General features: G+C 52.4%; 60 protein-coding genes (1 of these 60 only partly in view). 42 read left to right on the top strand and 18 right to left on the bottom strand.

Annotated features, from left to right (window positions below; genetic code table 11):
• Both ACJHYD_RS16230 and ACJHYD_RS16225 read left to right on the top strand, forming a co-directional pair.
• On the top strand, positions 1-6 hold the 3' end of the coding sequence (locus ACJHYD_RS16230) for a hypothetical protein (protein ID WP_153302632.1). It extends 144 nt beyond the left edge of the window; only the last 6 of its 150 coding nucleotides appear in the window; the start codon falls outside the window, past its left edge; its stop codon occupies positions 4-6.
• A 5-nt stretch (positions 7-11) separates the two neighbouring features.
• Positions 12-1736, top strand: a complete 1725-nt coding sequence (locus tag ACJHYD_RS16225; protein WP_001551761.1) for a DUF4153 domain-containing protein — start codon at positions 12-14, stop codon at positions 1734-1736.
• A gap of 133 nt (positions 1737-1869) precedes the next feature.
• Here ACJHYD_RS16225 and hslO read toward each other — a convergent pair whose 3' ends face one another.
• From hslO to igaA, 4 genes are all read right to left on the bottom strand, one after another.
• Positions 1870-2748, bottom strand: coding sequence for an Hsp33 family molecular chaperone HslO (gene hslO / locus ACJHYD_RS16220; RefSeq protein ID WP_001135574.1), 879 nt, complete (start codon positions 2746-2748; stop codon positions 1870-1872).
• Positions 2749-2772: 24 nt separating this feature from the next.
• On the bottom strand, positions 2773-3174 hold the full coding sequence (hslR, locus tag ACJHYD_RS16215) for a ribosome-associated heat shock protein Hsp15 (RefSeq protein ID WP_000660483.1): 402 nt from the start codon (positions 3172-3174) through the stop codon (positions 2773-2775).
• Between the two features lie 10 nt (positions 3175-3184).
• Positions 3185-3853 (bottom strand): GMP/IMP nucleotidase, encoded by a 669-nt coding sequence (yrfG, locus tag ACJHYD_RS16210; protein ID WP_001295168.1) that lies wholly within the window; start codon positions 3851-3853, stop codon positions 3185-3187.
• Between the two features lie 64 nt (positions 3854-3917).
• Positions 3918-6053 (bottom strand): intracellular growth attenuator protein IgaA, encoded by a 2136-nt coding sequence (igaA, locus tag ACJHYD_RS16205; RefSeq protein WP_000104509.1) that lies wholly within the window; start codon positions 6051-6053, stop codon positions 3918-3920.
• A 319-nt stretch (positions 6054-6372) separates the two neighbouring features.
• Between igaA and nudE the strand changes: the two genes are divergently transcribed.
• Positions 6373-6933, top strand: coding sequence for an ADP compounds hydrolase NudE (nudE, locus tag ACJHYD_RS16200; protein ID WP_000045738.1), 561 nt, complete (start codon positions 6373-6375; stop codon positions 6931-6933).
• A 167-nt stretch (positions 6934-7100) separates the two neighbouring features.
• On the opposite strand, the gene mrcA is transcribed toward nudE, so the two are convergent.
• Positions 7101-9653, bottom strand: coding sequence for a peptidoglycan glycosyltransferase/peptidoglycan DD-transpeptidase MrcA (mrcA, locus tag ACJHYD_RS16195; RefSeq protein WP_001301905.1), 2553 nt, complete (start codon positions 9651-9653; stop codon positions 7101-7103).
• Between the two features lie 119 nt (positions 9654-9772).
• Here mrcA and hofM point away from each other — a divergent pair, with 119 nt between their 5' ends.
• The 20 genes from hofM to ACJHYD_RS16095 all read left to right on the top strand — a co-directional run bounded on the left by hofM (position 9773) and on the right by ACJHYD_RS16095 (position 27462).
• Complete coding sequence (hofM, locus tag ACJHYD_RS16190; protein ID WP_001551759.1) at positions 9773-10552, top strand: DNA utilization protein HofM; 780 nt, start codon at positions 9773-9775, stop codon at positions 10550-10552.
• Positions 10552-11091 carry a DNA utilization protein HofN gene (gene hofN, locus ACJHYD_RS16185; protein ID WP_001069326.1) on the top strand — a complete coding sequence of 180 codons (540 nt, stop codon included), beginning with the start codon at positions 10552-10554 and terminating at the stop codon, positions 11089-11091. The genes hofM and hofN overlap by 1 nt, the downstream gene beginning before the upstream one ends.
• A complete protein-coding gene (hofO, locus tag ACJHYD_RS16180; protein WP_001551756.1) occupies positions 11075-11515 on the top strand; it encodes a DNA utilization protein HofO in 441 nt (146 codons plus the stop codon). The genes hofN and hofO overlap by 17 nt, the downstream gene beginning before the upstream one ends.
• Positions 11505-11909, top strand: a complete 405-nt coding sequence (hofP, locus tag ACJHYD_RS16175; RefSeq protein ID WP_001551755.1) for a DNA utilization protein HofP — start codon at positions 11505-11507, stop codon at positions 11907-11909. Before hofO ends, hofP begins: the two co-directional genes overlap by 11 nt.
• Positions 11821-13059, top strand: coding sequence for a DNA uptake porin HofQ (gene hofQ / locus ACJHYD_RS16170; protein ID WP_019842344.1), 1239 nt, complete (start codon positions 11821-11823; stop codon positions 13057-13059). Before hofP ends, hofQ begins: the two co-directional genes overlap by 89 nt.
• Before the next feature lie 401 nt (positions 13060-13460).
• Positions 13461-13982 (top strand): shikimate kinase AroK, encoded by a 522-nt coding sequence (gene aroK / locus ACJHYD_RS16165; protein ID WP_000818618.1) that lies wholly within the window; start codon positions 13461-13463, stop codon positions 13980-13982.
• Between the two features lie 56 nt (positions 13983-14038).
• On the top strand, positions 14039-15127 hold the full coding sequence (aroB, locus tag ACJHYD_RS16160) for a 3-dehydroquinate synthase (protein ID WP_000439850.1): 1089 nt from the start codon (positions 14039-14041) through the stop codon (positions 15125-15127).
• 91 nt (positions 15128-15218) lie between these two features.
• A complete protein-coding gene (gene damX, locus ACJHYD_RS16155; RefSeq protein WP_001551753.1) occupies positions 15219-16505 on the top strand; it encodes a cell division protein DamX in 1287 nt (428 codons plus the stop codon).
• Between the two features lie 106 nt (positions 16506-16611).
• Positions 16612-17448, top strand: coding sequence for an adenine-specific DNA-methyltransferase (dam, locus tag ACJHYD_RS16150; protein ID WP_000742141.1), 837 nt, complete (start codon positions 16612-16614; stop codon positions 17446-17448).
• 17 nt (positions 17449-17465) lie between these two features.
• Positions 17466-18143, top strand: coding sequence for a ribulose-phosphate 3-epimerase (gene rpe / locus ACJHYD_RS16145; protein ID WP_000816280.1), 678 nt, complete (start codon positions 17466-17468; stop codon positions 18141-18143).
• Positions 18136-18894: a phosphoglycolate phosphatase gene (gene gph, locus ACJHYD_RS16140; protein ID WP_001551752.1), complete on the top strand. Its 759-nt coding sequence runs from the start codon at positions 18136-18138 to the stop codon at positions 18892-18894. Before rpe ends, gph begins: the two co-directional genes overlap by 8 nt.
• Entirely contained in the window at positions 18887-19891 is a 1005-nt protein-coding gene (gene trpS / locus ACJHYD_RS16135) for a tryptophan--tRNA ligase (protein WP_000165552.1), read from the top strand. Before gph ends, trpS begins: the two co-directional genes overlap by 8 nt.
• Before the next feature lie 160 nt (positions 19892-20051).
• Positions 20052-20957 (top strand): GntR family transcriptional regulator YhfZ, encoded by a 906-nt coding sequence (yhfZ, locus tag ACJHYD_RS16130; protein ID WP_001551751.1) that lies wholly within the window; start codon positions 20052-20054, stop codon positions 20955-20957.
• A 16-nt stretch (positions 20958-20973) separates the two neighbouring features.
• Entirely contained in the window at positions 20974-21336 is a 363-nt protein-coding gene (locus tag ACJHYD_RS16125) for a hypothetical protein (protein ID WP_001551750.1), read from the top strand.
• A gap of 83 nt (positions 21337-21419) precedes the next feature.
• Entirely contained in the window at positions 21420-22583 is a 1164-nt protein-coding gene (locus ACJHYD_RS16120) for a YhfX family PLP-dependent enzyme (RefSeq protein ID WP_001551749.1), read from the top strand.
• Positions 22584-23810 (top strand): phosphopentomutase, encoded by a 1227-nt coding sequence (locus ACJHYD_RS16115; protein ID WP_001551748.1) that lies wholly within the window; start codon positions 22584-22586, stop codon positions 23808-23810.
• Positions 23807-24685 (top strand): phosphotriesterase-related protein, encoded by an 879-nt coding sequence (locus ACJHYD_RS16110; RefSeq protein WP_001551746.1) that lies wholly within the window; start codon positions 23807-23809, stop codon positions 24683-24685. The genes ACJHYD_RS16115 and ACJHYD_RS16110 overlap by 4 nt, the downstream gene beginning before the upstream one ends.
• A gap of 10 nt (positions 24686-24695) precedes the next feature.
• Positions 24696-25049: a DUF2620 domain-containing protein gene (locus ACJHYD_RS16105; protein WP_000719728.1), complete on the top strand. Its 354-nt coding sequence runs from the start codon at positions 24696-24698 to the stop codon at positions 25047-25049.
• 11 nt (positions 25050-25060) lie between these two features.
• Positions 25061-26365, top strand: coding sequence for a YhfT family protein (locus ACJHYD_RS16100; RefSeq protein WP_000366861.1), 1305 nt, complete (start codon positions 25061-25063; stop codon positions 26363-26365).
• 11 nt (positions 26366-26376) lie between these two features.
• On the top strand, positions 26377-27462 hold the full coding sequence (locus tag ACJHYD_RS16095; protein ID WP_001551745.1) for an aminotransferase class I/II-fold pyridoxal phosphate-dependent enzyme: 1086 nt from the start codon (positions 26377-26379) through the stop codon (positions 27460-27462).
• A 106-nt stretch (positions 27463-27568) separates the two neighbouring features.
• Here the strand turns inward: ACJHYD_RS16095 and ACJHYD_RS16090 are convergent, their stop codons facing one another.
• From ACJHYD_RS16090 to tsgA, 6 genes are all read right to left on the bottom strand, one after another.
• Positions 27569-27736, bottom strand: coding sequence for a YhfL family protein (locus ACJHYD_RS16090; RefSeq protein ID WP_001031834.1), 168 nt, complete (start codon positions 27734-27736; stop codon positions 27569-27571).
• A 246-nt stretch (positions 27737-27982) separates the two neighbouring features.
• The gene (gene cysG / locus ACJHYD_RS16085) at positions 27983-29356 is read right to left on the bottom strand and encodes a siroheme synthase CysG (RefSeq protein WP_001551744.1); all 1374 of its coding nucleotides are present in this window, start codon (positions 29354-29356) and stop codon (positions 27983-27985) included.
• An 18-nt stretch (positions 29357-29374) separates the two neighbouring features.
• A complete protein-coding gene (gene nirC / locus ACJHYD_RS16080) occupies positions 29375-30181 on the bottom strand; it encodes a nitrite transporter NirC (protein WP_000493563.1) in 807 nt (268 codons plus the stop codon).
• A gap of 125 nt (positions 30182-30306) precedes the next feature.
• The gene (gene nirD / locus ACJHYD_RS16075; RefSeq protein ID WP_000084764.1) at positions 30307-30633 is read right to left on the bottom strand and encodes a nitrite reductase small subunit NirD; all 327 of its coding nucleotides are present in this window, start codon (positions 30631-30633) and stop codon (positions 30307-30309) included.
• Positions 30630-33173 carry an NADPH-nitrite reductase large subunit gene (gene nirB, locus ACJHYD_RS16070; RefSeq protein WP_000049213.1) on the bottom strand — a complete coding sequence of 848 codons (2544 nt, stop codon included), beginning with the start codon at positions 33171-33173 and terminating at the stop codon, positions 30630-30632. The genes nirD and nirB overlap by 4 nt, the downstream gene beginning before the upstream one ends.
• Before the next feature lie 261 nt (positions 33174-33434).
• Positions 33435-34616 carry an MFS transporter TsgA gene (tsgA, locus tag ACJHYD_RS16065; protein ID WP_000185232.1) on the bottom strand — a complete coding sequence of 394 codons (1182 nt, stop codon included), beginning with the start codon at positions 34614-34616 and terminating at the stop codon, positions 33435-33437.
• A 270-nt stretch (positions 34617-34886) separates the two neighbouring features.
• Here tsgA and ppiA point away from each other — a divergent pair, with 270 nt between their 5' ends.
• The 5 genes from ppiA to argD all read left to right on the top strand — a co-directional run bounded on the left by ppiA (position 34887) and on the right by argD (position 38227).
• The gene (gene ppiA, locus ACJHYD_RS16060) at positions 34887-35459 is read left to right on the top strand and encodes a peptidylprolyl isomerase A (RefSeq protein WP_000477225.1); all 573 of its coding nucleotides are present in this window, start codon (positions 34887-34889) and stop codon (positions 35457-35459) included.
• A gap of 104 nt (positions 35460-35563) precedes the next feature.
• The gene (locus ACJHYD_RS16055; RefSeq protein ID WP_000736860.1) at positions 35564-35731 is read left to right on the top strand and encodes a YhfG family protein; all 168 of its coding nucleotides are present in this window, start codon (positions 35564-35566) and stop codon (positions 35729-35731) included.
• Positions 35721-36323 carry a putative adenosine monophosphate-protein transferase Fic gene (locus ACJHYD_RS16050; RefSeq protein WP_001280645.1) on the top strand — a complete coding sequence of 201 codons (603 nt, stop codon included), beginning with the start codon at positions 35721-35723 and terminating at the stop codon, positions 36321-36323. The genes ACJHYD_RS16055 and ACJHYD_RS16050 overlap by 11 nt, the downstream gene beginning before the upstream one ends.
• 31 nt (positions 36324-36354) lie before the next feature.
• Positions 36355-36918: an aminodeoxychorismate synthase component 2 gene (pabA, locus tag ACJHYD_RS16045; protein ID WP_001551743.1), complete on the top strand. Its 564-nt coding sequence runs from the start codon at positions 36355-36357 to the stop codon at positions 36916-36918.
• 85 nt (positions 36919-37003) lie between these two features.
• Positions 37004-38227, top strand: coding sequence for a bifunctional acetylornithine/succinyldiaminopimelate transaminase (gene argD, locus ACJHYD_RS16040; protein WP_001551741.1), 1224 nt, complete (start codon positions 37004-37006; stop codon positions 38225-38227).
• Positions 38228-38289: 62 nt separating this feature from the next.
• Here the strand turns inward: argD and ACJHYD_RS16035 are convergent, their stop codons facing one another.
• A complete protein-coding gene (locus ACJHYD_RS16035) occupies positions 38290-40380 on the bottom strand; it encodes a YccS/YhfK family putative transporter (RefSeq protein WP_001295162.1) in 2091 nt (696 codons plus the stop codon).
• A 50-nt stretch (positions 40381-40430) separates the two neighbouring features.
• Complete coding sequence (gene crp, locus ACJHYD_RS16030; protein WP_000242755.1) at positions 40431-41063, bottom strand: cAMP-activated global transcriptional regulator CRP; 633 nt, start codon at positions 41061-41063, stop codon at positions 40431-40433.
• A gap of 301 nt (positions 41064-41364) precedes the next feature.
• On the opposite strand from crp, the gene ACJHYD_RS16025 reads away from it, so the two are divergent.
• Positions 41365-41769, top strand: a complete 405-nt coding sequence (locus tag ACJHYD_RS16025) for an OsmC family protein (RefSeq protein WP_001148908.1) — start codon at positions 41365-41367, stop codon at positions 41767-41769.
• Positions 41770-41823: 54 nt separating this feature from the next.
• Here the strand turns inward: ACJHYD_RS16025 and ACJHYD_RS16020 are convergent, their stop codons facing one another.
• Genes ACJHYD_RS16020 through ACJHYD_RS16005 form a run of 4 tightly spaced genes read right to left on the bottom strand, consistent with a single transcriptional unit; the run spans position 41824 to position 45900 of the window.
• The gene (locus ACJHYD_RS16020) at positions 41824-42693 is read right to left on the bottom strand and encodes a phosphoribulokinase (protein ID WP_001274680.1); all 870 of its coding nucleotides are present in this window, start codon (positions 42691-42693) and stop codon (positions 41824-41826) included.
• Between the two features lie 53 nt (positions 42694-42746).
• Positions 42747-42965 (bottom strand): YheU family protein, encoded by a 219-nt coding sequence (locus ACJHYD_RS16015; RefSeq protein WP_000907085.1) that lies wholly within the window; start codon positions 42963-42965, stop codon positions 42747-42749.
• Complete coding sequence (locus ACJHYD_RS16010; protein ID WP_001551740.1) at positions 42959-43981, bottom strand: hydrolase; 1023 nt, start codon at positions 43979-43981, stop codon at positions 42959-42961. The genes ACJHYD_RS16015 and ACJHYD_RS16010 overlap by 7 nt, the downstream gene beginning before the upstream one ends.
• Positions 43981-45900, bottom strand: a complete 1920-nt coding sequence (locus tag ACJHYD_RS16005) for an ABC transporter ATP-binding protein (RefSeq protein WP_001551739.1) — start codon at positions 45898-45900, stop codon at positions 43981-43983. The genes ACJHYD_RS16010 and ACJHYD_RS16005 overlap by 1 nt, the downstream gene beginning before the upstream one ends.
• A gap of 130 nt (positions 45901-46030) precedes the next feature.
• Here ACJHYD_RS16005 and kefG point away from each other — a divergent pair, with 130 nt between their 5' ends.
• The 4 genes from kefG to slyD all read left to right on the top strand — a co-directional run bounded on the left by kefG (position 46031) and on the right by slyD (position 49282).
• The gene (kefG, locus tag ACJHYD_RS16000; RefSeq protein ID WP_001297514.1) at positions 46031-46582 is read left to right on the top strand and encodes a glutathione-regulated potassium-efflux system ancillary protein KefG; all 552 of its coding nucleotides are present in this window, start codon (positions 46031-46033) and stop codon (positions 46580-46582) included.
• Positions 46582-48387 carry a glutathione-regulated potassium-efflux system protein KefB gene (kefB, locus tag ACJHYD_RS15995; RefSeq protein ID WP_001551738.1) on the top strand — a complete coding sequence of 602 codons (1806 nt, stop codon included), beginning with the start codon at positions 46582-46584 and terminating at the stop codon, positions 48385-48387. Before kefG ends, kefB begins: the two co-directional genes overlap by 1 nt.
• Before the next feature lie 9 nt (positions 48388-48396).
• On the top strand, positions 48397-48597 hold the full coding sequence (locus tag ACJHYD_RS15990) for a YheV family putative zinc ribbon protein (protein WP_001007730.1): 201 nt from the start codon (positions 48397-48399) through the stop codon (positions 48595-48597).
• A gap of 94 nt (positions 48598-48691) precedes the next feature.
• Positions 48692-49282 (top strand): peptidylprolyl isomerase, encoded by a 591-nt coding sequence (slyD, locus tag ACJHYD_RS15985; protein ID WP_000861334.1) that lies wholly within the window; start codon positions 48692-48694, stop codon positions 49280-49282.
• 49 nt (positions 49283-49331) lie between these two features.
• On the opposite strand, the gene ACJHYD_RS15980 is transcribed toward slyD, so the two are convergent.
• Positions 49332-49550, bottom strand: coding sequence for a protein SlyX (locus ACJHYD_RS15980; RefSeq protein ID WP_001153615.1), 219 nt, complete (start codon positions 49548-49550; stop codon positions 49332-49334).
• Positions 49551-49770: 220 nt separating this feature from the next.
• On the opposite strand from ACJHYD_RS15980, the gene fkpA reads away from it, so the two are divergent.
• The 9 genes from fkpA to ACJHYD_RS15935 form a co-directional block, all read left to right on the top strand.
• Positions 49771-50583 carry an FKBP-type peptidyl-prolyl cis-trans isomerase gene (gene fkpA / locus ACJHYD_RS15975; protein ID WP_000838261.1) on the top strand — a complete coding sequence of 271 codons (813 nt, stop codon included), beginning with the start codon at positions 49771-49773 and terminating at the stop codon, positions 50581-50583.
• Positions 50584-50749: 166 nt separating this feature from the next.
• A complete protein-coding gene (locus ACJHYD_RS15970) occupies positions 50750-51472 on the top strand; it encodes a transcriptional regulator (protein WP_000091466.1) in 723 nt (240 codons plus the stop codon).
• Entirely contained in the window at positions 51472-51858 is a 387-nt protein-coding gene (tusD, locus tag ACJHYD_RS15965) for a sulfurtransferase complex subunit TusD (protein WP_001209685.1), read from the top strand. Before ACJHYD_RS15970 ends, tusD begins: the two co-directional genes overlap by 1 nt.
• Positions 51858-52217: a sulfurtransferase complex subunit TusC gene (gene tusC, locus ACJHYD_RS15960; RefSeq protein WP_000820713.1), complete on the top strand. Its 360-nt coding sequence runs from the start codon at positions 51858-51860 to the stop codon at positions 52215-52217. Before tusD ends, tusC begins: the two co-directional genes overlap by 1 nt.
• A gap of 7 nt (positions 52218-52224) precedes the next feature.
• Positions 52225-52512, top strand: coding sequence for a sulfurtransferase complex subunit TusB (gene tusB / locus ACJHYD_RS15955; RefSeq protein ID WP_000903375.1), 288 nt, complete (start codon positions 52225-52227; stop codon positions 52510-52512).
• A 125-nt stretch (positions 52513-52637) separates the two neighbouring features.
• Positions 52638-53012, top strand: a complete 375-nt coding sequence (gene rpsL, locus ACJHYD_RS15950) for a 30S ribosomal protein S12 (RefSeq protein ID WP_000246815.1) — start codon at positions 52638-52640, stop codon at positions 53010-53012.
• Between the two features lie 96 nt (positions 53013-53108).
• Complete coding sequence (gene rpsG, locus ACJHYD_RS15945) at positions 53109-53579, top strand: 30S ribosomal protein S7 (protein ID WP_001138043.1); 471 nt, start codon at positions 53109-53111, stop codon at positions 53577-53579.
• Positions 53580-53675: 96 nt separating this feature from the next.
• Positions 53676-55790 carry an elongation factor G gene (gene fusA, locus ACJHYD_RS15940; RefSeq protein ID WP_000124700.1) on the top strand — a complete coding sequence of 705 codons (2115 nt, stop codon included), beginning with the start codon at positions 53676-53678 and terminating at the stop codon, positions 55788-55790.
• A gap of 70 nt (positions 55791-55860) precedes the next feature.
• A partial coding sequence (locus ACJHYD_RS15935; RefSeq protein ID WP_094284229.1) for an elongation factor Tu occupies positions 55861-56565 on the top strand: 705 nt, incomplete at its 3' end.

Raw genomic sequence — 56565 nt, 5'->3', positions numbered from 1 at the left:
GGATAACTAACGTGGATAACGTTGAACTTTCACCCGCAACACGCTGGGGGATGATTGCTACCGGATTACTTCAGGGTCTGGTTTGCTACCTACTGATCGCCTGGCTTGCCGGAAAAAATCTCAGTTGGATTGTTTATGGCGTGCCTGCGACCGTCGCGTTTTCATCCGTTTTACTCTTCTCCGTGATCTCCTTTAAACAGAAGCGCCTTTGGGGATGGCTGGCGCTGGTGTTTATTGCCACGCTAGGGATGAGCGGTTGGCTAAAGTGGCAAATTGATGGCATGAACCCCTGGAGAGCAGAAAAGGCGCTTTGGGATTTTGGCTGCTATCTGCTGCTGATGGCAATGTTGTTGCTACCGTGGATACAACAAAGCCTTCGCATCCGCAATGACAGTAGCCGCTATGGCTATTTTTACCAGTCAGTATGGCATAACGTACTTATATTACTGGTGATTTTTCTCGCCAATGGCCTGACGTGGCTGGTGCTTTTACTGTGGGGTGAGTTGTTTAAACTTGTTGGCATCACGTTTTTCAAAACGCTCTTTTTTGCAACCGACTGGTTTATTTATCTCACGTTAGGTCTGGTTACCGCACTGGCGGTGATCCTCGCGCGTACACAGTCACGTTTAATCGACTCTATTCAAAAGTTGTTCACGTTAATCGCCACGGGGTTGCTGCCGTTAGTATCATTGCTAACCCTGATGTTTATCATCACCCTGCCGTTTACGGGCCTGAGCGCGATTTCTCGCCACATTTCCGCCGCCGGGTTGCTGTTGACGCTGGCCTTTTTGCAATTGATCTTAATGGCTATTGTCCGCGATCCGCAAAAATCGTCACTTCCCTGGACGGGGCCGTTGCGTTGCCTGATTAAAACCGCTCTGCTGGCTGCTCCGCTGTATGTGTTCGTCGCCGCCTGGGCGTTATGGCTGCGGGTCGCTCAGTACGGCTGGACTGTCGACCGCTTGCAGGGCGCGCTGGCGGTGCTGGTGTTACTGGTATGGTCGCTGGGGTATTTTGTCAGTATCGTCTGGCGTAAAGGGCAAAACCCCCTTGTTCTTCAGGGCAAAGTGAACCTTGCGGTTTCGTTATTGGTGTTGGTAATACTGGTGCTTCTTAATTCTCCGGTGCTGGACAGTATGCGCATTAGCGTGAACAGTCATATGGCGCGTTATCAGAGCGGCAAAAACACGCCAGACCAGGTAAGTCTCTATATGCTCGAACAGAGCGGTCGCTATGGACGTGCGGCGCTTGAGTCGCTGAAAAGCGATGCCGGGTTTATGAAAGACCCGAAACGCGCGCGGGATCTGTTGATGGCGTTAGATGGAGAGCAACATCTTCAGCAACAGATATCGGAAAAAGTATTAGCCGAAAATGTGTTAATTGCCCCTGGTTCTGTTAAACCGGATGCGACATTCTGGTCGGCCTTAATCCAGGATCGCTATAACGTGATGACCTGCATTGAAAAAGACGCCTGCGTCCTGGTCGAGCAAGATCTGAATAGTGATGGTCAGGCGGAGCGGATCCTGTTTGCTTTTAATGATGACAGAGTCATTGTCTATGGCTTTGACTCAGACAGAAAAGAATGGGACGCGCTTGATATGAGTTTACTTCCGAACGAAATAACGAAAGAAAAATTACTCACAGCTGCGAAGGATGGAAAACTGGGGACGAGGCCGAAAGCGTGGCGCGATCTGACGGTAGATGGTGAAACGCTGGAAATAAACTTAAGTAAGTGACAACGCTTTTAACGGATACGACGCTGTATCTGACCAAAATAATTTGCGATTTATTTCATAGGCCTGGTAAGCGCAGCGCATCAGGCCATTAAGTCGTAAAATCCGGCAGAGCCCTCACTGCCGGACATACTCATTAATGAACTTGCGGATCTGCCGGAGAGGCGTTATTGCGGATTTCAGCAATATCCATCGCATTGAACAGATAGTGGTTACCGCAGTAATCGCAATGCATGTCAATTTCGCCATCTTCCGCCAGGATACTATCGACTTCTTCATCCGGCAGCGTTTTTAGCGCGTCGGCGCAACGTTCACGCGAACAGGTGCATTTGAACTCCACATCCTGCGGATCGTAAACCGTCACCTCTTCTTCGTGATACAAACGCCACAACACTTCGTTTGCCGGTAAGGTCAACAATTCTTCGGTTTTGATGGTTTCGGTTAGCGTCGCCAGGTGGTCAAAGTCGTCCTGCTGGGCATTTTGCGCAGGCATTACCTGCAACAACATTCCGCCTGCAGCCGGTTTGCCGTCTACGTCGCCGGTGCGAATAAACAGGCGCGTCGGCAGCTGTTCAGAACGCATAAAGTAATCTTCCAGGCAGGCCGCCAGGGTATCACCTTCCAGACCAACCACGCCCTGATAGCGTTCACCTTCGCTCGGGGTGATGGTGATCACCACGTAACCATTGCCGACCAGCGTTTTCAGGTCGGCATTTTCTGGAATTTCTCCCTGCACGCGCGCTACACCGCGCATCTGCTGGTTGTTGTTACCGTTAATAACCGCCAGATTCATCGGACCGTCGCCTTGCAGCTGTACGGTGATATCACCATCAAACTTCAGCGTAGCGGTTAACAGGCTGGTCGCAACCAGCAGTTCTGCCAGCACGTTTTTAACGGGCTGCGGATAATCGTGATTCTCAAGGATCTGTTGCAGGGTTTCCGAAACGGTTACCAGTTCGCCGCGCACGGCAAAGTTTTCAAACAGATAGCGATGTAATTGGTCATGTTGCGGCATAATCATCTCTCTTGCAGGTGACAGTTATTCACTGTCGCCGTGTTTAAATCGTAACAGGTCGCGGCGCTCTTTTTTGTCCGGGCGTCGGTCCGGGTGCGGCATGGTTAAGGCATTAAGTTTACGTGCCAGCGCCATTTTTTCGCGTTTCTCTACACTTTCCGCAGTCTCTTCATACAGCAAGGCTGCCTCGCTGGCGGGGCGACGCTGTTCAGTAATCGCCTTTACAATCACCGTGCGTTCGTCATTTCCCTGGCGCAGAGTGAGCGTGGCATTCAGCTCGACGATTTTGCTCGGCTTGCTGCGCTGCCCGTTGTAATGCACCTTACCGCCTTCAATCATTTCACGGGCCAGCGCGCGGGTTTTATAAAAACGGGCAGCCCATAGCCATTTATCCAGTCGAACCTCAACAGCAGGTTTTTCTTTCATGGCGTCTCCTTCACATTAGCGAGGGGATCAGGCGGCGGTAGTCATTCAGTGACGGATGGCGTTGATACTGTTTCTCGGCAATCCCGGAGTCAGGATTAGTCACGCCGAGGCAGTAACGAATACCAAATTGCGCGGCAGCATCGAGAATCGCTTCGCTGTCATCAATAAACAGCGTTCTTTCAGCTTTCAGACCCGTAGCTTCGGCCACCGCATGCCATAACCGCTGATCCTCTTTCGGATAACCAAATGTGTGGGTGGAAAGTAATAAATCAAGGTGTGCGTCCAGACCGGTATGCTCAAGTTTTACCGCCAGGTTGTGCGGATGCGCATTGGTGAGCAAAATTCGCTGCTTACCGCTGGCTTTCAGTGCCTCAAGAAACGGAATGGTATCTTCACGCAGTACGGCACGCGGTCCCATCTCGGTGGTCATCGCACAGATATCCAGACCCAGTTGCTCACTCCAGTAATCAAGACAGTACCAGTTTAGCGTATGCTGTACGTCGTGATATTGCTGGCGCATATATTCCATCGCTTCCTGTGGCGTAACCCCGTTTTTCGCGCCCCATGTTTCAGGCACCAGCTTTTGCCAGAAATAATTATCGAAGGCGAGGTCGAGCAACGTGCCGTCCATATCCAGCAGAACGGTATCTACGTCCTGCCAGGCAATGTTGATATGCATGAGGGAAATCTCCAGAGTGAAGCAATTTGCGCGACAGGGTAGCATAACCTGCCGCGCAAACGTGTTATTCGATAAGGCTTTCTGAAGGGGTGATCAGTTGCGGGTTCAGGCAGCTTTCATAATAGGCCTGAATCTTCATCATGCGAGTACGATGACGCTGGTAACGACGCCAGGCCTGTACGCCATTATAAATGGCGCTACCCAGCATCGTCAGTAGCAGCAGCGTGGTGCTGAGATAGCGCCACAGGCCGGAACGATCCGGGATCGGATGAAGGCCTATATGCTGCGTACCATTGGCGTCAGTGAAGATTTTTGTGACGATACCTTCGGCGTTAAACGGCGTATGCATCAGCATTTGTGCCAGTTTCTGGAAAGCGTTCCACTGTTCTTGCGGCGGGTAGTCGTAAAGTGATGCCGAAGGCCAGGGCTGATCAACAAAATCGCTGCCTTCGTCGCTGACAATCAGGAATCCGCCGGGGGCCGGACTGTTTAGTGATTGTGCCGCTCGCGCCGTTTCATGCGTGATAAACGGCGCGGTGGAGGTTGCCACCAGGTTATCCAGCGATTCCGCACTCACCGGGCGTAATAACACATTCACGCCATCGAGCTTCCCGGCGTTGGCGCGTTTTACCAGCGCGTCCCAGTCTTTACTGTTGCCGAGATTGACCAGCGCATTTTTCAGTCGCACACAGTCATCTTTGGCAGAACACAGATCCGCTGTCTTCAGTACTATGTCGCCAAAATCATCAAGCAATACCATGCCGGATTTTTGAATTGCTGAACGTAATGAGGCGCTGACGCGAGATTCATCTTCCGGTTTAGGGTGCAGCTGGCGATTAACTGCTTCGGTCAATGCCGTCGCTTTGTTGACCAATTCAGATTCTGGTAATGGCAATGAGCGGGCGTCATTCCAGATGATCTGCGAGCAGTCAAACGGTAAAAAAGGTGAGTTGGTTTTCGCGCTCCAGGTACCGGAAGTGCGAATATTACACATTCCCGTACCGCTAATACGCAATGTATCGCCAACCCGCACGCCAGCGTCAGCCAGTTGTTTCACGCTGGTGGCTTCAATGGTCTGCGCGCCTTTCATCCACGAGAGGGTGAATTTCAGCGGCATATCCAGCGGGATCCAGAATAACAGCATAAACAGCACCAGTAGCGAGCCCGCAGCGATAATCGTACTGCGCAGCCAGTGCTGTAACGGAAAGTTTTTTACTTCATCATGGAGAGAAAGATATCGCCCCTGACGCACTACGTGGCGGTCGAGATAGATATCGATATCGGTTTGTTGACCGAGATCCTGAGCAATGTATGGCTGCCAGTGTGCGGGGTAGACCAGGTCGATAATACCGAGTGAAATATTGTTGATCTGTTCCTGATCGTTTTCGCCAAACAATCCCCAACGACGGGGTGTACCGCGCAGACAATGAATTTCCCGCAGGGAGGATTTTGCCGGGGGCGCGAATAGCCCCCACAGACCTGCGCCCAGCAGCAGTAACGCGCCGCCTGCCAGCCACGGAACAAATACATCCGGGGTAATCAGGCAGAAAAAGAACATCAGGAATGAGGCGACAATCAGCAACGCTTCACGCAGCCCGCGCGGACGACTTAGCGCATACTCTTCGTGCGTTTCTTTGCGAATATTGAGTAGCTCGATTTGCTCACTCTCTTCCCCGCGAATCGACGCCTGTGTTGACGGAACAGGTTGCAAGGCATAGCCGCGAGTTTCCTGCATGTACTCCTGCAGCGTATGACCGTTGAGTGAAATAACCAGCGGCAGCGAATCGGTATGAATCAGTTCAACGGTATTCTCATCGTTGATGTACTGTTCCCAGAAGGGGGGCAGGTGGACTTCTACCGAATCGAGGTAGTAACGCCATTTATTCGGATCGTCGGTAGAGATGCCGTAACGCGTGATAGCGTGTGTCAGCATCATGACGTTGTTGCTTTCGGCATTCAGCGCCAGAGAGATCGGTGCCGCGCTGGCTCCCGTTGGGCCAGGCACCTGTAATACCTGCGTCAGGCTCTCAAGATAATTTTCAACGGCGCTATGTTCTTCAGGTGTGAGTTTACGCGTTTGCGCATCCGCGAAGGCGTTGGTCCAGGGCAGCTGACGCCGTCTGGATCGCACTTTTATCAGCCATCCCGCAAGTAGTGAGCAGGCCAGCAAAGCAGCTAAAAAAATCACAATGGTGCTCATGCTTTCCCCATCTTACTTAGTCTGTCAGGCGTGGTCAGTCGCACCGGACACAATACATGATTCTGCGGTTGGCTATCGGCAAGCGTGGAGTTTAACTTAAGCATCATTAAGCACATCACAGTAACCGCTGATCATAGCAAACCCTCTGAAGGCGGAATATCAGCAAATTCCTGGAGTTATTTCAACCTATTGACTTTTAATTTGATTTGAGGACGATTATTTATTAAGTTACATAAATGTAAATAACATGCAATTCACATTGCCGAAAGCGTGTCCGATATCGCACAATAACCGCTGATTTCACAGCATAGATCCCACGATGAGCAAATCATTACAAAAACCCACCATTCTGAATGTTGAAACTGTAGCCCGTTCCCGACTGTTTACCGTCGAAAGCGTGGATCTGGAGTTCAGCAATGGCGTGCGGCGTGTTTATGAACGAATGCGTCCAACCAACCGGGAAGCAGTGATGATTGTGCCGATTGTGGACGATCACCTGATCCTGATCCGCGAATACGCAGTGGGAACTGAATCCTACGAATTAGGTTTTTCGAAAGGATTAATTGATCCGGGTGAAAGCGTCTTCGAAGCCGCGAACCGCGAGCTAAAAGAAGAGGTGGGATTTGGTGCGAACGATCTGACTTTTTTGAAGAAGCTCAGCATGGCACCGTCTTACTTTTCCAGCAAAATGAATATCGTGGTAGCGCAAGATCTCTACCCGGAATCGCTGGAAGGCGATGAGCCAGAGCCGCTACCACAGGTGCGCTGGCCGCTGGCGCATATGATGGATTTGCTGGAAGACCCTGACTTCAACGAAGCGCGTAATGTCAGCGCGCTGTTCCTCGTGCGCGAATGGTTGAAGGGGCAGGGGCGGTTGTAAATGCGTGAAGTTTGCCTGATGCATAATGCTTATCAGGCCTGTGCGGCTCCTGCAATATATTGATTTTTCTAGATGTTGCTAGACGGGTAAAGTGTTCACGCCGTATCCGGTATAAACAAAGTGCACTTTGTCAGCAAACTTAAAAAGGCGCTGAAGCGCCTTTTTAATCAGAACAATTCCTGTGCCTCGCCATTATCGATAATGGTCGTTCCCACCTCGTGCACCGCCTGTTGTGTCGGCTGCGTACCTTCGATGAAATACTCTTCGCGGCTGTTGCCACCATTAGCTAACTGCCCGGTGCTGCGATCGATATTCACCGTCACAATACCCGGCGGCGGCGTCAGCGGCTGCTCCGGCACACCTTCAAGAACGGCTTTCATATAAGCGTCCCATGCAGGCTGGGCACTCTTGGCACCGCCTTCGTAACCTGAGATCTGATCTTTAATCGCTCCGGAAGCCGTTGTATGACCGAGATTACGACGGTGATCATCAAAGCCAATCCAGACCGAGGTCACAACGCCCGGACCGTAACCCGAAAACCACGCATCTTTCGAACTGTTAGTGGTACCGGTTTTCCCGCCGATATCGCGACGCTGCAAATCACGACCTGCACGCCAGCCGGTACCCTGCCAGCCTGGCTCACCAAAGATATTGGTGTTCAAAGCACTCTTAATCAGGAATGCCAGCGGAGTGTTGATGACGTGCGGTGCGTACTCCTGCGCGCCAGTCTTCGCCACTAACGCCTGATTTGCCTGCTCCAGCTGCGGCATTGGCACAGAAACATTCTGCTGCTCGCGGGAGATAGCGACATCTTCAACATCGTTATTTTCCAGCACGTTCGATTTCTGCGTATCACCGTAAATTACCGGAATATCGCATTCCGGGCAGGCTACTTTCGGTTTCGCTTCGAAAATCACGCCGCCCTGATCGTTTTCAATTTTGCTGATAAACCACGGGTCCACCAGGAAGCCGCCGTTCGCCATGACCGCGTAGCCGCGCGCCACCTGCATTGGGGTGAATGACGCTGAACCCAGCGCCAGCGATTCGGTGTGGACAATGTTTTGCGCCGGGAAGCCGAAGCGTTGCAGATATTCGGCAGCGTAGTCGACGCCCATCGCCCGCATTGCGCGTACCATCACCACGTTTTTCGACTGGCCCAGTCCCTGACGTAAGCGAATTGGACCGGCATACTGCGGTGGTGAGTTCTTCGGCTGCCAGTCAGAACCGGCACCTGCATCCCAGCGGGAAATTGGCACATCGTTCAACATACTTGCCAGCGTCAGACCTTTATCCATCGCCGCGGTGTAGAGGAACGGTTTGATGTTGGAACCTACCTGACGCAGTGCCTGGGTGGCGCGGTTAAACTTGCTCTGATTGAAATCAAAGCCACCGACCAGCGCCATAACGGCACCGTTTTGCGGATTGATCGACACCAGTGCCGAGTTCACTTCCGGCACTTGTGCCAGCCACCATGCATCGCCAACCTGACGAACCCAGATTTGCTGACCCGTTTGCAGAACATCGGTCACTTTACGCGGCGTCGGTCCCTGCTGAGTATCCGAACGGTAAGGACGCGCCCAGCGAACGCCTTCCATACTCAATGCGACGGTCGACCCGTCCGCCAGCATCGCCGTCGCTTCCTGAGGATTGGCGCTGGTGACTGCGGCAGGCAGCAGCGGACCATAGGTCGGCAGCGCCTTCAGCGTATCGGTAATCTTGTTGTTATCCCACGCCGATTCGCCCACTTTCCACAGCACATTTGCCGGGCCGCGATAGCCGTGGCGCATGTCGTAGTCCAGCACGTTATTACGTACTGCCTGCTGTGCGGCCTGCTGTACTTTGCGGGTGATGGTGGTGTAAATGCGATAACCGTCTTCATAGGCACTTTCGCCATAACGGTTATACATCTCCTGGCGCACCATTTCGCTCAGGTACGGTGCAGAGAAAGCAATCTCCGGCGCGTGATAGTTAGCGTTAATCGCCTCAGTGCGTGTCTGATCGAACTGTTGTTGGGTGATATACCCTTCATCCAGCATCCGCGATAGCACGACGTTACGCCGCGCGACGGCACGATCCATTGAGTAGAGCGGATTAAAGGTGGAAGGCGCTTTCGGCAGCCCGGCTATCACCGCCATTTCGTTCAGCGTCAGTTGGTCGACCGTTTTACCGAAATAGACTTGTGCCGCAGCACCGACACCATAGGCGCGGTAACCGAGGTAAATCTTGTTCAGATAAAGCTCGAGGATCTCGTCTTTCGTCAGCAACTGTTCAATGCGAATCGCGAGGAAGACTTCCTTAATCTTACGCATCAGCGTGCGTTCTGGACTGAGGAAGAAGTTTCTCGCCAGCTGCTGGGTAATGGTACTCGCCCCTTGTGACGCGTGGCCGGAGAACAGCGCCACGCTTGCCGCACGGAAGATCCCCACCGGGTCAACGCCGTGATGCTCGTAGAAGCGGCTGTCTTCCGTCGCGATAAAGGCTTTCACCATCTCCGGCGGGATTTGATCCAACGTAACCGGAATACGACGTTTCTCACCGTATTGAGCGATCAGCTCGCCATCGGCGCTGTAAATCTGCATCGGAATTTGCAGGCGAACATCTTTTAATGTCGCCACATCCGGCAGTTGTGGCTCGATGTAGCGGTATAGGCCATAAATCGAGCCTGCTCCCAGCAGAATGCAACAGACTGCAAGGATCAAAAAATACTTTACGAACTTCACTGGAAATTTCCCATTTAGTTTCATTTGGGCAGTTTATAAACAAACGCGCGGTAGTATAAAGGCAAGCCAGACGCATTGATATACCCGTCAGAGTGACGGGTGATAAGGAGATCATCACAATGGCATTTAAGATCTGGCAAATTGGTTTGCATTTACAACAGCAAGAAGCGGTAGCGGTTGCTATCGTGCGGGGCGCAAAAGAATGCTTTTTGCAACGCTGGTGGCGGTTGCCGCTGGCGCACGACATTATCAAAGATGGGCGGATTGTTGATGCGCAGCGGCTGGCTAACACGTTGTTACCGTGGAGTCGCGAACTGCCGCAGCGTCATCACATTATGTTGGCGTTTCCCGCCAGTCGCACATTACAGCGGTCATTTCCACGCCCGTCGATGTCCCTTGGTGAGCGGGAGCAAACGGCCTGGCTGTCCGGGACGATGGCCCGCGAGCTGGATATGGATCCGGACTCCCTGCGCTTCGATTACAGCGAAGACTCACTCAGTCCCGCCTATAACGTGACTGCCGCGCAAAGCAAAGAGTTGGCAACGCTGCTTACTCTGGCAGAAAGGTTGCGTGTTCATGTTAGCGCGATCACCCCGGATGCCAGTGCATTACAGCGATTCCTGCCTTTTTTACCTTCTCATCAGCAATGTCTGGCCTGGCGTGATAACGAACAGTGGCTGTGGGCGACGCGCTATAGCTGGGGGCGCAAACTGGCGGTGGGGATAACTAGCGCGAAGGAGCTGGCGGCAGCGTTATCCGTTGATCCCGAAAGCGTCGCGATATGTGGCGAAGGCGGATTTGACCCCTGGGAGGCGGTTTCTGTTCGTCAGCCGCCGCTACCGCCGCCAGGTGGAGACTTTGCCATCGCGCTGGGGCTGGCGCTTGGGAAGGTGTACTGATGAACCCGCCAATTAATTTTTTGCCCTGGCGACAGCAACGCCGGACCGCTTTTCTTCGTTTCTGGTTGCTGATGTTCGTTGCGCCTCTGCTGCTGGCTGTCGGGATAACGCTAATACTGCGTCTGACAAGCAACGCCGAAGCACGCGTAGACACCGTTTTGCTTCAGGCGGAACAACAACTCGCCCGCAGCTTACAGATAACGAAACCACGTTTGCTGGAACGCCAGCAGTTACGCGAACAGCGTTTGCAAAGGCAGCGCCAGCGACAATTTACCCGCGACTGGCAATCTGCGCTGGAAGCACTGGCGGCGCTTTTACCCGAACATGCCTGGCTGACAACGATAAGCTGGCAGCAGGGAACGCTGGAGATCAAGGGGCTGACAACAAGCATTACCGCGTTAAACTCGCTGGAAACGTCACTCCGCCAGGATGCTTCTTTTCATCTCAATCAGCGGGGGGCCACGCAGCAGGATGCGCAGGGACGCTGGCAATTTGAGTATCAGTTAACAAGGAAGGTTAGCGATGGACATGCTCTTTGACTGGTGGTTCGCCACATCACCCCGCCTCCGCCAGCTTTGCTGGGCATTCTGGTTGATGATGTTAGTTACGCTCATTTTTCTGTCATCGACACACCAGGAAGAGAGCGACGCATTAATTCGACTACGGGCGAGTCATCACCAGCAGTGGGCTGCACTGTATCGCCTGGTAGACGCCACTCCCTTCAGCGAAGAAAAAACGCTGCCCTTTTCGCCACTGGATTTTCAGTTATCCGGCGCGCAACTGGTTTCCTGGCATCCATCCGCGCAGGGAGGTGAGTTGGCGTTGAAAACGCTGTGGGAAGCAGTGCCGTCGGCATTTACACGGCTGGCAGAGCGCAACGTCAGCGTGAGCCGTTTTTCGTTAAGCGTGGAAGGTGATGATCTTTTGTTCACGCTACAACTGGAGACGCCGCATGAGGGGTAAACGCTGGTTGTTGGCAGGTATTGCATTGTGCCTTTTAACCGGTATGCGTGACCCTTTTAAACCGCCGGAAGATCTATGCCGGATTAGCGAACTTAGCCAGTGGCGCTATCAGGGGATGGTAGGGCGAGGCGAGCGCATCATCGGTGTAATAAAAGATGGGCAAAAAAAATGGCGACGGGTGCAGCAAAACGATGTGCTGGAAAACGGCTGGACGATCTTACAGCTGACGCCAGACGCACTAACGCTGGGAACCGGGGCAAACTGCGAACCGCCACACTGGTTGTGGCAACGGCAAGGAGATACAAATGAAGCAATGGATAGCCGCACTACTGTTGATGCTGATACCCGGCGTACAGGCGGCAAAGCCGCAAAAAGTGACGCTGATGGTGGATGACGTTCCGGTAGCTCAGGTGTTGCAGGCGCTGGCTGAACAGGAGAAGTTGAACCTGGTGGTGTCGCCAGACGTCAGCGGTACGGTGTCGTTACATCTAACAGATGTTCCCTGGAAGCAAGCACTACAAACTGTAGTGAAAAGCGCCGGACTGATAACGCGTCAGGAGGGCAACATTCTCTCGGTGCATTCCGTTGCCTGGCAGAATGACAATATCGCCCGTCAGGAGGCGGAGCAGGCGCGGGCGCAGGCAAATCTGCCGCTGGAAAATCGCAGTATAACGCTGCAATACGCCGACGCGGGAGAACTGGCGAAAGCGGGGGAGAAGCTACTGAGTGCCAAAGGGAGTATGACCGTCGATAAACGCACCAATCGCCTTTTGCTGCGAGATAACAAAACGGCGTTAAGCGCGCTTGAACAGTGGGTAGCGCAAATGGATCTGCCGGTCGGGCAGGTTGAGCTGTCGGCGCATATTGTCACCATTAATGAAAAAAGTTTGCGTGAGTTAGGCGTGAAATGGACGTTGGCTGATGCGCAACAAGCTGGTGGCGTTGGGCAAGTCACCACGCTTGGCAGCGACCTCTCCGTAGCGACGGCGACAACGCATGTCGGTTTTAACATTGGACGCATCAACGGACGTTTACTGGATCTTGAGCTTTCCGCGCTCGAACAAAAACAGCAGCTGGATATTATCGCCAGTCCGCGTCTGCTGGCCTCTCATCTTCAGCCTGCCAGCATTAAACAGGGGAGCGAAATTCCATATCAGGTTTCCAGCGGGGAAAGTGGCGCGACGTCGGTGGAATTTAAAGAGGCCGTCCTGGGGATGGAAGTTACGCCCACGGTGTTACAAAAAGGTCGCATCCGGCTGAAATTACACATCAGCCAGAACGTTCCGGGGCAGGTGCTACAGCAGGCCGATGGCGAAGTGTTGGCGATTGATAAGCAGGAGATCGAAACGCAGGTCGAGGTCAAAAGCGGAGAAACGTTGGCGCTGGGCGGCATTTTTACCCGTAAAAATAAATCGGGTCAGGATAGCGTACCGTTGCTTGGCGACATTCCCTGGTTCGGGCAATTATTTCGTCATGACGGAAAAGAAGATGAACGACGCGAGTTAGTGGTGTTTATCACGCCACGACTGGTTTCCAGTGAGTAAACAGCCGTAAAAGCGGTAATGTTTTTACGCTGAACGTGTTTCATCTATTTGACGCGCGCAGGTATTTAGCATACAAGGAGTACCGATTTGAGAGTTGGTGCTCTTCGCTGCCTGCGTTCCATGATGATGATTTATCATTCAGGCGGCATTTTGCTGTCTTTTTTTACGCTAATCTTACCCGGTGATTTATCGCCAGAGCGGTGGTAGCAAGGCAGCGCGCTTGCAGCGACCAGATATGCAGAGGGATGGGTGATTTATTCAGTTGCCAAACCCGCTGGAGTATTGAGATAATTTTCAGTCTGACTCTCGCAATATCTTATGAGGTTTCAGTTCATGTCCTGCGGCGCTCTCTGAGCGAAGCGGGTTTATCATTAACGAATAGTCTTAGTAGTACCGAAAAAATGGCAGAGAAACGCAATATCTTTCTGGTTGGGCCTATGGGTGCCGGAAAAAGCACTATTGGGCGCCAGTTAGCTCAACAACTCAATATGGAATTTTACGATTCCGATCAAGAGATTGAGAAACGAACCGGAGCTGATGTGGGCTGGGTTTTCGATTTAGAAGGCGAAGAAGGCTTCCGCGATCGCGAAGAAAAGGTCATCAATGAGTTGACCGAGAAACAGGGTATTGTGCTGGCTACTGGCGGCGGCTCTGTGAAATCCCGCGAAACGCGTAACCGTCTTTCCGCACGTGGCGTTGTCGTTTATCTTGAAACGACCATCGAAAAGCAACTTGCACGCACGCAGCGTGATAAAAAACGCCCGTTGCTGCACGTTGAAACACCGCCGCGTGAAGTTCTGGAAGCGTTGGCCAATGAACGCAATCCGCTGTATGAAGAGATTGCCGACGTGACCATTCGTACTGATGATCAAAGCGCTAAAGTGGTCGCAAACCAGATTATTCACATGCTGGAAAGCAACTAATTCTGGCTTTATATACACTCGTCTGCGGGTACAGTAATTAAGGTGGATGTCGCGTTATGGAGAGGATTGTCGTTACTCTCGGGGAACGTAGTTACCCAATTACCATCGCATCTGGTTTGTTTAATGAACCAGCTTCATTCTTACCGCTGAAATCGGGCGAGCAGGTCATGTTGGTTACCAACGAAACCCTGGCTCCTCTGTATCTCGATAAGGTCCGCGGCGTACTTGAACAGGCGGGTGTTAACGTCGATAGCGTTATCCTCCCTGACGGCGAGCAGTATAAAAGCCTGGCTGTACTCGATACCGTCTTTACGGCGTTGTTACAAAAACCGCATGGTCGCGATACTACGCTGGTGGCGCTTGGCGGCGGCGTAGTGGGCGATCTGACCGGCTTTGCGGCGGCGAGTTATCAGCGCGGTGTACGTTTCATTCAAGTCCCGACGACGTTACTGTCGCAGGTCGATTCCTCCGTTGGCGGCAAAACTGCGGTCAACCATCCCCTCGGTAAAAACATGATTGGCGCGTTCTACCAGCCTGCTTCAGTGGTGGTGGATCTCGACTGTCTGAAAACGCTTCCCCCGCGTGAGTTAGCGTCGGGGCTGGCAGAAGTCATCAAATACGGCATTATTCTTGACGGTGCGTTTTTCAACTGGCTGGAAGAGAATCTGGATGCGTTGTTGCGTCTGGACGGTCCGGCAATGGCGTACTGTATTCGCCGTTGTTGTGAACTGAAGGCAGAAGTTGTCGCCGCCGACGAGCGCGAAACCGGGTTACGTGCTTTACTGAATCTGGGACATACCTTTGGTCATGCCATTGAAGCTGAAATGGGGTATGGCAATTGGTTACACGGTGAAGCGGTTGCTGCGGGTATGGTGATGGCGGCGCGGACGTCGGAACGTCTCGGGCAGTTTAGTTCTGCCGAAACGCAGCGTATTATAACCCTGCTCACGCGGGCTGGGTTACCGGTCAATGGGCCGCGCGAAATGTCCGCGCAGGCGTATTTACCGCATATGCTGCGTGACAAGAAAGTCCTTGCGGGAGAGATGCGCTTAATTCTTCCGTTGGCAATTGGTAAGAGTGAAGTTCGCAGCGGCGTTTCGCACGAGCTTGTTCTTAACGCCATTGCCGATTGTCAATCAGCGTAACAACAAGAAAGGTCAGGCCGCTTATCAAGCGGTCTATTAGCTTCAGGTTAATTGCAACGTGGTAAGCATTAACCTTTTAGTGGGGTGTTAAATGGATGAATTCAAACCAGAAGACGAGCTGAAACCCGATCCCAGCGATCGTCGTACTGGTCGTTCTCGTCAATCTTCTGAACGTTCTGAGCGTACTGAACGTGGCGAACCGCAGATCAATTTTGATGATATTGAACTTGATGACACTGACGATCGCCGTCCGACTCGTGCGCAAAAAGAGCGCAATGAGGAACCGGAACTCGAAGAAGAAATTGACGAATCCGAAGATGAAACCGTGGATGAAGAGCGCGTAGAGCGTCGTCCGCGTAAGCGCAAAAAAGTAGCCAGTAAACCCGCTTCTCGTCAGTATATGATGATGGGCGTCGGCATTCTGGTTCTCCTGCTGTTGATCATCGGTATCGGTTCTGCGCTAAAAGCCCCCTCGACCTCTTCCAGCGATCAAACCGCGTCTGGCGAGAAGAGTATTGATCTTGCTGGCAATGCGACCGATCAGGCGAATGGCGTGCAGCCAGCGCCGGGAACCACGTCTGCGGAAAATACTCAGCAGGATGTTTCTCTGCCGCCGATCTCTTCTACGCCGACTCAAGGGCAAACCCCGGTGGCAACGGATGGTCAACAACGTGTTGAAGTGCAGGGTGACCTGAACAATGCGCTGACCCAGCCACAAAATCAGCAACAGTTGAATAATGTGGCGGTCAATTCCACGTTGCCGACTGAACCCGCGACGGTCGCGCCTGTTCGCAATGGCAATGCATCGCGTGACACGGCGAAAACGCAAACCGCTGAACGTCCGGCCACTACGCGCCCAGCTCGTCAGCAGGCGGTGATTGAACCGAAAAAACCGCAAGCAACCGTGAAAACGGAGCCGAAGCCGGTAGCACAGACGCCGAAGCGTACTGAACCAGCTGCTCCTGTGGCGAGCACGAAGGCACCGGCTGCGACCTCTACGCCAGCACCAAAAGAGACCGCAACTACGGCTCCAGTACAGACGGCATCCCCGGCGCAAACCACGGCAACACCAGCCGCTGGAGGGAAGACCGCAGGTAATGTTGGTTCGTTGAAATCGGCACCGTCCAGCCATTACACTCTGCAGCTGAGCAGTTCCTCTAACTACGACAACCTGAACGGTTGGGCGAAGAAAGAGAATCTGAAAAACTACGTTGTCTATGAAACGACGCGTAATGGTCAGCCGTGGTATGTCCTGGTTTCTGGCGTGTACGCCTCGAAAGAAGAGGCGAAAAAAGCGGTATCTACATTGCCAGCCGATGTCCAGGCCAAAAACCCGTGGGCGAAACCGCTGCGTCAGGTACAGGCCGATCTGAAGTAATCAAGGTTATCTCCCGCAATGGTTTATCGTTGCGGGAGTTGCCTGAAGCGCTGGATGCTGTCGGAGCTTTCTCCACAGCCGGAGAAGGTGTAATTAGTTAGTCAGCATGAAGAAAAATCGCGCTTTTTTGAAGTGGGCAGGGGGCAAGTATCCCCTGCTTGATGATATTAAACGGCATTTGCCCAAGGGCGAATGTCTGGTTGAGCCTTTTGTAGGTGCCGGGTCGGTGTTTCTCAACACCGACTTTTCTCGTTATATCCTTGCCGATATCAATAGCGACCTGATCAGTCTCTATAACATTGTGAAGATGCGTACTGATGAGTACGTACAGGCCGCACGCGAGCTGTTTGTTCCCGAAACAAATTGCGCCGAGGTTTACTATCAGTTCCGCGAAGAGTTCAACAAAAGCCAGGATCCGTTCCGTCGGGCGGTACTGTTTTTATATTTGAACCGCTACGGTTACAACGGCCTGTGTCGTTACAATCTGCGCGGTGAGTTTAACGTGCCGTTTGGCCGCTACAAAAAACCCTATTTCCCGGAAGCAGAGTTGTATCACTTCGCTGAAAAAGCGCAGAATGCCTTTTTCTACTGTGAGTCTTACGCCGATAGCATGGCGCGCGCAGATGATGCATCCGTCGTCTATTGCGATCCGCCTTATGCGCCGCTGTCTGCGACCGCCAACTTTACGGCGTATCACACAAACAGTTTTACGCTTGAACAACAAGCGCATCTGGCGGAGATCGCTGAAGGTCTGGTTGATCGCCATATTCCAGTGCTGATCTCCAATCACGATACGATGTTAACGCGTGAGTGGTATCAGCGCGCAAAATTGCATGTCGTCAAAGTTCGACGCAGTATAAGCAGCAACGGCGGCACACGTAAAAAGGTGGACGAACTGCTGGCTTTGTACAAACCAGGAGTCGTTTCACCCGCGAAAAAATAATTCTCAAGGAGAAGCGGATGAAACAGTATTTGATTGCCCCCTCAATTCTGTCGGCTGATTTTGCCCGCCTGGGTGAAGATACCGCAAAAGCCCTGGCAGCTGGCGCTGATGTCGTGCATTTTGACGTCATGGATAACCACTATGTTCCCAATCTGACGATTGGGCCAATGGTGCTGAAATCCTTGCGTAACTACGGCATTACCGCCCCTATCGACGTACACCTGATGGTGAAACCGGTCGATCGCATTGTGCCTGATTTCGCTGCCGCTGGTGCCAGCATCATTACCTTTCATCCAGAAGCCTCCGAGCATGTTGACCGCACGCTGCAACTGATTAAAGAAAATGGCTGTAAAGCGGGTCTGGTATTTAACCCGGCGACACCTCTGAGCTATCTGGATTACGTGATGGATAAGCTGGATGTGATCCTGCTGATGTCCGTCAACCCTGGTTTCGGCGGTCAGTCTTTCATTCCGCAAACACTGGATAAACTGCGCGAAGTACGTCGTCGTATCGACGAGTCTGGCTTTGACATTCGACTGGAAGTGGACGGTGGCGTGAAGGTGAACAACATTGGCGAAATCGCTGCGGCGGGCGCGGATATGTTCGTCGCCGGTTCGGCAATCTTCGACCAGCCAGACTACAAAAAAGTCATTGATGAAATGCGCAGTGAACTGGCAAAGGTAAGTCATGAATAAGTTTGAAGATATTCGCGGCGTCGCTTTTGATCTCGATGGTACGCTGGTGGACAGTGCTCCTGGCTTGGCTACCGCAGTAGATATGGCGCTGTATGCGCTGGAGTTGCCCGTCGCAGGTGAAGAACGCGTTATAACCTGGATTGGTAACGGCGCAGATGTTCTGATGGAGCGCGCATTGACCTGGGCGCGTCAGGAACGTGCGACTCTGCGTAAAACAATGGGTAAACCGCCCGTTGATGACGACATTCCGGCAGAAGAACAAGTACGTATTCTGCGTAAACTATTCGATCGCTACTATGGCGAGGTTGCCGAAGAGGGGACGTTTTTGTTCCCGCACGTTGCCGATACGCTGGGCGCATTGCAGGCTAAAGGCCTGCCGTTGGGCCTGGTCACCAACAAACCGACGCCGTTCGTCGCGCCGCTGCTGGAAGCCTTAGATATCGCTAAATACTTCAGCGTGGTGATTGGTGGTGATGATGTGCAAAACAAAAAACCGCATCCGGACCCGCTGTTACTGGTGGCTGAGCGGATGGGAATTACCCCACAACAGATGCTGTTTGTTGGCGACTCACGCAATGATATTCAGGCAGCAAAAGCGGCAGGTTGCCCATCAGTTGGCTTAACCTACGGATATAACTACGGCGAGGCTATCGATCTCAGCCAGCCTGATGTAATTTATCAGTCTATAAATGACCTTCTGCCCGCATTAGGGCTTCCGCATAGCGAAAATCAGGAATCGAAAAATGACTAAGCCCATCGTTTTTAGTGGCGCACAGCCCTCAGGTGAATTGACCATTGGTAACTACATGGGTGCGCTGCGTCAGTGGGTAAACATGCAGGATGACTACCATTGCATTTACTGTATCGTTGACCAACACGCGATCACCGTGCGCCAGGATGCACAGAAGCTGCGTAAAGCGACGCTGGATACGCTGGCCTTGTATCTGGCTTGTGGTATCGATCCTGAGAAAAGCACCATTTTTGTTCAGTCCCACGTGCCGGAACATGCACAGTTAGGCTGGGCACTGAACTGCTATACCTACTTCGGCGAACTGAGCCGCATGACGCAGTTTAAAGATAAATCTGCGCGTTATGCCGAGAACATCAACGCTGGTCTGTTTGACTATCCGGTGCTGATGGCTGCGGACATCCTGCTGTATCAAACTAATCTGGTACCGGTGGGTGAAGACCAGAAACAGCACCTGGAACTGAGCCGCGATATCGCCCAGCGTTTCAACGCGCTGTATGGCGAGATCTTTAAAGTGCCGGAGCCGTTTATTCCGAAATCTGGCGCGCGCGTAATGTCGCTGCTGGAGCCGACCAAAAAGATGTCCAAGTCTGACGATAACCGCAATAACGTTATCGGCCTGCTGGAAGATCCGAAATCGGTAGTGAAGAAAATCAAACGCGCGGTCACCGACTCCGACGAGCCGCCGGTAGTTCGTTACGACGTGCAGAACAAAGCGGGCGTTTCCAACCTGCTGGATATCCTTTCTGCGGTAACGGGCCAGAGCATCCCGGAACTGGAAAAACAGTTCGAAGGCAAGATGTATGGTCATCTGAAAGGCGAAGTGGCTGATGCCGTTTCCGGTATGCTGACTGAATTGCAGGAACGTTATCACCGTTTCCGCAACGATGAAGCCTTCCTGCAACAGGTGATGAAAGATGGCGCAGAAAAAGCCAGCGCGCACGCTTCCCGTACGCTAAAAGCGGTGTACGAAGCGATTGGTTTTGTGGCGAAGCCGTAATTTAACATTAATGCCAAAAACCGGGGAAACCCGGTTTTTTTATCCTCTTTTTGCAATAATCCGAAAAAATGTGAAGCGCCTCGCCGTTTCCACATCTCGCAGTTGCCACTTATCTTCATTTTTATGAAGATATAAATATTCACTTTATTGAAAATTTACTATGCGTCGAACGTTTATCAAAAAAGAAGGCGTCGTCATCACGACACTGGCCCGTTATTTGTTGGGTGAAAAGTGCGGTAATCGACTGAAAACCATAGATGAACTGGCAACTGAATGCCGTTCATCCGTTGGCCTGACGCAGGCCGCGTTGAAAACGCTGGAATCAAGCGGAGCGATACGGATAGAACGCCGTGGGCGTAATGGCAGTTATCTGGTGGAAATGGATAACAAAGCGCTGCTGAGTCATGTGGATATCAACAATGTGGTGTGCGCGATGCCCTTGCCCTATACCCGTTTGTACGAAGGCCTGGCGAGCGGATTGAAAGCTCAGTTTGATGGTATTCCTTTTTACTATGCGCACATGCGCGGCGCGGATATTCGCGTGGAGTGTTTACTTAACGGCGTGTATGACATGGCGGTTGTTTCCCGACTGGCGGCGGAAAGTTATCTCACGCAAAAAGGGTTATGCCTCGCGCTGGAGCTGGGGCCGCACACCTACGTTGGCGAGCACCAGTTGATTTGCCGTAAAGGCGAGTCCGCAAACGTGAAGCGCGTGGGGCTGGATAACCGTTCGGCGGATCAGAAAATCATGACCGATGTCTTTTTTGGCGATAGTGATGTGGAACGTGTCGATCTCTCTTATCACGAGAGTTTACAACGCATTGTTAAAGGCGATGTCGATGCGGTTATCTGGAACGTGGTGGCGGAAAACGAACTGACCATGCTGGGATTAGAAGCGACGCCGCTCACAGACGATCCGCGATTTTTACAGGCCACCGAAGCCGTGGTCCTGACGCGTGCCGATGATTACCCGATGCAACAACTGCTGCGTGCAGTTGTTGATAAACACGCCCTGCTCGCCCATCAACAACGAGTGGTGAGTGGGGAACAGGAACCGAGTTATTAAACGAAAGGCATCTGATATGGAAACCAGACTCAACCTGCTTTGCGATGCAGGCGTTATTGATAAGGACATCTGCAAAGGCATGATGCAGGTCGTCAACGTACTGGAAACAGAGTGCCATCTGCCGGTGCGTAGTGAGCAAGGAACGATGGCGATGACACATATGGCGAGCGCACTGATGCGCAGTCGCCGTGGTGAAGAAATAGAGCCGCTGGACGCCGAATTGCTGGCAGAACTGGCGCAATCCAGCCACTGGCAAGCCGTTGTGCAATTGCATCAGGTGTTGTTGAAGGAATTTACACTGGAAGTTAACCCGTGTGAAGAAGGCTATTTGCTGGCCAACCTTTATGGATTATGGATGGCTGCTAACGAAGAGGTTTGAAGCTCCCGACAAATCCACGTCGCATAATCTAAATATTCAGAAAAATGAATATTTAATTCAAGGAACAGAAACGAGGCAACAAGATGTTTGTAGAAGCATTGAAACGCCAGAACCCGGCGCTAATTTCCGCCGCACTAAGCTTGTGGCAAAAGGGCAAGATCGCCCCGGACAGCTGGGTGATCGACGTGGATCAGATACTGAAAAACGGTAAGCGGCTGATTGAGACGGCGCGGCTTTACGGCATTGAACTGTATCTGATGACTAAGCAGTTTGGTCGTAATCCGTGGCTGGCGGAAAAACTGCTGCCATTAGGCTACAGCGGCATTGTGGCGGTGGATTACAAAGAGGCGCGAGTCATGCGCCGCGCCGGTTTGCCGGTGGCGCATCAGGGGCATCTGGTACAAATCCCTTGTCATCAGGTTGCTGACGCCGTTGCACAGGGCACCGACGTCATCACCGTGTTTACTCTCGACAAAGCGCGGGAAGTTTCTGCGGCAGCGGTGAAGGCCGGACGTGTGCAGTCTGTGCTGCTCAAAGTTTATAGCGACGATGATTTTCTTTATCCGGGGCAGGAGAGCGGTTTTGTACAGCATTCGCTGCACGAGGTGGTTGCTGAAATTAAGAAACTGTCGGGGCTGCATTTAGCCGGATTAACCCATTTCCCTTGCCTGCTTTGGGATGAGGCTGCCGGGAAAGTTTTGCCGACACCGAATCTTCACACGCTGGTACAGGCACGGGATCAACTGGCGAAATCTGGTATTGCGATTGAGCAACTGAACGCGCCTTCAGCGACCAGCTGCACTTCGCTGCCATTGCTGGCGGAATACGGTGTGACTCATGCCGAACCCGGTCATGCGCTGACGGGGACGATTCCGGCAAACCAGCAGGGCGACCAGCCTGAACGTATCGCGATGCTCTGGTTAAGTGAAATCTCCCATCATTTTCGTGGCGACAGCTACTGCTACGGCGGCGGTTATTACCGTCGTGGTCACGCGCAACATGCGCTGGTGTTTACGCCAGAAAATCAAAAGATTACTGAAACCAATCTCAAAACTGTGGATGACAGCAGTATCGACTACACCCTGCCGCTGGCAGGCGAGTTTCCGGTAAGCAGTGCAGTAGTGCTCTGTTTTCGCACGCAGATTTTTGTCACCCGTAGCGATGTGGTGCTGGTGTCTGGTATTCATCGTGGCGAACCGGAAATCGTCGGTCGTTATGACAGCCTCGGCAACCCTCTGGAGGCGTAAATGGCGCGATTTGTGGTGTTAGTGATTGATAGCTTTGGCGTAGGGGCAATGAAAGATGTCACGTTGGTGCGTCCGCAGGATGCCGGGGCGAATACCTGTGGTCACATCCTGAGCCAGTTGCCGCATTTGCAGCTATCAGCGCTGGAGAAGCTGGGGCTAATCAACGCATTGGGTTATGCACCAGGTGATATGCAACCGTCAGATTCCGCAACCTGGGGGGTGGCAGAACTGCAACATGAAGGTGGCGATACCTTTATGGGGCATCAGGAAATTTTAGGCACGCGTCCGTTACCACCGCTGCGGATGCCTTTTCGCGATGTGATTGACCGTGTTGAGCAGGCATTAGTTTCCGCTGGCTGGCAGGTTGCGCGCCGTGGCGAAGAGTTACAGTTTCTGTGGGTCAATCAGGCGGTTGCGATTGGCGATAATCTCGAGGCGGATTTAGGCCAGGTCTATAACATCACCGCCAATCTCTCTGTGATCTCCTTTGACGACGCAATCAAAATTGGTCGTATCGTGCGTGAGCAGGTACAGGTCGGTCGGGTCATTACATTTGGTGGCCTGTTAGCGGACAGCCAGCGCATTCTCGATGCCGCAGAAAGTAAAGAAGGGCGATTTATTGGTATCAACGCGCCGCGTTCTGGCGCTTATGACAACGGCTTCCAGGTCGTGCATATGGGCTACGGCGTCGATGAGAAAGTACAAGTGCCGCAAAAACTGTATGAAGCGGGCGTGCCAACCGTGCTGGTGGGTAAGGTGGCGGATATCGTCAGCAATCCTTATGGCGTGAGCTGGCAAAACCTGGTGGATAGCCAGCGGATTATGGATATCACCCTCGACGAATTTAACACGCATCCGACGGCGTTTATTTGCACCAATATCCAGGAAACCGACCTCGCTGGTCACGCGGAAGACGTCGCACGTTATGCCGAACGTTTGCAGATCGTTGACCGTAACCTTGCCCGGCTTATTGAGGCGATGCAGCCAGATGATTGCCTGGTCGTGATGGCGGATCACGGTAACGATCCGACCATTGGTCACAGCCACCATACCCGCGAAGTGGTGCCAGTGCTGGTTTATCAGCAAGGGATGGTCGCTACGCAGCTCGGTGTGCGCACCACGCTTTCTGATGTGGGGGCTACCGTATGTGAATTTTTCCGCGCGCCACCGCCACAAAATGGTCGCTCTTTTCTTTCCTCCCTCCGGTTTGCAGGAGACACCCTATGAGTTTTGATCCGACGGGTTACACCCTCGCCCATGAGCATCTGCATATTGATCTCTCCGGCTTTAAAAACAACGTGGACTGCCGCCTTGATCAGTATGCGTTCATTTGCCAGGAGATGAACGACCTGATGGCCCAGGGCGTGCGTAATGTGATTGAGATGACCAACCGTTACATGGGGCGCAATGCGCAATTTATGCTCGATGTAATGCACGCGACGGGGATCAACGTAGTGGCCTGCACCGGTTATTACCAGGACGCGTTTTTCCCGGAACATGTGGCGACCCGCAGCGTGCAGGAACTGGCGCAGGAGATGATCGATGAAATTGAACAGGGTATCGATGGCACGGAACTGAAAGCCGGGATCATCGCGGAGATCGGCTCCAGCGAAGGGAAGATTACGCCGCTGGAAGAGAAGGTGTTTATTGCCGCCGCGCTGGCACATAACCAGACCGGACGTCCGATCTCCACGCATACCTCTTTTAGCACCATGGGGCTGGAACAACTGGCGCTACTGCAAGCCCACGGAGTTGATCTTTCGCGCGTCACCGTTGGTCACTGCGATCTGAAAGACAACCTCGACAACATTTTGAAGATGATCGATCTCGGCGCGTTTGTGCAGTTCGACACCATCGGCAAGAACAGTTACTACCCGGACGAAAAGCGCATTGCGATGCTCCACGCACTACGTGACTGTGGTTTGCTGAACCGCGTCATGCTGTCGATGGATATTACGCGCCGCTCCCATTTAAAAGCCAACGGTGGTTATGGCTATGACTATTTATTGACCACCTTTATTCCGCAATTGCGCCAGTCAGGATTCAGTCAGGCCGATGTGGATGTGATGTTACGTGAAACTCCCTCTCAATTTTTCCAATAAGGACAGACTCATGAAAAAGATTGGTGTTGCAGGCTTACAGCGTGAGCAGATTAAAAAAACCATTGAAGCGACGGCTCCTGGCTGTTTTGAAGTTTTCATTCACAACGACATGGAAGCGGCAATGAAAGTGAAATCCGGGCAACTGGATTACTACATCGGCGCGTGTAATACCGGTGCGGGCGCGGCATTGTCGATTGCCATCGCGGTGATTGGCTATAACAAAAGTTGCACCATTGCCAAGCCGGGCATTAAAGCGAAAGACGAACATATCGCCAAAATGATCGCCGAAGGGAAAGTGGCGTTTGGGCTTTCCGTTGAGCACGTCGAACACGCGATTCCGATGCTGATTAACCATCTGAAATAAAAGGCACGACTATGGATCTGTATATTCAGATTATCGTGGTGGCGTGCCTGACGGGTATGACATCGCTTCTGGCGCATCGCTCGGCGGCCGTTTTTCATGACGGTATCCGCCCGATCCTGCCGCAACTGATTGAAGGCTATATGAACCGTCGCGAGGCGGGGAGTATCGCTTTTGGTCTGAGCATTGGTTTTGTGGCTTCGGTGGGGATCTCTTTTACCCTGAAAACCGGACTGCTCAACGCATGGTTACTCTTTCTTCCTACCGATATCCTCGGCGTACTGGCGATAAACAGCCTGATGGCGTTTGGTCTTGGCGCTATCTGGGGCGTGTTGATCCTTACTTGCCTGTTACCGGTAAACCAGCTGCTGACCGCGCTACCGGTGGATGTATTAGGTAGCCTGGGGGAATTAAGCTCGCCGGTGGTTTCAGCTTTTGCACTGTTCCCGTTGGTGGCGATTTTCTACCAGTTTGGCTGGAAGCAAAGTCTGATCGCCGCCGTGGTGGTACTGATGACCCGTGTGGTGGTAGTGCGCTATTTCCCGCATCTCAATCCGGAATCTATCGAAATCTTTATTGGCATGGTGATGCTGCTGGGGATCGCGATAACTCACGACCTGCGTCATCGTGATGAAAATGATATTGATGCCAGCGGGCTTTCGGTGTTTGAAGAACGCACGTCGCGGATTATCAAAAACTTACCGTATATCGCTATTGTCGGGGCGCTGATTGCCGCCGTTGCCAGCATGAAGATTTTTGCTGGCAGTGAAGTGTCGATCTTCACACTGGAGAAAGCATATTCCGCAGGCGTAACGCCGGAACAATCACAAACGCTGATTAACCAGGCAGCTCTGGCGGAATTTATGCGCGGGCTGGGTTTTGTACCGTTGATTGCCACCACCGCGTTAGCCACTGGTGTGTATGCAGTTGCGGGCTTTACCTTTGTTTATGCGGTGGGCTATCTCTCGCCGAATCCGATGGTTGCAGCGGTATTAGGCGCAGTGGTTATTTCGGCGGAAGTCCTGCTGCTTCGTTCGATCGGCAAATGGCTGGGGCGCTATCCGTCGGTGCGTAATGCGTCAGATAACATCCGTAACGCCATGAATATGCTGATGGAAGTGGCGTTGCTGGTCGGTTCGATTTTCGCAGCAATTAAAATGGCGGGTTATACCGGATTTTCTATCGCAGTTGCCATTTACTTCCTCAACGAATCCCTGGGCCGTCCGGTACAGAAAATGGCGGCACCGGTCGTGGCAGTAATGATCACCGGTATTCTGCTGAATGTTCTTTACTGGTTTGGCCTGTTCGTTCCGGCTTAAGGAAGGCACCTATGAAGACGTATCCTTTGCAAAGCCTGACGCTTATTGAGGCGCAGCAAAAGCAGTTTGCGCTGGTGGACACGATTTGCCGCCATTTTCCCGGCAGCGAGTTTCTTACCCGCGGGGATTTGGGCTTAACGCCGGGGCTGAATCAACCGCGCATTACCCAGCGAGTGGAACAGGTGCTGGCTGATGCATTTCACGCACAGGCTGCGGCGCTGGTACAGGGTGCGGGTACTGGAGCGATTCGTGCGGCGTTGGCGGCTTTGCTCAAACCGGGGCAGCGTCTTCTGGTGCATGACGCGCCTGTTTACCCGACGACTCAGGTCATTATTGCGCAGATGGGGCTGACGCTTATCACTGCTGATTTCAATGACCTGTTGGCACTGAAGCAGGTTGTCGACGAGCAACAACCAGATGCCGCGCTGGTGCAGCATACGCGCCAGCAGCCGCAGGACGGGTACATTCTGGCAGATGTGCTGGCAACGTTGCGCTCGGCTGGCGTTCCTGCATTAACCGATGACAACTATGCGGTGATGAAGGTGGCGCGCATTGGCTGTGAATGCGGGGCGAATGTCTCGACATTTTCCTGCTTCAAGCTATTTGGGCCAGAGGGTGTTGGCGCGGTGGTAGGCGATGCTGATGTTATTAACCGTATTCGCGCCACGCTCTACTCCGGCGGCAGCCAGATTCAGGGCGCTCAGGCGTTGGAAGTCTTGCGTGGGCTGGTGTTTGCGCCAGTGATGCACGCGGTGCAGGCGGGGGTATCTGAACGGTTGCTGGCCTTGCTCAACGGTGGTGCAGTTCCGGAAGTGAAAAGCGCCGTCATTGCCAATGCGCAGTCGAAGGTGTTGATTGTGGAGTTTCATCAGCCGATTGCCGCCAGAGTACTGGAAGAGGCGCAAAAGCTCGGTGCCTTGCCTTACCCGGTCGGTGCAGAGTCGAAATATGAAATCCCGCCGCTCTTTTACCGTCTTTCCGGAACGTTTCGCCAGGCGAATCCGCAACTCGAACATTGCGCGATTCGCATTAACCCAAATCGCAGCGGTGAAGAGACGGTGCTGCGGATTTTGCGTGAGAGTATTGCCAGTATTTAATCTTGTGCATGATGTTTTCGAAAAGAATGCAGAAATAAATACGCCCTCGGGTAACCCCGAGGGCGTCAGGCAATTAAACCGGTGTTAGCCGATTTCTGTCAGAGACTTACTGTGCAGTAGGACCGCAACCGCCAATGATTTTAGAAATAGAAATTGCCGGGTGCAGCAGGTAGTCGTAAGAGCAGTTCTTATCACGGTTTTCGATATGACCAGTACATGCAGTTAACGTAGCCAGTACTGCACCTACCAGTGCAACTTTAATAAATTTGTTCATTTACATTCCCTATGTATTATATATTGATTAATATTCATTGTTTATATGAATATAAGCAGACTGCTCATTAAGAACGATACAGGAATATTTAATTAGCGTCAGTGAGTGAATGGCTTAATTTTGTAAGTCGCTGTAACGGTGAATATAACCCATTAGCAGATAATATTTATTAAGGGGTTATGTTTTATTTGCTGAATATATAAAAAGAGTCATTAAGAAGGCCAGAATTCTCTGGCCCGGGTTACATTAATGATTGGAGAACCAGTTCAGTTTATCGCGCAGGCCAACAACCCGACCAATAATAATTAGCGATGGACTGTTCATTTGCTGCGCCAGTTCGCCCAGCTGCGAGAGTGTACCGTCAATCACGCGCTGCGTGACTGCCGTTCCGTTTTCGACAATTGCCACCGGCATTTCGCCAGGCATACCGTGTTCAATCAGCTTTTGCTGAATAGTCGCGGCCTGATTCAACCCCATATAGAACACCAGCGTCTGTTTTTCTGCCGCCAGGTTTTCCCAGTCCAGTTCGCCACCGGTTTTTAAGTGTCCGGTAATTAAGCGTACGCTCTGGGCATAATCGCGATGCGTGAGCGGAATACCCGAATAGGCAGAGCAACCAGAAGCTGCGGTAATACCCGGAACCACCGAGAACGGAATACCCGCGTTGCACAGTGTTTCCAGCTCTTCGCCACCACGGCCAAAAATAAACGGATCGCCGCCTTTCAGCCGCACCACGCGTTTGCCTTTTTGCGCTTCCCGCAGCAGGATCTGGTTAATCTCTTCCTGCGGTACGCAGTGGTATCCCGCGCGTTTGCCGACGAAAACGCGATCCGCATCGCGGCGTACCAGATTCATAATATCGTCAGAAACCAGACGGTCGTAGACCACCACATCTGCCTGCTGAATTTGTTGCAGTCCTTTCAGTGTCAGCAGCCCGGCATCGCCCGGACCTGCGCCAACCAGCACCACTTCACCGCGATGGTCGAGCGGTTCGTTGATTAATTGTTCGGTCGTTTCAGTAATGGCTTTCTGATCGTTGTTTGCCAGCGACTGCGCCAGACGGTCATTAACGAACAGTTTTTCCCAGAAACGGCGACGTTCACCCATTGTTGCGAACTGTTGTTTCACTCGACCGCGTAATTGCCCGGCGTATTTCGCTACCTGGCCCAGATGCAACGGCAGCAGTGATTCAAGTTTTTCACGCAACAGGCGTGCCAGAACCGGAGAGGTGCCGCCAGAGGAGACCGCGACCATGAGCGGTGAGCGGTCAATAATCGACGGCATAATAAAGCTGGCGGCTTTCGGCGCATCGACCACGTTACAGAAGATGCGACGAGCTTCAGCGGCTTCACTGACGCGCTGGTTAAGCGCGTCATCATCCGTCGCTGCAATCGCCAGCCAGCAGGTGTCGAGAAGGCTTTCATCAAATGGCCCTTCGACGAGGGTTAACATGCCTGCATCTGCCCATGCGGTGAACTGTGGAATAAACGCTAATGCATTCACCGTTAAGCGAGCGCCTGCGTCTAACAGCAACCTTGCTTTGCGTTCCGCGACATCACCACCGCCGACAATCAGACAGTCGCGATCGCGTAATTGGCAAAATATAGGCAAATGATCCACGTAAAAACCCCTTAGTAATTAACCGGCAGCTGTTTCAGTTTGATTAAATTTGTCCGCAACCGGACGATTCGCTTTCGGCGTAGCATACCAATAACCCAATCCCATGAATACGGCACCTGATAAAGTATTACCCAGCGTCACCCACAGCAGGTTATGACCAATACCCGCCAGCGTGTAGGCTTCGCTGTGGTTGCCAAACCAGGAGAGGGCGAACAGCGTCATGTTAGCGATGGAGTGCTCGTAGCCGGACGCGATAAATGCCAGCAGACACCACCAGATAGCGATAAATTTCGCCGCCCCTTCAGTGCGCAGCGCCATCCAGATAGCCAGGCAAACCAGCCAGTTACACAATGCACCTTTGAAGAACAGTACCATTGCCGGTGCAGTGGTTTTAGCCAGCGCGACGGAGTGAACGATGCTGGTATCTACCGGCAGCAGGCTACCGCCACCCCAGCTATAGAGCATGGCAACGAAGACGGAACCGACCAGGTTACCCAGCCAGGTTTGCGGCAGGATTGCCCACATTTGCCCGTGGCTGATAGTGCCCGCTTTCACTCCAAAGGTGAGGAACATGGTGTGTCCGGTGAACAGCTCAGAACCAGCAATAATGACCAGCGTTAAGGCGATACCAAAGGTCGCGCCCATCACCAGAGGACGTACGGACGGGTCGAGCAAATTACCGAGCGTGAAAATCAGGATGATCCCAAGACCCACATACGCGCCCGCCATGGCGGAGCTGACCCAGAAGCCGAGCGGGTTATTTGCCGACAGGCGTGCAATGCGCGCAGCGTTAGCCGCACACTTATTAATAGTGTCTGTAAACATTTGATTATCCTTTAAAAAATAAAAACAAAAAATAAAACAAAAAGTTTAAAAAATGTCCTGCAATATACCGAAGGTCATTACAGGACAATGCAAAAAGGGGAGGCATTGCGCCTCCCGTTAAAACATTAACCGCGCAGCTGTACCACGCCGTCTTTCACTCGCGCTTCGTAATGCTTGACGGAAAACTGTTCGTCTTCCATGCACAAGCCGTCGCTTAAGCGAAAACGCTGTTTTTTCAGCGGGCTGGCGACCCACAGCTCGCCCTGGTGTTCCGCAATCAGCCCGCGTGACAACACGCTGGACTCGAAGAACGGGTCGATGTTGCTGATCGCAAACACCTGGTCGCTGTGATACGGGCGGAAAATTGCTACCTGCTCGTCACCTAACAGCGCGCAGACGCCGGTTTCAGGCAGGATGTCATCGATTTTGCAGATGTCTTTCCACTGGCTCATGCGTTGTCCTCCACCAGAGTTACCGGGATACGTTCATACGGCGTTGCCGGACGGTGCTGTTCGCGCTCTGGCACCATCTGCACGTTCGGGTCACGCTTGTCGCTGTTGATGAAGTGTTTGAAGCGAGTCTGCGCGGACGGTGTATTGACCGTCTCAGTCCACTCACATACTACCGCTTCACGCAGGCGCGCCATCTCTTCTTCCAGATGTGCGTTCAGCCCCAGTTTATCGTCAATGATCACCGCTTTCAGGTAATCGATGCCGCCTTCAAGGTTTTCTAACCACGGCGCGGTACGCGTCAGTTTGTCGGCAGTACGGATGTAGAACATCATGAAGCGGTCGAGATATTTGATCAGCGTTTCGCGATCGATATCCGCCGCCAGCAGATCCGCATGACGCGGTTTCATGCCGCCGTTGCCGCAAACGTACAGGTTCCAGCCTTTTTCGGTGGCGATAATACCCACGTCTTTACCCTGAGCTTCTGAACATTCACGGGTACAGCCGGAGACACCGAACTTCATTTTGTGCGGCGTACGGATGCCTTTGTAGCGGTTTTCCAGTTCCACGCCGAGGCCGACGCTATCGCCAACGCCGTAGCGGCACCAGGTGCTACCCACGCAGGTTTTCGCCATACGCAGTGCTTTCGCATAGGCATGACCGGTTTCGAAGCCGGCTTCAATCAGCTGACGCCAGATCTCCGGCAGATCGTCTTTCTGTGCGCCAAACATCGCCAGGCGCTGGGAGCCGGTGATTTTGGTGTAGAGATTAAATTCACGCGCGATACGACCTACTGCCATCAGCCCTTCCGGGGTGATTTCACCGCCCGGAGAACGCGGGATCACCGAGTAGGTGCCGTCTTTCTGGATGTTAGCGAGGAAGTTGTCGTTTGAATCCTGCAGCGGAGTATGTTCCGGCTTCAGAATGTATTCGTTCCAGCAGGAGGCCAGCAGCGAACCGACGGTCGGTTTACAAACTTCACAACCGTAGCCTTTGCCGTGTTTCGCCAGCAGTTCTTCGAAGGTTTTAATGCCTTCAACGCGGATTAAATGGAACAGTTCCTGACGCGAATAAGCAAAGTGTTCGCACAGGTTGTTGTTAACTTCGATGCCCTGTTTCGCCAGTTCCGCGTTCAGTACCTGAGTGACCAGCGGGATACAGCCACCGCAGCCAGTACCCGCTTTGGTTTCAGCTTTCAGCGCCGCAACGGTGTGGCAGCCTTTGTTGATAGCAGCAATCAGGTCGCCTTTGGTGACGTCGAAGCAGGAGCAGATTTGCGCGCTGTCCGGCAGTTTATCAACACCGATAGACGGCTTACCGCTACCAGAGTGCGCCGGCAGAATCAGAGAATCCGGGTTTTCCGGCAGCTCGATAGCGTTCAGCACCAGTTGCAGCAGGTTGCCGTAGTCGCTGGTATCGCCCACCAGTACCGCACCGAGCAGGGTTTTGTTGTCTTCGCTGACAATCAGGCGTTTGTAGATCTCTTTGCTTTCGTCGAGGTAAACGTAGCTACGTGCGCCAGGCGTGCGACCGTGCGCATCACCAATACCACCTACATCTACGCCCAGCAGTTTCAGCTTGGCGCTAAGGTCAGCACCTTCAAAGGCGTTTTCGCTGCCAAGAATATGGTCAACGGCGACCTGCGCCATTTTGTAGCCTGGTGCTACCAGACCAAATACACGGTTGTTCCAGCTTGCGCATTCACCGATGGCGTAGATATCCGGATCGGAAGTCTGGCAGGAATCATTTATGACGATACCCCCACGCGGAGCAACGTCCAGACCACACTGGGTTGCCAGCTTATCGCGCGGACGGATACCGGTAGAGAAGACGATAAAGTCGACTTCCAGTTCGCTGCCGTCGGCAAAACGCATGGTTTTACGCGCTTCAACACCTTCCTGCACAATCTCAAGGGTGTTTTTGCTGGTGTGAACGCGCACGCCCATACTTTCGATTTTGCGACGCAGCTGCTCGCCGCCCATCTGATCAAGCTGTTCTGCCATCAGCATAGGGGCAAATTCGATAACGTGGGTTTCAATGCCTAAGTTTTTCAGCGCGCCAGCGGCTTCCAGACCTAACAGGCCGCCACCTACAACGGCACCACGCTTGCTGCGCCGGGCGCAGGATTCTATAGCGTTGAGGTCTTCAATGGTGCGATAGACAAAGCAGTCCTGAGTATCAGAACCTTTGATTGGTGGGATCCACGGGTAGGAACCGGTCGCCATGATCAGCTTGTCATAAAAAACGGTACGTCCGGCGCTGGAGTGAATCACCTTCTCCTGACGGTTGATGGTGATAGCGCGTTCGCCGACCAGAACTTTGATGCCGTGTTTCTCGTAGAAGCCTTCGCGCACCAGCGACAGCTCTTCGGCGGTGTGGTGAGAGAAGTAAGACGAGAGGTGTACGCGGTCATAAGCGATGCGCGGTTCTTCACAGAAAACGGTAATATCAAAGTTGGCCGCATCAGATTTATCAAGAAGATCTTCGATAAAGCGATGGCCGACCATACCGTTACCGATAATTGCGAGTCTGACTTTGCTCATTTTTGCCTCGATTTCTTTTCTATTACCGCCTACCTTAACGATTCAGCAACCCCGCTTATTGATGTAAATCAAATTCACCTTTATATACTCCTTAAGGGGTATATTGCTGATTTGTATAAATTTTCTTAAGTCACGGAATTGTCTGACATTTCATGTTTGTGCAAAAAACAGACAAATTGAACGGGTTTATAGAAATAGATGCACGTAGCAGGGTAAGAGAGGAAAAGGCCGGACGACGATAGCGCCGCCCGGCATGAGCAATTAATGAGAGGTCAGGGTGTTATGCTGACGGTGACGGCTGACGAAACCTAACAGGAAGCACATCACAAAGACGACAGCGTACAGACCGTTTGCTGTAAGCAGTGCCGCCTGCGGACCGCTATGTTCAACAATCGGGCCGGTAACCACAAAGGTCAACATAGTACCGATGGTCCCGCAGGTCAGGACAAAGTTAACCAGTTTTGGCGACGGTACTTTGGTCTGCTGTGAACCCAGGGTGATGATGGTGGTATAGATCGCGCTGGAGAAGAAGCCCAGGGCGAGAATTGACCACGCCATATGTGCCGGTGTTCCGGTGTTAAAGACGTACATCAGAATCGCGGCCAGACCCGCCAGTACGGTCAGGATACGTTGCAAATCAAAGAAGCGAAGAATAAAGCTGAACGCCCACATGCCGACCATGTATGACATCCAGAAGTTACTCACCAGCGTACCAGCATCATTCAGGCTCATGCCCAGGCCTTTGGCATACTCAGGCACCCAGGAGATAAAACCTAACTGACCGAGGATGTAGCACAGTGCCGCAATGGAGAGAAACAGCACGCCGATCCCCCACTTTTCTTTCTCTACCGGAGCATCCGTTTTTGGTGCATGTTTGCCCAGTGCCGGGAACTCACAGCCGAAGGTCAGAATAAAAATAGCGACATACACCAGCCCGATGCAGGCATAAACCCAGTACCACTCAATGCTGCGCGCCAGTAGAAACGCGGCGATCATTGGGAAAATCATCCCAGCCATACTGAAGAAGGAGTCGGTAAATAACAGGCGGGAACCGCGCTGACGCCCTTCATACATTTGTGTTATCAGGAATGTACCAATCGACATGGTGATGCCGCTGACCACCCCGAGAATGAACATCGCCGCCGAGAACAGCGCCAGGCTGTGGCTGAACATCAAACCGGCAACCGCCAGCACCATCAGGAGAAAGCCAAAACGTAACTGCGTTTTCAACGGGACGATTTCCATCAGCCAGGCGTTGAGGAAGATAGAGATTAAAATGCCGGCGTTGAGGAAGGTGAAGGTATTACTCATACTGGAAACAGGCAGATTGAAATAATCGGCGATATTTCCCATCACCATCCCGGTGACAATAACCAACGCACCGGTCAGTGCGTAGGAGAGAAAGCTAATCCATGTGAGCTTGATGCGATTGCTGTTAGTCATGATTGGCCTGCGTTCAAAAATAAAATGGCATAGCGGGCTATGCCGCGAGCGGGCGATTTTAGGTGATTTTGTGATCTGATTAAATGTTTTATTGCAATCGGTTGCTAAATTGCATTTTAAGAGGTGATTTTTATCACAGAATAAAAAGTGATCGTCAGGTTACATATATTTCAGATACGTAAAATTAGGTAAAGGGATGGCCTTGTTCTTGAAGGCTATTTAGAATCTCTTCACTTGCTTTTTTTCTGCTCTGTTTGTTAAGGAAATCTCATGTTCAAATCGACCCTGGCGGCGATGGCTGCTGTTTTCGCTCTTTCTGCTCTTTCTCCCGCAGCAATGGCAGCGAAAGGGGACCCGCACGTATTGTTGACAACCTCAGCTGGTAACATCGAACTGGAACTGGATAAACAAAAAGCGCCAGTGTCTGTGCAAAACTTTGTCGATTATGTGAACAGCGGTTTTTATAACAACACTACCTTTCACCGCGTCATTCCTGGCTTTATGATTCAGGGCGGCGGTTTCACCGAGCAGATGCAGCAGAAAAAACCAAACCCGCCAATCAAAAATGAAGCCGATAACGGCCTGCGCAACACGCGTGGCACCATCGCGATGGCGCGTACCGCTGACAAAGACAGCGCCACCAGCCAGTTCTTTATCAACGTTGCCGATAACGCCTTCCTTGACCACGGTCAGCGTGATTTCGGTTACGCGGTATTTGGTAAAGTGGTGAAAGGCATGGACGTTGCCGATAAGATTTCCCAGGTGCCGACTCATGACGTTGGTCCGTACCAGAATGTGCCGTCAAAACCGGTAGTTATCCTTTCCGCTAAAGTCCTGCCGTAATGATTTCTCGCGCGGGCAATCTTGCCCGCGCTTCTGCTCTCCCGGCGTAACCCAGATTTGCCGCTTATACTTGTGGCAAATGGACACGTTCAGGGAGGCATCAAGTGAAGAAACTCACCGATAAGCAAAAGTCCCGTCTCTGGGAGCTTCAGCGTAATCGTAATTTCCAGGCCAGTCGCCGTCTTGAAGGCGTCGAGATGCCTTTAGTCACTCTTACTGCCGCAGAGGCTTTAGCGCGCCTTGAAGAGCTGAGGAGGCACTATGAGCGATAAATTCGGCGAAGGGCGCGATCCGTATCTTTATCCTGGCCTTGATATCATGCGTAACCGGCTGAACATCCGCCAGCAGCAGCGGCTGGAACAGGCCGCTTACGAAATGACGGCGCTGCGTGCTGCGACCATTGAGCTTGGTCCGCTGGTGCGCGGTTTACCGCATTTGCGCACTATCCATCGCCAGCTGTATCAGGATATTTTCGACTGGGCGGGGCAATTGCGTGAAGTTGATATTTATCAGGGTGATACGCCGTTCTGCCACTTTGCCTATATCGAAAAAGAGGGCAATGCCCTGATGCAGGATCTGGAGGAAGAAGGTTATCTGGTTGGCCTGGAGAAAGAGAAGTTCGTCGAGCGGCTGGCACATTACTATTGTGAAATCAACGTGCTGCATCCCTTCCGTGTGGGAAGCGGACTGGCACAGCGGATCTTCTTCGAGCAACTGGCGATTCATGCGGGCTACCAACTGAGCTGGCAGGGTATCGAAAAAGAGGCCTGGAATCAGGCAAATCAGAGTGGGGCAATGGGGGATCTCACCGCACTGCAGATGATATTTAGCAAAGTGGTAAGCGAAGCCGGGGAATCTGAGTAAAATAGCGCGGTTCTTTCGTACCGGAGCCGCCATGATCCTGCTTATAGATAACTACGATTCTTTTACCTGGAACCTCTACCAGTACTTTTGTGAACTGGGGGCGGATGTGCTGGTTAAGCGCAACGATGCGTTGACGCTGGCGGATATCGACGCCCTTAAACCACAAAAAATTGTCATCTCACCCGGACCCTGTACGCCAGATGAAGCCGGGATCTCCCTTGACGTTATTCGCCACTATGCCGGGCGCTTGCCGATTCTTGGCGTTTGCCTCGGTCACCAGGCAATGGCGCAGGCATTTGGCGGCAAAGTTGTGCGCGCCGCAAAGGTCATGCACGGCAAAACCTCGCCGATTACACATAATGGTGTGGGCGTATTTAAGGGGCTGGCAAATCCACTTACCGTGACACGCTACCATTCGCTGGTGGTGGAACCTGACTCATTACCTGTGTGCTTTGAAGTGACGGCCTGGAGCGAAACCCGCGAGATTATGGGTATTCGCCATCGCCAGTGGGATCTGGAAGGCGTGCAGTTCCATCCAGAAAGTATTCTCAGCGAACAAGGACATCAACTGCTGGCTAATTTCCTGCATCGCTGATTTCTGATTGCTATTAAGTGATTTTTTATGCATATTTTGTGATTATAATTTCACATTTATTTATGTGTAACAGGGTGATCATGAGATGGCAACTGAACAAACAGCAATTACACGCGCGACTTTCGATGAAGTGATCCTGCCGATTTATGCTCCGGCAGAGTTTATTCCGGTAAAAGGTCAGGGGAGCCGAATCTGGGATCAGCAAGGCAAGGAGTATGTCGATTTCGCGGGTGGCATTGCAGTTACGGCGTTGGGCCATTGCCATCCTGCGCTGGTGAACGCGTTAAAAACCCAGGGCGAAACTCTGTGGCATATCAGTAACGTTTTCACCAATGAACCGGCGCTGCGTCTTGGTCGTAAACTGATTGAGGCAACGTTTGCCGAACGCGTGGTGTTTATGAACTCCGGCACGGAAGCTAACGAAACCGCCTTTAAACTGGCACGCCATTACGCCTGTGTGCGTCATAGCCCGTTCAAAACCAAAATTATTGCCTTCCATAACGCTTTTCATGGTCGCTCGCTGTTTACCGTTTCGGTGGGTGGGCAGCCAAAATATTCCGACGGCTTTGGGCCGAAACCGGCAGACATCATCCACGTTCCCTTTAACGATCTCCACGCAGTGAAAGCGGTGATGGATGATCACACCTGTGCGGTGGTGGTTGAGCCGATCCAGGGCGAGGGCGGCGTGACGGCTGCGACGCCAGAGTTTTTGCAGGGCTTGCGCGAGCTGTGCGATCAACATCAGGCATTATTGGTGTTTGATGAAGTGCAGTGCGGGATGGGGCGGACTGGCGATTTGTTTGCTTACATGCACTACGGTGTGACGCCGGATATTCTGACCTCTGCGAAAGCGTTAGGCGGCGGCTTCCCGATTAGCGCCATGCTGACCACGGCGGAAATTGCTTCTGCGTTTCATCCTGGTTCTCACGGTTCCACCTACGGCGGTAATCCTCTGGCCTGTGCAGTAGCGGGCGCGGCGTTTGATATCATCAATACCCCTGAAGTGCTGGAAGGCATTCAGGCGAAACGCCAGCGTTTTGTTGACCATTTGCAGAAGATCGATCAGCAGTACGATGTGTTTAGCGATATTCGCGGTATGGGGCTGTTAATTGGCGCGGAGCTGAAACCACAGTACAAAGGTCAGGCGCGTGATTTCCTGTATGCGGGCGCAGAGGCTGGCGTAATGGTGCTGAATGCCGGGCCTGATGTGATGCGTTTTGCGCCGTCGCTGGTGGTGGAAGATGCGGATATCGATGAAGGGATGCATCGTTTCGCCCACGCGGTGGCGAAGGTGATTGGGGGTAAATAAGACGCATCAGGCCAAAGATGTCGGATGCGGCGTGAACGCTGTATCCGATGGTTTAGCCTGCATTACGCCTTCGAATCCCGCAACTTGCGACTCAGCCAAATCCCGTGATGCGGTCGCTGACGCCATGCCATCGACGAAATGGTGTGCATGGTGTTCAGATGACCAATAACCCGCTGTAAATGCTGCTCCAGCGTACCTGCCGCGCCTTCGTGCGGCTGCATCTCCGGCGCATCCATGATATTGGCATCGCCAGAACTACCCGGTTCGTCATACTCCAGTCGCTGCTGACAACGCTGAATGGCGATTTCACAAGACTGTAAATATTCTTGCGCCAGTTCAGGTGGCAATGCCCGGTGTTCCCGCGCCAGCGTGGTCATGGCATTAATATGCTCAACAATAAACTGGCTGTGCGTTACCCACAGTTTCATATCTGCCAGATAATGGCTGTTAAACGCCGGTTCCTGCATCGCCTGATTCAATGAGTTATACAGAGTGTTATGCGCCTGATTTACCCGCATTCGCTGCCAGGCCAGTGGCGTAGGTTGCGGGTCCTCGCTCAGAATCAAGCGAATCGCTTCCTGATAGGCTTCTAAAGCGTCATGGGCGTTCTTACGCAATAACCCGCTCTGCCACTGCGGCCACAGCCAGACAGTACCGCCGAAAGCAATTAAACAACCAATAATGGTATCGATAAGACGTGGAAGGATGTACTGCTCACCGTTCAGCCACAACAGTTGCAGGGTATACACTGCGGTAATGGTAAAACCGACCGTCGCCCAGCCGTAGTTTTTGCGCAATATCAGGTAGCTGGCGAGGGTGGTAATCAGCATCAAGGTCAGGGTGTAACCTTCGGGAATTTTAAAGTGCAGCGCCACGCCCGCAATGATTAACCCAACCACGGTTCCCACGGAGCGATTCACAATCCTCAGACGGGTTGCGCCATAGCCATTTTGCGTCACCAGCAATACCGTCATCAGGATCCAGTACGACTTCGGCAGATGCAGCGCGGTGCCCATCAGGCTGGCAACGCTTAACATCACACTGAGTCGTCCGGCATTGCGTAGCGCCGGAGACTTTAGTGACAGATAACTTTTCAGCGCCGGAAGTAATGGCATTCGCCGCTGTTTATCGGCCAGTAAGTCACGCGCATAGAGCGGTTTTTGGGTGCGCAGCACGCGGGCGATGCGGCTGAAATGCCAGTAGCAGAATTGCCCAACCGGATTATCCGGATGCTGGCGGGCGATTTTTTCCAGTGCGCCAATTTGCTTTTCCATCGTAAAACGCGTCGGCAGGCGATGGTAAAGAATGTCATCAGCCAGCACGCGCAGGCGAGCGGCGACGGTTTGCGCATTCCAGCGAATAACTTCCTCCGCATGGCTACGCTCGACCAGCTTTTGCACCTCTTCCGGCTGATGCAAACTGACCGAAATATGTTCCTGCAAATCCAGCGCCTCCTGGAAAATACGCAGCATCCGCTTGTAATCGGTATTATTTTGCGCGGAAAGCATATGCATTTGCTGATAGCACTGGGTAATTAGATCGACCGCTTTTTGCTGGCGCACCAGCAGCGGCGGCAGCGCTTTTTCAGGGTCGGTGTGCTGGGTAAGCAGGCTGTATTTGGCTTCACAATAATCTGCCAGTTCACGGTACAGCAGACTTAGTGACTCGCGCAGCGGTTGTTCGCGCCAGATCCAGAACCAAAACCAGTTAAACAATCCGTACCAGAGAGTGCCCAACGCATAGATGAGCAACGGTTCCCAGACCGGCATGTATCCCGCCAGACTGAGGGTAAAAATGGCGGCGAGCAGCGATGCGGGAAGCAATTTTGCGTGCAATGGCCCCAGCTCAGCAGTGACGCCAAGTACCAGCGTTAATCCGGTCAGCAAAAAGGGCAGAGGAACATCTTTTGCCAGTAGTAGCTGTGTCAGCAAGCTACAGGTGGCAAACAGCGACGCACCAATGATTAAGCGTTTGAAAAAACGTTTATGAGGCGTATCAAGGCCCGCAATATTGCAACAAGCAGGAACGAGGGAGAAGAGCAGACCGAATCGTAATTCGCCAAGCATTAACCCAACGGCCACGGGCAAACATAGCACCAGCGTTTGTCGAAGTGCATAGTTGATATCGGGGTGATAAATCAGCCTGCGCCACATCGGGGGAAACAAAATGGCGCGCTACCAGGTAACGCGCCACTCCGACGGGATTAACGAGTGCCGTAAACGACGATGGTTTTACCGTGTGCGGAGATCAGGTTCTGATCTTCCAGCATCTTCAGAATGCGTCCCACGGTTTCACGAGAACAGCCGACAATCTGACCAATTTCCTGACGGGTAATTTTGATTTGCATACCGTCCGGGTGAGTCATAGCATCCGGTTGTTTTGCCAGGTTCAGCAGAGTCTGTGCAATGCGGCCCGTCACATCGAGGAACGCCAGGTTGCCCACTTTCTCTGAAGTGACTTGCAGACGACGCGCCATCTGTGCAGACAGACGCATCAGAATGTCCGGGTTTACCTGAATCAATTGGCGAAATTTTTTGTACGAAATTTCAGCCACTTCACAGGCGGTTTTCGCACGTACCCATGCGCTACGTTCCTGGCCCTCTTCAAACAGGCCCAGTTCGCCAATAAAATCACCCTGATTCAGATAGGAGAGGATCATTTCTTTACCCTCTTCGTCTTTGATCAGCACTGCCACAGAGCCTTTAACGATGTAGTACAGCGTTTCCGCTTTTTCACCCTGGTGAATAAGCGTGCTCTTGGATGGGTACTTATGAATGTGGCAATGAGACAAGAACCATTCGAGAGTCGGGTCTGTTTGCGGTTTGCCAAGCACCATGCGCGGTTATCCTCTGTTATAAGCTTTCTCCAGAGCCAGATAACGCCGCTGTCTCTGGATTGCCGAAATATGCTTCCCGCTACCTGGGAAGGGGCTATCAACTGTACTGCACGGTAATGTGACGTCCTTTGCATACATGCAGTACATCAATGTATTACTGTAGCATCCTGACTGTTTTAGCATAGCTTTCGCTTTGTGTCTCCTGGTGTCTCGCTTCAGCATGACCCAGGTCGCCTTCCGTTGCGCGATTTGGTTAGTACGCGTACTCTGTCAGGAAAATTGACGCAGTGGAGTAGCAAAAATGCAAGCGCGAGTGAAGTGGGTCGAAGGGTTAACTTTTCTGGGCGAATCCGCCTCTGGTCACCAGATTTTAATGGACGGCAACTCAGGCGATAAAGCACCAAGTCCGATGGAAATGGTGTTGATGGCGGCGGGTGGTTGCAGTGCCATCGATGTGGTTTCTATTCTGCAAAAAGGGCGTCAGGATGTGGTCGATTGTGAAGTAAAATTGACCTCTGAACGCCGCGAAGAGGCACCACGCCTGTTTACGCACATTAATCTGCATTTTATCGTCACCGGTCGCGACCTGAAAGACGCAGCGGTTGCGCGTGCGGTAGATCTCTCTGCCGAGAAATATTGTTCAGTGGCGTTGATGCTGGAAAAAGCGGTGAATATTACTCACTCGTATGAAGTGGTTGCCGCGTGATTTAACTATCCCGTTGTGAAGCCGGATAGTATTTTATCCGGCGTAATAGCAGAGTTACTCGATTTTCTTCCCTTCCATCAATCGTTGCACCAGCGGCAGCATAATTAATTCCATTGCCAGACCCATTTTGCCGCCAGGCACCACTAAAGTATTGATGTGGGAAATGAATGAGCCTTGCAACATCGCCAGCAGCCAGGGAAAATCGATCCCTTCCAGATTACGAAAATGGATCACCACAAAGCTTTCATCCAGCGACGGGATACCTTTTGCCGCGAACGGGTTTGAGGTGTCGACGGTGGGAACGCGCTGGAAGTTAAGATGGGTGCGGGAAAACTGCGGTGTGATGTAGTTGATATAGTCTTCCATTGAACGCACTACCGAGTCCATCACTGCTTCTCGTGAGTGCCCGCGCTCGCTGGTGTCGCGGATCAGTTTTTGAATCCACTCAAGGTTAACGATAGGCACCACGCCAACCAGTAAATCCACATGCTGCGCAACGTTATGCTGTGGCGTGACTACGCCGCCGTGTAAACCTTCATAAAACAGTACATCCGTGGGTTCCGGTAAAGGTTGCCAGGGGGTGAATGTCCCCGGTACCTGATTCCACGGTACGGCTTCATCGTAGGTATGCAGATATTTGCGAGATTTCCCTTTGCCGCTCTGACCATATTCAATGAAGGTTTGTTCCAGCAGGCCAAAGTCGTTCGCTTCGGGGCCGAAGTAGCTGATATGCCGCCCGGCGTCGCGCGCTTTGCGGATCGCCATGTCCATTTCCGGGCGGGTGTAACGGTGAAAACTGTCGCCTTCCACCTCAGCTGCATGCAGATTTAACTGCGCGAATATTTTACGAAACGCGAGGCTGGTGGTGGTGGTCCCCGCGCCGCTGGATCCTGTTACCGCAATGACCGGATGTTTGGCAGACATAGTAACTCCATGACTTAGCTATCATTATTATCTCGTCCGCCGACGGTTGCAGGTTATTCGCGAAACTGACTGCGCGGCATGATATTGACCGTTTCGTGCAGCTCCGACCATACCAGCACCGCTTCTCCGCACTGTAGCTGGCGTTTGACGTCGGCGACTTTCTGTTCAAGTGTACGCTCATGTTCACCATAATCGGTGCCTTCACGTAACACAAAGCTTTCAATTAAATTTTCCAGCGTTTCGGGGGAGAGGTCTTGCCACGGAATCAACATGATTTCGCCTCCAGATACGTTGTTAACCAGTCAGGAATGCGTGACTCCAGCCACATTTGCGGATGAAGTAATGTACCGCCAATAAAGCCAACATGACCGCCATGTTCAGTCAGCTGATACTCCACCTGCGGGGGGAGACTTTCCGGTTTCGGGATCACCTGATGATCCATAAACGGATCGTCTTTGGCGTGAATAATCAGCGTCGGTTTGGCTATCCGATTGAGCATCGGCATGGCGCTACACTGACGATAATAGTCGATAGCGTCAGCGTAGCCGTGAATTCTGGCGGTGATTAGATCGTCAAATTCACGGATGCGACGTACCGATTTTAACTGCGCGAGATTAATCGGCAGCGTTCCGGGGTAGGCAGCCAGCTTGCGTGCGGCATTGGCTTTTAACAGGTTCAGCAAGTAACGCTGATAGACGCGGGAAAAGCCCTTTTCCATATGATAGCTACAGGCTTCCAGCATAAACGGCGCAGAGACAATCACCGCCGCATCAATCGGGAGATCATTGCCTTCTTTTGCCAGCAAACAGGCCAGCATATTACCGCCGAGCGAATAGCCGACGGCAGCCGTTGGCGCATGACCAGACTCGCGTTGCAGCCAGCGTAAAAACCAACTGGCGTCTTCGGTTTCGCCCGAATGGTAAATGCGGTGCATACGGTTTGGTTCACCGCTGCATCCGCGAAAATGCATCACCACGCCCAGCCAGCCACGCTTTTGCGCCGCCTCAACCAGACCGTGGGCGTAAGGGCTATTGAGACTGCCTTCGAGCCCGTGAAACACGACTAAACGCGGTTTATGCCGCGCCTGTGCAGGATCTTCACTCCACGCGAGATCGACAAAATCGCCGTCGGGCAACTCCAGTCGCTGCCAGTGCGGGGTGAATTTCACCTTGCGACGAAACAGACGCGGCAGCATGGTTTGTAGATGACAATTGCTAAAGCCGCGCATAGGGGTGAATTCAGCACTGCTGCTGAATTCATTGGCATTGGTCGTCGTTATCTGCGCCATCAGTTGCTTTGGCCTTCCAGCAGCATCTGCTCAAGCTGCTCTTGGGCTTCCAGCCACGCCATTTCGCACTCTTCCAGGCCGGATTTGGCGCTGGCTTGCTGTTGCAGGCAGGCGGTCAACTCCGCTTTACGGCTTTGATCGTACAGTTCGCTGTCGCCGAGTTTCTCTTCCGCCTGCGCCAGCTGTGCGTTCAGCTTCTCCATCTCTTTTTCCAGACGGGCAATCTCTTTACGCAGTGGCTGGGTTTGCGCACGCAGCTCCGCTTCCCGACGTTTCTGATCTTTACGTGCCTGGGCGCTGTTCGCGTTCTCTTTCTCTTTTGGCGCTTCGTCGGTCTGGTTTTCCTGCTTTTGTACGTCGCTCAACCACTGTTGATAATCTTCCAGATCGCCGTCGAACGGTTCGACTTTATGATCGTGAACCAGGTAGAGATCGTCAGTGGTGGAACGCAGCAAATGACGGTCGTGCGAGACGACAACCAGCGCGCCTTCGAACTCGATTAATGCTTCAGTCAGTGCCTGACGCATGTCGAGGTCAAGGTGGTTAGTCGGTTCGTCGAGCAGCAGCAGATTCGGACGCTGCCAGACAATTAATGCCAGCACCAGGCGGGCTTTTTCCCCACCGGAGAAGCGGCGCGTTTCTTCCGTCACTTTATCGCCCTGGAAACCAAAGCCGCCGAGGTAGTCACGCAGTTTTTGCTCCAGTTCCTGCGGCGCTAAACGTGCCAGATGTTGAATAGGCGATTCGTCGGCGCGCAGGTATTCAAGTTGATGCTGGGCGAAGTAGCCGAGCTTGATCCCTTTCGCCAGACCAATTTCACCGCTGACTGGCGCAAGTTCACCGGCTAACAGTTTGATTAATGTCGATTTACCCGCGCCGTTGCGGCCTAGCAGACCAATGCGCGAGCCGGGGACCAGATTCAGTTTAATCGAGTCGAGAATAATGCGATCGCCATAGCCTGCGCTGACCTTTTCCATCTTCAGTAACGGATTTGGCAGGCTTTCCGGCGCGCGGAAGCTAAAGCGGAACGGGTTGTCGACGTGCGCGGGGGCAATCAGCTCCATACGCTCAAGCATCTTAATGCGGCTCTGGGCCTGCTTCGCTTTGGTGGCTTTGGCACGGAAACGGTCGATATAACTTTGCAGATGCGCCACGCGTTCCTGCTGGCTTTCGTACATCGCTTGTTGCTGCGCCAGACGGGTGGCGCGCTGCACTTCAAACGAACTGTAGTTGCCGGTGTACTCGAACATGCTTTGTTGTTCGATATGAATAATTTTATCAACGATCGGATCGAGGAAGTCGCGGTCGTGAGAGATCAGGATCAGCGTGCCCTGATAGCTCTTCAGCCATTTTTCCAGCCAGATAACGGCATCGAGATCGAGGTGGTTAGTCGGTTCGTCGAGCAGCAGCAAGTCTGAACGGCAAATCAGCGCCTGGGCAAGGTTAAGACGCATACGCCAGCCACCAGAGAAATCACTTACCGGGCGCTCCAGTTGTTCATTGCTGAAACCGAGGCCGTGCAGCAGGCTGGCGGCACGGGAGCGAATACTCCATGCGTCGATAGCATCCAGCTTGCCATGAATAGTGGCGATGGCGTGCCCGTCGTTACGTTCGTTGGCGTCGTGTAGCTGCGCTTCCAGTTGACGATATTCACGGTCGCCGTCAATGACATATTCCAGCGCCGCTTGCGGTAACGCCGGCGTTTCCTGATTCACCCACGCCAGTTGCCAGCTTCCCGGAAAGGTGTAGCTGCCGCCGTCGGCGCTGATTTCATTTTTCAGCAATGCCAGCAGGGTAGATTTACCACAGCCGTTTTTACCCACCAGGCCGACTTTCTGCCCGGGGTTGATGGTGGCGGTGGCATTATCCAGCAGGACGCGCACGCCGCGACGAATTTGTAACGAGGAGAAAACAATCATAAGGTGCCGTATGTTCAGACTATGTTAACTTATCATTATGATAATGTAATGTATGGGCGAGCTGCCGCACCGGGCGCAATGGTAGCCCAAAACAGCGACTATACACAAAAACCATACCGGGAGGGGGATGATGTCTCAGCCAGCGAAAGTTTTGCTGCTGTATGCCCATCCGGAATCTCAGGACTCGGTGGCAAACCGGGTACTGCTTAAACCGGCCACGCAGCTCAGCAATGTTACCGTGCACGACCTTTACGCGCACTATCCCGATTTTTTTATTGATATCCCCCGTGAGCAGGCATTACTGCGCGAGCACGAGGTGATTGTCTTTCAGCATCCTCTTTATACCTATAGCTGCCCGGCGCTACTGAAAGAGTGGCTGGACCGGGTATTAAGTCGTGGTTTTGCCAGCGGGCCGGGGGGAAACCAACTGGCGGGAAAGTACTGGCGTAGCGTGATTACCACCGGCGAGCCGGAAAGTGCTTACCGTTATGACGCCTTGAATCGCTACCCGATGAGCGATGTTCTGCGCCCCTTTGAACTAGCGGCGGGCATGTGCCGGATGCATTGGTTGAGTCCCATCATTATTTACTGGGCGAGACGGCAAAGCGCACAGGAGCTGGCGAGTCACGCCAGAGCCTACGGTGACTGGCTGGCAAATCCGCTGTCTCCAGGAGGCCGCTGATGGAAGGTTCCGATTTTTTACTCGCAGGAGTGTTGTTTCTCTTCGCGGCGGTGGCTGCGGTGCCGCTGGCATCGCGGCTGGGTATTGGCGCTGTGTTGGGATATTTGCTGGCAGGGATTGCAATTGGCCCGTGGGGGCTGGGTTTTATTAGCGACGTCGATGAGATCCTCCACTTTTCGGAACTCGGCGTGGTGTTCCTGATGTTTATCATCGGCCTGGAGTTGAATCCCTCCAAGCTTTGGCAATTGCGGCGTTCGATTTTTGGCGTAGGTGCGGCACAGGTGCTGTTAAGCGCGGCGTTGCTGGCGGGATTATTGATGCTGACGGATTTCGCCTGGCAGGCGGCGGTGGTCGGTGGTATTGGCCTTGCGATGTCCTCAACCGCAATGGCGTTGCAACTGATGCGTGAGAAAGGGATGAATCGCAGCGAATCCGGCCAGTTAGGTTTCTCGGTACTGCTGTTTCAGGATCTGGCGGTGATCCCGGCACTGGCGTTAGTGCCGTTGTTGGCGGGGGCGGCAGACGAACATTTCGACTGGATGAAAATCGGCATGAAGGTGCTGGCGTTTGTCGGCATGCTGATTGGCGGGCGTTATTTACTGCGTCCGGTATTCCGTTTTATTGCAGCTTCTGGTGTGCGGGAAGTGTTCACCGCCGCGACGCTGCTGCTGGTGTTGGGTTCCGCATTGTTTATGGATGCGCTGGGGCTGTCGATGGCGCTCGGTACGTTTATTGCGGGCGTGTTGCTGGCAGAAAGCGAATATCGCCACGAACTGGAAACAGCTATCGACCCGTTTAAGGGGTTGCTGCTCGGGCTATTTTTTATCTCGGTCGGAATGTCGCTCAACCTCGGTGTGCTTTATACCCATCTGTTGTGGGTGGTGTTAAGCGTTATTGTGTTGGTGGCGGTGAAAATTCTCGTGCTGTATCTGCTGGCGCGACTGTATGGCGTGCGTAGCTCAGAGCGGATGCAGTTTGCTGGCGTGTTGAGTCAGGGCGGTGAGTTTGCCTTTGTGCTCTTTTCTACCGCTTCTTCACAACGCTTATTCCAGGGTGACCAGATGGCGCTGTTGCTGGTGACGGTGACGCTTTCCATGATGACCACGCCGCTGCTGATGAAGCTGGTGGATAAATGGCTATCCCGCCAGTTTAACGGACCGGAAGAAGAAGACGAAAAACCGTGGGTCAACGATGATAAACCCCAGGTCATTGTCGTGGGCTTTGGGCGTTTTGGTCAGGTGATTGGTCGTTTGCTGATGGCAAATAAAATGCGCATTACTGTGCTGGAGCGGGATATCAGTGCCGTTAACCTGATGCGTAAATATGGCTACAAAGTTTATTACGGCGACGCCACGCAGGTCGATCTTTTACGTTCTGCGGGAGCAGAGGCCGCTGAGTCTATCGTCATTACCTGTAACGAGCCGGAAGACACCATGAAGCTGGTGGAAATATGCCAGCAGCACTTTCCGCATTTGCATATTCTTGCGCGAGCGCGCGGACGTGTGGAAGCGCATGAGTTATTACAGGCAGGGGTGACGCAGTTTTCCCGTGAAACATTCTCCAGTGCGTTAGAGCTGGGGCGCAAGACGCTGGTCACGCTTGGCATGCATCCGCATCAGGCACAGCGGGCGCAACTGCATTTTCGTCGCCTGGATATGCGGATGCTGCGAGAGCTCATCCCAATGCATACCGATACCGTACAAATTTCTCGCGCCAGGGAAGCCCGACGCGAACTGGAAGAGATTTTCCAGCGTGAAATGCAACAAGAACGACGCCAGCTGGACGGCTGGGATGAATTTGAGTAGAGGGTAAAGATGGCAATCCGAAAACGTTTTATTGCGGGCGCAAAATGCCCGGCCTGTCAGGCGCAGGATTCAATGGCGATGTGGCGCGAAAATAATATTGATATTGTTGAATGTGTTAAGTGCGGACATCAGATGCGAGAAGCGGACAAAGAAGCCCGCGATCACGTTCGCAAAGATGAGCAAGTGATCGGGATTTTTCATCCGGACTAGCGATATGCGCCGAGTTTTTTTAAGCTAGTGAGTACACGGCTGCAGAATTCCGCTACAATCTGCGCCACTATTCTTCCCATGCTCAGGAGATATCATGAAAGTAGCAAAAGACCTGGTGGTCAGCCTGGCCTATCAGGTACGTACAGAAGACGGTGTGTTGGTTGATGAGTCTCCGGTGAGTGCGCCGCTGGACTACCTGCATGGTCACGGTTCCCTGATCTCTGGCCTGGAAACGGCGCTGGAAGGTCACGAAGTTGGCGACAAATTTGATGTCGCTGTTGGCGCGAACGACGCTTACGGTCAGTACGACGAAAACCTGGTGCAACGCGTTCCTAAAGACGTATTTATGGGCGTTGATGAACTGCAGGTAGGTATGCGTTTCCTGGCTGAAACCGACCAGGGTCCGGTACCGGTTGAAATCACTGCGGTTGAAGACGATCACGTCGTGGTTGATGGTAACCACATGCTGGCCGGTCAGAACCTGAAATTCAACGTTGAAGTTGTGGCGATTCGCGAAGCGACTGAAGAAGAACTGGCTCATGGCCACGTTCACGGTGCGCACGATCATCACCACGATCACGACCACGACGGTTGCTGCGGTGGTCATGGCCACGATCACGGTCATGAACACGGTGGCGAAGGCTGCTGCGGCGGTAAAGGTAACGGCGGTTGCGGTTGCCACTAATACCGAAAAAGTGACAAAAAAGCGGGGGAATCCCCGCTTTTTTTACGCCTCAATAATGTGGCGGTGGCGTTTCTTCAGCCTGCGACGCGATGTTCGACGGCTGGCTGGCTTTTAGCTTCTCGGTCAGCAGACGCAGATGATCGCGCAGTTTCGCCATCTCCATTTCATGAGCGGTCACCGTGACGTTCAGTTCTTCAATGGTGATTTCCTGAAAAGCCAGTCGGCTCTCCAGCTCTGCCAGGCGTGCTTCCAATGATAAATCCTGCATGATTCACCTCTTTTGTCGAATGGTCGCCGCGGATTCTACTTAACTTTGCTGCCCGAGACAGCACTCATTTCGCGGTCATCGAAACTAATTTAAACAAAAAGAGTCTGAAAATAGATGATAATAGGGCGTGTCTGTATGTAGATTTGTTCGACAACGCTTTATAGTACCCTTCTGATAATAGTTAACCCTGGGGTGAGATGCCCCGATCCTGGAGATATGGATGAAATCACTGTTTAAAGTAACGCTGCTGGCGACCACAATGGCCGTTGCCCTGCATGCACCAATCACTTTTGCTGCTGAAGCTGCAAAACCTGCTACAACTGCTGACAGCAAAGCAGCGTTCAAAAATGACGATCAGAAATCAGCTTATGCACTGGGTGCCTCGCTGGGTCGTTACATGGAAAACTCTCTTAAAGAACAAGAAAAACTGGGCATCAAACTGGATAAAGATCAGCTGATCGCTGGTGTTCAGGATGCATTTGCTGATAAGAGCAAACTCTCCGACCAAGAGATCGAACAGACACTGCAAGCATTCGAAGCTCGCGTGAAGTCTTCTGCTCAGGCGAAGATGGAAAAAGACGCGGCAGATAACGAAGCGAAAGGTAAAGAGTACCGCGAGAAATTTGCCAAAGAGAAAGGTGTGAAAACCTCTTCAACTGGTCTGGTTTATCAGGTAGTCGAAGCCGGTAAAGGCGAAGCACCGAAAGACAGCGATACTGTTGTCGTGAACTACAAAGGTACGCTGATCGACGGTAAAGAGTTCGACAACTCTTACACCCGTGGTGAACCGCTCTCTTTCCGTCTGGACGGTGTTATTCCGGGTTGGACAGAAGGTCTGAAGAACATCAAGAAAGGCGGTAAGATCAAACTGGTTATTCCACCAGAACTGGCTTACGGCAAAGCGGGTGTTCCGGGGATCCCACCGAATTCTACCCTGGTGTTTGACGTAGAGCTGCTGGATGTGAAACCAGCGCCGAAGGCTGATGCAAAGCCGGAAGCTGATGCGAAAGCCGCAGATTCTGCTAAAAAATAAGCATTAAGAACCGCCGCCTGACCAGGCGGCGGTTTTTTTATTACAGGCCGGATATAATTAGTGCTGGAAAGCGGAACCTCCGCTGTATTAATTTAGTTACCCGCATCATTAATGAGCCTGCCCTGAAAAGTTAACGACAGGCTCCTGAAAAGGAGTGTTTTTTTTCATGTCCAGGTCGCTTTTAACCAACGAAACCAGTGAGTTGGATTTACTGGATCAACGTCCTTTCGACCAGACCGATTTTGATATTCTGAAATCCTACGAAGCGGTGGTGGACGGGTTAGCGATGCTTATTGGCTCCCACTGTGAAATCGTTTTGCACTCTTTGCAGGATCTAAAATGTTCAGCCATTCGCATTGCTAACGGTGAACATACAGGCCGGAAGATTGGTTCGCCAATTACTGACCTGGCGCTACGTATGCTGCACGATATGACGGGAGCGGATAGCAGCGTTTCTAAATGCTACTTTACTCGCGCCAAAAGCGGCGTATTAATGAAGTCCCTGACTATCGCGATTCGTAACCGCGAACAGCGTGTAATTGGTCTGCTGTGCATCAATATGAATCTTGATGTTCCCTTCTCGCAGATTATGAGCACCTTTGTGCCGCCAGAAACCCCGGATGTCGGTTCAAGCGTCAACTTTGCCTCTTCTGTTGAAGATCTGGTTACCCAAACGCTGGAGTTCACCATCGAAGAAGTGAATGCCGATCGCAATGTTTCTAATAACGCCAAAAATCGTCAGATCGTGCTAAATCTCTACGAGAAAGGGATCTTCGATATTAAAGACGCGATCAACCAGGTTGCTGACCGCCTGAACATCTCCAAACACACTGTCTATCTCTACATCCGCCAGTTCAAGAGCGGTGATTTCCAGGGGCAAGATAAGTAATGCGTTTTGCCATCGTGGTGACCGGGCCAGCATACGGTACGCAACAGGCGAGTAGTGCTTTTCAGTTTGCGCAAGCACTGATAGCCGAAGGCCATGAGTTAAGCTGCGTCTTTTTCTATCGGGAAGGGGTCTATAACGCTAACCAATTGACCTCACCGGCAAGCGATGAATTTGACCTTGTGCGCGGCTGGCAACAGTTGAATGCGCAACATGGTGTGGCGCTGAATATCTGCGTAGCGGCAGCGTTACGCCGCGGTATCGTCGATGAAACTGAAGCAGGAAGGCTGGGGCTGGCTTCGTCAAATCTTCAGTCGGGATTTACCTTAAGCGGACTTGGCGCGCTGGCGGAAGCCTCGCTGACCTGTGACAGGGTGGTACAGTTCTGATGAAACGAATTGCGTTTGTTTTTTCTACTGCACCTCATGGTACAGCTGCTGGTCGGGAAGGTTTAGATGCTTTACTGGCAACTTCCGCATTAACTGACGATCTGGCCGTCTTCTTTATTGCTGATGGTGTTTTTCAGCTGCTGCCAGGACAAAAGCCCGATGCAGTGCTGGCGCGTGATTACATTGCCACTTTTAAATTGTTGGGTCTGTACGACATTGAACAGTGCTGGGTTTGTGCGGCTTCACTGCGCGAACGCGGGTTAGATCCGCTGACACCCTTTGTTGTCGAAGCCACGCCGCTCGAAGCAGATGCCTTACGCCGCGAACTCGCCAACTACGATGTTATTTTGAGATTTTGAGGCGTTTATGCTGCACACATTACATCGTTCACCCTGGCTGACGGATTTTGCTGCGCTGCTGCGTCTGCTCAGTGAAGGCGACGAACTGCTGTTATTGCAAGATGGTGTAACTGCCGCAGTTGACGGTAACCGCTACCTTGAAAGTCTGCGTAATGCCCCCATTAAGGTCTATGCCCTGAACGAAGACCTTATTGCCCGCGGTTTGACTGGTCAAATTTCGAACGATATCATTCTCATTGACTATACTGATTTCGTCAGACTTACGGTTAAGCACTCCAGCCAGATGGCCTGGTGATGGCGGGATCGTTGTATATTTCTTGACACCTTTTCGGCATCGCCCTAAAATTCGGCGTCCTCATATTGTGTGAGGACGTTTTATTACGTGTTTACGAAGCAAAAGCTAAAACCAGGAGCTATTTAATGGCAACAGTTAACCAGCTGGTACGCAAACCACGTGCTCGCAAAGTTGCGAAAAGCAACGTGCCTGCGCTGGAAGCATGCCCGCAAAAACGTGGCGTATGTACTCGTGTATATACTACCACTCCTAAAAAACCGAACTCCGCGCTGCGTAAAGTATGCCGTGTTCGTCTGACTAACGGTTTCGAAGTGACTTCCTACATCGGTGGTGAAGGTCACAACCTGCAGGAGCACTCCGTGATCCTGATCCGTGGCGGTCGTGTTAAAGACCTCCCGGGTGTTCGTTACCACACCGTACGTGGTGCGCTTGACTGCTCCGGCGTTAAAGACCGTAAGCAGGCTCGTTCCAAGTATGGCGTGAAGCGTCCTAAGGCTTAATGGTTCTCCGTTAAGTAAGGCCAAACGTTTTAACTTAAATGTCAAACTAAACTCGTAGAGTTTTGGACAATCCTGAATTAACAACGGAGTATTTCCATGCCACGTCGTCGCGTCATTGGTCAGCGTAAAATTCTGCCGGATCCGAAGTTCGGATCAGAACTGCTGGCTAAATTTGTAAATATCCTGATGGTAGATGGTAAAAAATCTACTGCTGAATCTATCGTATACAGCGCGCTGGAGACCCTGGCTCAGCGCTCTGGTAAATCTGAACTGGAAGCATTCGAAGTAGCTCTCGAAAACGTGCGCCCGACTGTAGAAGTTAAGTCTCGCCGCGTTGGTGGTTCTACTTATCAGGTACCAGTTGAAGTCCGTCCGGTTCGTCGTAATGCTCTGGCAATGCGTTGGATCGTTGAAGCTGCTCGTAAACGCGGTGATAAATCCATGGCTCTGCGCCTGGCGAACGAACTTTCTGATGCTGCAGAAAACAAAGGTACTGCAGTTAAGAAACGTGAAGACGTTCACCGTATGGCCGAAGCCAACAAGGCGTTCGCACACTACCGTTGGTAATCCCTTCGGAGTTTTAGTCACCAGGCGGGCGCTTCCAGTAAGCAGCCCGCTTTGGGCTACTTAAATTGAACGCCTAAAAGATAAACGAGGAAACAAATGGCTCGTACAACACCCATCGCACGCTACCGTAACATCGGTATCAGTGCGCACATCGACGCCGGTAAAACCACTACTACCGAACGTATTCTGTTCTACACCGGTGTAAACCATAAAATCGGTGAAGTTCACGACGGCGCTGCAACCATGGACTGGATGGAGCAGGAGCAGGAACGTGGTATTACCATCACTTCCGCTGCGACTACTGCATTCTGGTCTGGTATGGCTAAGCAGTATGAGCCGCATCGCATCAACATCATCGACACCCCGGGGCACGTTGACTTCACAATCGAAGTAGAACGTTCCATGCGTGTTCTCGATGGTGCGGTAATGGTTTACTGCGCAGTTGGTGGTGTTCAGCCGCAGTCTGAAACCGTATGGCGTCAGGCAAACAAATATAAAGTTCCGCGCATTGCGTTCGTTAACAAAATGGACCGCATGGGTGCGAACTTCCTGAAAGTTGTTAACCAGATCAAAACCCGTCTGGGCGCGAACCCGGTTCCGCTGCAGCTGGCGATTGGTGCTGAAGAACATTTCACCGGTGTTGTTGACCTGGTGAAAATGAAAGCTATCAACTGGAACGACGCTGACCAGGGCGTAACCTTCGAATACGAAGATATCCCGGCAGACATGGTTGAACTGGCTAACGAATGGCACCAGAACCTGATCGAATCCGCAGCTGAAGCTTCTGAAGAGCTGATGGAAAAATACCTGGGTGGTGAAGAACTGACTGAAGCAGAAATCAAAGGTGCTCTGCGTCAGCGCGTTCTGAACAACGAAATCATCCTGGTAACCTGTGGTTCTGCGTTCAAGAACAAAGGTGTTCAGGCGATGCTGGATGCGGTAATTGATTACCTGCCATCCCCGGTTGACGTACCTGCGATCAACGGTATCCTGGACGACGGTAAAGATACTCCGGCTGAACGTCACGCAAGTGATGACGAGCCGTTCTCTGCACTGGCGTTCAAAATCGCTACCGACCCGTTTGTTGGTAACCTGACCTTCTTCCGTGTTTACTCCGGTGTGGTTAACTCTGGTGATACCGTACTGAACTCCGTGAAAGCTGCACGTGAGCGTTTCGGTCGTATCGTTCAGATGCACGCTAACAAACGTGAAGAGATCAAAGAAGTTCGCGCGGGCGACATCGCTGCTGCTATCGGTCTGAAAGACGTAACCACTGGTGACACCCTGTGTGACCCGGATGCGCCGATCATTCTGGAACGTATGGAATTCCCTGAGCCGGTAATCTCCATCGCAGTTGAACCGAAAACCAAAGCTGACCAGGAAAAAATGGGTCTGGCTCTGGGCCGTCTGGCTAAAGAAGACCCGTCTTTCCGTGTATGGACTGACGAAGAATCTAACCAGACCATCATCGCGGGTATGGGCGAACTGCACCTCGACATCATCGTTGACCGTATGAAGCGTGAATTCAACGTTGAAGCGAACGTAGGTAAACCGCAGGTTGCTTACCGTGAAACTATCCGCCAGAAAGTTACCGATGTTGAAGGTAAACACGCGAAACAGTCTGGTGGTCGTGGTCAGTATGGTCATGTTGTTATCGACATGTACCCGCTGGAGCCGGGTTCAAACCCGAAAGGCTACGAGTTCATCAACGACATTAAAGGTGGTGTAATCCCTGGCGAATACATCCCGGCCGTTGATAAAGGTATCCAGGAACAGCTGAAAGCAGGTCCGCTGGCAGGCTACCCGGTAGTAGACATGGGTATTCGTCTGCACTTCGGTTCTTACCATGACGTTGACTCCTCTGAACTGGCGTTTAAACTGGCTGCTTCTATCGCCTTTAAAGAAGGCTTTAAGAAAGCGAAACCAGTTCTGCTTGAGCCGATCATGAAGGTTGAAGTAGAAACTCCGGAAGAGAACACCGGTGACGTTATCGGTGACTTGAGCCGTCGTCGTGGTATGCTCAAAGGTCAGGAATCTGAAGTTACTGGCGTTAAGATCCACGCTGAAGTACCGCTGTCTGAAATGTTCGGATATGCAACTCAGCTGCGTTCTCTGACCAAAGGTCGTGCATCATACACCATGGAATTCCTGAAGTATGATGAAGCGCCGAGTAACGTTGCTCAGGCCGTAATTGAAGCCCGTGGTAAATAAGCCTAAGGGTTAATACCAAAGTCCCGTGCTCTCTCCTGAAGGGGAGAGCACTATAGTAAGGAATATAGCCGTGTCTAAAGAAAAATTTGAACGTACAAAACCGCACGTTAACGTTGGTACTATCGGCCACGTTGACCACGGTAAAACTACTCTGACCGCTGCAATCACCACCGTACTGGCTAAAACCTACGGCGGTGCTGCTCGTGCATTCGACCAGATCGATAACGCTCCGGAAGAAAAAGCTCGTGGTATCACCATCAACACTTCTCACGTTGAATATGACACCCCGACCCGTCACTACGCACACGTAGACTGCCCGGGGCACGCCGACTATGTTAAAAACATGATCACCGGTGCTGCTCAGATGGACGGCGCGATCCTGGTAGTTGCTGCGACTGACGGCCCGATGCCGCAGACTCGTGAGCACATCCTGCTGGGTCGTCAGGTAGGCGTTCCGTACATCATCGTGTTCCTGAACAAATGCGACATGGTTGATGACGAAGAGCTGCTGGAACTGGTTGAAATGGAAGTTCGTGAACTTCTGTCTCAGTACGATTTCCCGGGCGACGACACTCCGATCGTTCGTGGTTCTGCTCTGAAAGCGCTGGAAGGCGACGCAGAGTGGGAAGCGAAAATCCTGGAACTGGCTGGCTTCCTGGATTCTTACATTCCGGAACCAGAGCGTGCGATTGACAAGCCGTTCCTGCTGCCGATCGAAGACGTATTCTCCATCTCCGGTCGTGGTACCGTTGTTACCGGTCGTGTAGAACGCGGT

Source organism: Escherichia sp. WS1368, assembly GCF_046487485.1.
Classification (GTDB): domain Bacteria; phylum Pseudomonadota; class Gammaproteobacteria; order Enterobacterales; family Enterobacteriaceae; genus Escherichia; species Escherichia coli.
This window is presented reverse-complemented; position numbering and strand designations above follow the sequence as displayed.

Bases quoted from the DNA above. Each gene is read 5' to 3' on its own strand.
- igaA (WP_000104509.1), bottom strand. From the start codon at position 6,053: ATGAGCACCATTGTGATTTTTTTAGCTGCTTTGCTGGCCTGCTCACTA.
- hslR (WP_000660483.1), bottom strand. From the start codon at position 3,174: ATGAAAGAAAAACCTGCTGTTGAGGTTCGACTGGATAAATGGCTATGG.
- ACJHYD_RS16125 (WP_001551750.1), top strand. From the start codon at position 20,974: ATGGAAACCAGACTCAACCTGCTTTGCGATGCAGGCGTTATTGATAAG.
- hofN (WP_001069326.1), top strand. From the start codon at position 10,552: ATGAACCCGCCAATTAATTTTTTGCCCTGGCGACAGCAACGCCGGACC.
- hslO (WP_001135574.1), bottom strand. From the start codon at position 2,748: ATGCCGCAACATGACCAATTACATCGCTATCTGTTTGAAAACTTTGCC.
- ACJHYD_RS16050 (WP_001280645.1), top strand. From the start codon at position 35,721: ATGAGCGATAAATTCGGCGAAGGGCGCGATCCGTATCTTTATCCTGGC.
- pabA (WP_001551743.1), top strand. From the start codon at position 36,355: ATGATCCTGCTTATAGATAACTACGATTCTTTTACCTGGAACCTCTAC.
- tusD (WP_001209685.1), top strand. From the start codon at position 51,472: ATGCGTTTTGCCATCGTGGTGACCGGGCCAGCATACGGTACGCAACAG.
- ACJHYD_RS16090 (WP_001031834.1), bottom strand. From the start codon at position 27,736: ATGAACAAATTTATTAAAGTTGCACTGGTAGGTGCAGTACTGGCTACG.
- aroK (WP_000818618.1), top strand. From the start codon at position 13,461: ATGGCAGAGAAACGCAATATCTTTCTGGTTGGGCCTATGGGTGCCGGA.
- hofP (WP_001551755.1), top strand. From the start codon at position 11,505: ATGAGGGGTAAACGCTGGTTGTTGGCAGGTATTGCATTGTGCCTTTTA.
- ACJHYD_RS16095 (WP_001551745.1), top strand. From the start codon at position 26,377: ATGAAGACGTATCCTTTGCAAAGCCTGACGCTTATTGAGGCGCAGCAA.
- crp (WP_000242755.1), bottom strand. From the start codon at position 41,063: ATGGTGCTTGGCAAACCGCAAACAGACCCGACTCTCGAATGGTTCTTG.
- ACJHYD_RS16005 (WP_001551739.1), bottom strand. From the start codon at position 45,900: ATGATTGTTTTCTCCTCGTTACAAATTCGTCGCGGCGTGCGCGTCCTG.
- dam (WP_000742141.1), top strand. From the start codon at position 16,612: ATGAAGAAAAATCGCGCTTTTTTGAAGTGGGCAGGGGGCAAGTATCCC.
- hofO (WP_001551756.1), top strand. From the start codon at position 11,075: ATGGACATGCTCTTTGACTGGTGGTTCGCCACATCACCCCGCCTCCGC.
- ACJHYD_RS16110 (WP_001551746.1), top strand. From the start codon at position 23,807: ATGAGTTTTGATCCGACGGGTTACACCCTCGCCCATGAGCATCTGCAT.
- rpsG (WP_001138043.1), top strand. From the start codon at position 53,109: ATGCCACGTCGTCGCGTCATTGGTCAGCGTAAAATTCTGCCGGATCCG.
- tusB (WP_000903375.1), top strand. From the start codon at position 52,225: ATGCTGCACACATTACATCGTTCACCCTGGCTGACGGATTTTGCTGCG.
- ACJHYD_RS15970 (WP_000091466.1), top strand. From the start codon at position 50,750: ATGTCCAGGTCGCTTTTAACCAACGAAACCAGTGAGTTGGATTTACTG.
- nudE (WP_000045738.1), top strand. From the start codon at position 6,373: ATGAGCAAATCATTACAAAAACCCACCATTCTGAATGTTGAAACTGTA.
- tusC (WP_000820713.1), top strand. From the start codon at position 51,858: ATGAAACGAATTGCGTTTGTTTTTTCTACTGCACCTCATGGTACAGCT.
- ppiA (WP_000477225.1), top strand. From the start codon at position 34,887: ATGTTCAAATCGACCCTGGCGGCGATGGCTGCTGTTTTCGCTCTTTCT.
- slyD (WP_000861334.1), top strand. From the start codon at position 48,692: ATGAAAGTAGCAAAAGACCTGGTGGTCAGCCTGGCCTATCAGGTACGT.
- ACJHYD_RS15980 (WP_001153615.1), bottom strand. From the start codon at position 49,550: ATGCAGGATTTATCATTGGAAGCACGCCTGGCAGAGCTGGAGAGCCGA.
- ACJHYD_RS16115 (WP_001551748.1), top strand. From the start codon at position 22,584: ATGGCGCGATTTGTGGTGTTAGTGATTGATAGCTTTGGCGTAGGGGCA.
- fkpA (WP_000838261.1), top strand. From the start codon at position 49,771: ATGAAATCACTGTTTAAAGTAACGCTGCTGGCGACCACAATGGCCGTT.
- ACJHYD_RS16020 (WP_001274680.1), bottom strand. From the start codon at position 42,693: ATGTCTGCCAAACATCCGGTCATTGCGGTAACAGGATCCAGCGGCGCG.
- tsgA (WP_000185232.1), bottom strand. From the start codon at position 34,616: ATGACTAACAGCAATCGCATCAAGCTCACATGGATTAGCTTTCTCTCC.
- nirD (WP_000084764.1), bottom strand. From the start codon at position 30,633: ATGAGCCAGTGGAAAGACATCTGCAAAATCGATGACATCCTGCCTGAA.
- yhfZ (WP_001551751.1), top strand. From the start codon at position 20,052: ATGCGTCGAACGTTTATCAAAAAAGAAGGCGTCGTCATCACGACACTG.
- nirB (WP_000049213.1), bottom strand. From the start codon at position 33,173: ATGAGCAAAGTCAGACTCGCAATTATCGGTAACGGTATGGTCGGCCAT.
- damX (WP_001551753.1), top strand. From the start codon at position 15,219: ATGGATGAATTCAAACCAGAAGACGAGCTGAAACCCGATCCCAGCGAT.
- nirC (WP_000493563.1), bottom strand. From the start codon at position 30,181: ATGTTTACAGACACTATTAATAAGTGTGCGGCTAACGCTGCGCGCATT.
- ACJHYD_RS16035 (WP_001295162.1), bottom strand. From the start codon at position 40,380: ATGTGGCGCAGGCTGATTTATCACCCCGATATCAACTATGCACTTCGA.
- kefG (WP_001297514.1), top strand. From the start codon at position 46,031: ATGTCTCAGCCAGCGAAAGTTTTGCTGCTGTATGCCCATCCGGAATCT.
- ACJHYD_RS16015 (WP_000907085.1), bottom strand. From the start codon at position 42,965: ATGTTGATTCCGTGGCAAGACCTCTCCCCCGAAACGCTGGAAAATTTA.
- yrfG (WP_001295168.1), bottom strand. From the start codon at position 3,853: ATGCATATCAACATTGCCTGGCAGGACGTAGATACCGTTCTGCTGGAT.
- argD (WP_001551741.1), top strand. From the start codon at position 37,004: ATGGCAACTGAACAAACAGCAATTACACGCGCGACTTTCGATGAAGTG.
- fusA (WP_000124700.1), top strand. From the start codon at position 53,676: ATGGCTCGTACAACACCCATCGCACGCTACCGTAACATCGGTATCAGT.
- trpS (WP_000165552.1), top strand. From the start codon at position 18,887: ATGACTAAGCCCATCGTTTTTAGTGGCGCACAGCCCTCAGGTGAATTG.
- ACJHYD_RS16120 (WP_001551749.1), top strand. From the start codon at position 21,420: ATGTTTGTAGAAGCATTGAAACGCCAGAACCCGGCGCTAATTTCCGCC.
- ACJHYD_RS16025 (WP_001148908.1), top strand. From the start codon at position 41,365: ATGCAAGCGCGAGTGAAGTGGGTCGAAGGGTTAACTTTTCTGGGCGAA.
- aroB (WP_000439850.1), top strand. From the start codon at position 14,039: ATGGAGAGGATTGTCGTTACTCTCGGGGAACGTAGTTACCCAATTACC.
- ACJHYD_RS15990 (WP_001007730.1), top strand. From the start codon at position 48,397: ATGGCAATCCGAAAACGTTTTATTGCGGGCGCAAAATGCCCGGCCTGT.
- kefB (WP_001551738.1), top strand. From the start codon at position 46,582: ATGGAAGGTTCCGATTTTTTACTCGCAGGAGTGTTGTTTCTCTTCGCG.
- hofM (WP_001551759.1), top strand. From the start codon at position 9,773: ATGGCATTTAAGATCTGGCAAATTGGTTTGCATTTACAACAGCAAGAA.
- gph (WP_001551752.1), top strand. From the start codon at position 18,136: ATGAATAAGTTTGAAGATATTCGCGGCGTCGCTTTTGATCTCGATGGT.
- hofQ (WP_019842344.1), top strand. From the start codon at position 11,821: ATGAAGCAATGGATAGCCGCACTACTGTTGATGCTGATACCCGGCGTA.
- ACJHYD_RS16100 (WP_000366861.1), top strand. From the start codon at position 25,061: ATGGATCTGTATATTCAGATTATCGTGGTGGCGTGCCTGACGGGTATG.
- rpsL (WP_000246815.1), top strand. From the start codon at position 52,638: ATGGCAACAGTTAACCAGCTGGTACGCAAACCACGTGCTCGCAAAGTT.
- ACJHYD_RS16010 (WP_001551740.1), bottom strand. From the start codon at position 43,981: ATGGCGCAGATAACGACGACCAATGCCAATGAATTCAGCAGCAGTGCT.
- ACJHYD_RS16105 (WP_000719728.1), top strand. From the start codon at position 24,696: ATGAAAAAGATTGGTGTTGCAGGCTTACAGCGTGAGCAGATTAAAAAA.
- rpe (WP_000816280.1), top strand. From the start codon at position 17,466: ATGAAACAGTATTTGATTGCCCCCTCAATTCTGTCGGCTGATTTTGCC.